The sequence below is a fragment of the Pseudarthrobacter sulfonivorans genome (assembly GCF_014712225.1).
Taxonomy (GTDB): Bacteria; Actinomycetota; Actinomycetes; order Actinomycetales; family Micrococcaceae; genus Arthrobacter; species Arthrobacter sulfonivorans.
Genome location: NZ_JACXBW010000015.1, coordinates 54,567 through 110,686 on the forward strand (window position 1 = coordinate 54,567; position 56,120 = coordinate 110,686).

Below are 56,120 nucleotides of genomic sequence, written 5' to 3' on the forward strand. Positions count from 1 at the left end.
CGCTCTGGGGGATGAGGTGGGCCAGGAGAACACCGTTGGCCTCACCCTCGGCCAACTCCTGGTGCCGGGCTCGGAGATCATGCTCGAAAAAATGGCCGCCGCAAACGGCTGCATCGCCTACCTCAGCTACAAGCGCAAGCCCCACGTGTATCAGCCGAAGCTCGTCGAAGAGGACGGCAAACTCATGCTCGAGGTCGAGGCCGCCAAAACTATAGCCGGCGACCCTCAACGCGAACGCTAGGTCCGCGGACCACGTTGGGCCCGCTGTGCGCTAGCCTTTCGCCGTCGCTTAGCGCGTAGGTCCCTTCCCAACACTCGCAAGCTCGCGATGCGCTCCTACGCGAAAGACTGCCACCCAGCTAGACGCTCTCTCACTTGATGCGGGTTTTTGGCCGACGCTTTATCACTCAATGTGAGTTTTCGGGCAACGCTCTATCACTTTGTTTAGGGAAGTGAGAGAGCGTTCCTCGTTTTAGTGCATTAAGTGAGAGAGCGTTGGGGGATGGGTTGACGCAAAAGGCCGGCTCCCGTTTCCCGGAGTCGGCCTTCGTGCATGTAAAGCTGGTGAGTTTTAGCGGGAGCGCTGGCGGAGGCGCTGCATGTCGAGAATCACAACGGCGCGGGCTTCGAGGCGGAGCCAGCCGCGCTGGACGAACTCCGCCAGGGCCTTGTTGACCGTCTCACGGGACGCGCCAACCAGTTGGGCCAGTTCCTCCTGAGTGAGTTCGTGGGCCACCAGGACGCCGTCGGTCGCCGGGCGGCCGAAGCGGTCCGCCAGGTCCAGGAGAGCCTTGGCCACGCGGCCCGGTACGTCGGAGAAGACCAGGTCAGACAGCGAGTCGTTGGTGCGGCGCAGGCGGCGGGCCAGAGCCTGCAGCAGCTGGGCTGAAACCTCCGGGCGGGTGCGCAGCAGGCCGTTGAGGCTCTCATTCTTCAGGCCGGCCAGTCGGGTCTCGGAAACTGCAGTGGCAGTGGCCGTGCGGGGGCTGGGGTCAAAGAGTGCCATTTCGCCGAACAGTTCGCCCGGGCCGAGGATGGCGAGCAGGGATTCGCGGCCGTCGGGGGACGTGCGGCCCAGCTTCACCTTGCCGGAGACGATGAAGTAGAGCTGGTCACCCTGATCGCCCTCGCGGAATACCGATGCACCGCGGGAAAGGTCAACCTCGGTCAGCTCATCGGTCAGCAGCCGGAACGCCTCGTCGTCAAGCGTTGCGAATAGTGGTGCTCGGCGCAGTACCTCGATGTCCATGAAATCTCCCAAATAAAAAAGTGTCGGCTGTGGCGCTTTTGCCATTGTTTCAGAATTTTCAAGGTTCTGTGACGTACTTGGCAGCGGAAACGCCGCTGGATGCGTTCCTGCAGGCCAGTGGATAGCTGCCCCAAGCGGTCCGGGGCAGCTATTACGCCGTGGAGCGGCGGGCTCCGTGAGCGTCAGGCACCCCACAGAAGAATGTCAGCGTACGCCACTAGAATTGGGTCTCAACCGTATTAAAGGAGCGTCAGTGTTTGGCTTGACCGTTCTCGACCTGGCGCTGATCCTGGCCCTGCTGTCTTACCTGATCTATGGCCTGCGCAACGGCTTCCTGGTCACCCTCGGCGGAATCGCGGGTTTCGCCGCCGGCGCCGTGGCCGCCTTTTTTGCCGTACCGCTCGTCAGCGAGTTTGTTGACGACTCCGGGTGGAGGCTTACGGCCATTGTGGCCGCCGCCGTCGTACTGATGGCCATGGGGCATGGTTTGGGGACCATGATCGGGCGGAAAATCCGCGGCGTAGTGCGGATCCAGCCCCTGCGTGCGGCGGACCGGTTGGTTGGCGGCGCCGTGAATGTGGTGGTGTCAGCGCTAGTGATGTCCATGCTGGCTTTCAGCGTCAGCTCCCTGGGCGTTCCCTTTGTTTCCCAGCAGCTGGCCGAGTCCAAGGTGATCCGCTACATCGACGGCCTGACGCCAGTCCCGGTGAAGGCCACCCTCGCTCAGTTGCGTTCAACGGTGATCGGCAACGGCATTCCCACGCTGATTGAGGGCCTTGGCCAGGGACCCCAAGTATCCGTGCCTAATGCCAGCACCAACACGCCGGCCCTGAACCGGGCGGCCGAGTCGGTCCTGAAAATCGCCGGAACGGCCTATCAATGCGGCCAGAACCAGACCGGCACCGGCTTCGTGGTGTCTCCGGGGCGGGTTGTGACCAACGCCCATGTGGTGGCGGGCGTGTCGCAGCCAGTGGTGGAGATCCCCAACGGTGGCGCTATGCCCGGGCGTGTGGTCTACTTCGACACCCGGCACGACCTCGCCGTGCTGGCTGTCGACGGCCTGCCTTCCGAACCGCTGGCCCTGACATCGGACCTTCCCGGCGGTAGCCAGGCTGCCTTCGCCGGCTACCCCCACGGCGGTCCGTTCAAATCCAACCCCGCCACTGTGCAGGACATCACCTCGGTCCTGGTGCCTGACATCTACGGCCAGAACCCGGCGCCCGAGGACATTTATCGGCTGGCCGGGGACGTCCAGCCCGGGAACTCCGGCGGACCGCTTCTGACGACGGACGGCCAAGTGGCCGGCGTCATCTTCGCCAAGGCAACCTCCGACGCCGAGATGGGTTTCGCGATCACCATGGATGACCTCTACCCGGTGGCATCGCAGGCTGCCGGCTTCAGCGCGCCCGTTTCTTCGGGGCAGTGCATCCAGAAGTAGCAGCGCGCTCTGTACTGGCGGAGGGCTGGGGTTAGAGGGCTTCGGCCAGGTAGTCGATGGCGAGCTTATAACCGAACACGCCGGCTCCCACGATCACCGCTGCGCATACCGGCGACAGGTAGGAGTGGTGCCGGAATTCCTCGCGCTGGTGCACGTTGGTGATGTGCACCTCGACGGCGGGCAGCTGTACCGCTGCCAGGGCATCGCGCAGGGCTACGGACGTGTGGGTAAAGGCGCCCGCGTTCAGGACGATGCCGACGGCGTTGGCGCGGGCCGCGTGGATGACGTCCAGCAGGACGCCCTCATGGTTGGACTGGACGCATTCGACGTCGAATCCATGGGCCTCAGCGGCCGTGGCAGCAAGCCGTTCGACGTCGGCGAGCGTGGAGGTGCCGTACTTTTCCGGTTCGCGGGTCCCCAGCAGGTTGAGGTTGGGGCCGTTGATCACCAGGATGGTGCCGCGCCGGCTGGCGTCGCGGCCGGTGGGAGAAACGGATTCGGAGGCGGGGGAAGCAGCATCAGTCATGGCTCCAATCTACCCGTGGGATTCTGCACAATCATTCGGACCGGCCGGGTCCGCGGGGCCGGATTTCCGGCGCCCGCGGACTGCGGAACGTGAATGATGGTGCAGAATCCCACGCCTGGCCGCTACAACGCTATGAACTCCAACACCAGCGCATGCTCCGGGTTGAGGAGGGGCATCGGCAGGCCCACCTCGGCGAGGAAACGCCCGTTGGCCCCGGCCCCGTCCGTCAGCCAGGCCGGGGGACGGACCTGTGTGAACGTGTGGGCGTAGTCCGCGTCGCCGGGCGCCGGGAAGATGGCTTCCACCCGGTAGTCACGGTCCGGTTCCAGCCCGGGGATGGTGATCCGGCCGGTCTTTTCGGCGAAGGAGGTGCCCGTGCTGACCAGGGCGAACAGCGCCGCCGTCGTGCCCGGCTGAACGGTGCCCGGCTGAACGGTGCCCGGCTGAACGGTGTTCGGTCCGGCCTGGGCGGCAACCGGAGCCACGACGCCGTGCAGCATCAGCGAACCGTCGGCGAGGTCGGCCCGGACCATGCGCCCGGAGTGGATCAGGCCGCGGTGCTCCTTGTAGAGCGCGATGAAACGCTTGAGCTCCTCCCGCTCGGTGCCCGCCACCTGCCGCACGTCCCACTCCATGCCGAAGTGCCCAAACAACGCCGTGATGGCGCGGAACGAGAGATCGTGCGTGCGGGCCGTGGTGTGGGAGGTGGAGGGCCCGATGTGCCCGCCCACCAGCTCCGGTGGAACCACCAGCCCGGTCCAGCGCTGGATGGTCTGCCGCTCCAGGGCGTCGTTGCAGTCCGAGGCCCAGATGCGGTCGGTGCGCTCCAGGATCCCCAGGTCAACGCGCGCACCGCCGGAGGAACAGCTTTCAATCTCGACGCCGGGATGCGCCTTCCTGAGCTCGTCGAACAGGCGGTAGGCGGCCAGTGTCTGTTCGTGGACCGAGGCGCGGCCGGCGTGGCCGTGTTCCACCTGGTCCCGGTTCTGGTCCCACTTGAGGTAGCGGATGTTGTTCTCGCGCAGCAGTGCGTCGATGCGGTCGAAGATGTACTGCCAGGCGTCGGGGTTGACGAGGTCGATGACGTGCTGGTTCCGCCACTCGAGCGGCAGCCGCCCGCCGTCCTTGTGGGACAGGACGGACGGGCCCACGATCCACTCCGGATGCGCGCGGGCAACGTCCGAATCCAGGTTGACCATTTCCGGTTCCACCCAGAGCCCGAACTCCATCCCGCGCGAAGTCACGGCCTCGATCAGCGGCGTGAGCCCGTCCGGCCAGAGCGATTCGTCCACGTACCAGTCGCCCAGGCCGGCGTGGTCGTCGCGGCGCCCGCGGAACCAGCCGTCGTCGAGCACAAAACGCTCGACGCCGAGTTCCGCAGCAGAGTCCGCAAGTTCAATCAGCGAGGTCAAATTGTGGTCGAAGTAAACCGCCTCCCAGGTGTTGAGGACCACCGGGCGGGGCTTGCCCGGGTGCCGGGAGACACCGGCGGCAGGCAGCACGTGGTGCGGGCGGGCCCGGAACCAGCTGTAGAACGCCTCGCTGATGCCGTCCAGGCCGCGCTCCGAGTAGGCCGCGAACAGGGCCGGCGTGGTGTAGCTGGCGCCGGGTGCGAGGAGGACTTCGGCCGGGCCGAGGAGTTCGGAGCCGCCGACCATGGTGCGGCCGTCGCCGATGCTGTCCGCGAACTGCTCGTGGTTGCCGCTCCAGGCCAGGTGGGTGGCCCACACTTTCCCGTGGCGGTTGCCAAAGCCCGCGGTGCCGGCGGCGAAGAGCAGCGACGAGTCGTGCCCGGTGCGGCCGTGGCGGCCGCTCCGCACCCAGGTGCCCTGCTGGATGGGGCGGCGCTGCGGGTGGCGTTCCCGGCACCAGCGCCCGGTCAGGTCCAAAAGTTCGACGGCGTCCGGGGCCACTGGGAGGACGGTCGCCAGTTCGTCGAGCTGGTAGGGGGTGGTGCCGTCGTTGGTGACGGTGTGCCGCAGCTCGAGCAGGCCGCCGTCGTGCAGTGTCAGGGCGGACGAAACGGTGATGCCGGCGTCGGAGTCTGACTGGACAATATGCGCGGAACTGCCGGCGGCGGACGTCCCTTCGGCGGTGGCGCTCACCGTGCGGAGGCGGACCGAGAAATCGAGGCCGGAGACGCCGTCGGCGATGCGGTGGCCGCGGAGCGCGGGACGGCCGCGCCAGCTGGAGGCGGCCTGCGGCAGGAGGCCGGCGGGCACAGGGGTATCGATGGCGGAATGGGGGATCGGGTCACCGAGGATGGCGAGGTCCGGCAGTGCGCTGCCCAGGTCCGCACCCCAGTGGATGACCTCGGCCTCCCCGCTGTCGAAGCTCATCACCAGGCTGGTGCCGGCGGCACGGAGGTGGAGGGGGTCCATAGAATGCTGTCCTTCTGCGTGGGGTTTGAATGGGAAGGCTGTGCGCCGCGGGACACGGGGCCCGCGGCGCACAGCCGGTAAAGCCGGGCCTACTTGAAGAGGGCGTTGACCTGTTCGTTGATCTGGGTCAGGGAGCTGGCCGGGGCCTTGCCCGAGACCACTGCGTCCATGGCGGGCTCCATGATGCCCTTGACCTTGGCCGTGTTATCCGTGATGGGGTACAGGAACGTGGTCTTGTTCTTGACGTGCTCCGTGAACGCGGTGACGTCCACACCCTTTGCCTTGAAGGCTTCCGCAGCCTTCTCGGAAGAGGCCTTCAGCGCGGGGAAGACAACGGCCTTCGAAGCAACCACGTCCTGGCAGTCAGCCGAGGCGAGGTACTCAACCCACTTGATCGAGGCGTCCTTCTTCTTGGTCCCGGCCCAGATTGAATCCGCCAGGCCGTTGAACATGGACGCACGCTTGCCTTCGGGTCCCACGGGAGTAGGTGCGATGCCCACCTCGAGGCCCTTGTAGCCCATGTACTGGCCGGTCATCCAGGAGCCGTGGGCGTTGATGGCGGACTTTCCTGCTGCGAACGTGTCGGCCATGCTCGCGCCGACCGTGGTTTCCAGCTTGGGCATGTAGCCCTTATCAGCCAGCCCCGCGAACCAGGCCATGCTGTTTTGGAACTTGGGATCGTCGTAGTTGTAGTGGGTGCCCCACGGGTTCTTGTCCGTGTGGGACCAGCCGGTGGTGTTGGTCAGGTAGCTCCATTCGGTCTGGCCGGATGAGTCGCCACCGCCGTTGAGGCCAAGGCCGTAGACGGCGACGTTGTTCTTGTCGAAGCCGGCTTCGTCCCCGCGCTTGCCGGCCTTGTCAACGGTCAGGTGGGCGATGACGTCCTCGTAGGTGCCGCCGTCCTCCGGGTTCCAGGTGAGGTTCTTCATCTGGTCCTCGGTGACGCCGGCGCTGGCGAGCATGCCCTTGTTGTAGAACAGGCCGATGGTGTCCCAGTCCTTCGGCAGGCCGTAGCGCTTGCCGTCCTGGCCAACCCAAAGGTCCGCGAGGCCCTCGTTGTACTTGGACACATCTACGTTGTCCTTCTTCACTGCATCGTCGAGGGCCAGCAGTTGCTTGTTCTCGGCGAGTTCGCCGTAACGTCCCAGGTGGTTGGTGAAGACGTCCGGCGCGGTGCCGCCCACAAAACCGTTGGTCAGGGTGCTCCAGTAGTCGTCCCAGCCGCGCTGGGTGATCTTGACGGAGATGTCCGGGTTGGCCTTCTGGAAGTCGGTGGCACACTGCTGGTATGCGGGAAGCTGGTTGGCGTCCCACAGCCAGTAGTTGATCTCGCCCTTGGCCGATTCAGCGGAGGAGCCTCCGCCGCCACAGGCGGACAGGGAGAGCGCGATGGCGGCGGCGACGGCGACGGCGCCGAGGGATTTCTTCATGGTTTCTGTTTCCGTTCGTGGGGGTGCAGGAGGGGGTAATGGTTGGGGGTGCTTATTTGATGCCGGAGAAGCCGATGGAATTGACGATCTTCTTGCCGAAGGCGGCGAAGAGGATGAGGACGGGAAGCGCCGAGATGAGGGTGGCGGCCATCAGGCCGGACCAGTCAGGGGATCCCTGCGGGGCCTGGGACTTGAAGACACCCAGGCCCACCTGCAGGACCCGAACGTCGTCCTGGGAACCCACCAGCAGCGGCCAGAAGTATTCGTTCCACTGGCCGATGAAGGTGAGCAGCGCCAGGGTGGCGATGGGGGCTGCGGCGTTGGGCAGCACAATCTGGAAGAAGATGCGCAGGTGCTTGGCGCCGTCGAGCATTGCCGCTTCTTCAACCTCGCGGGACATGTTCAGGAAGAACTGGCGGAGGAAGAAGATGGCGAACGGGGTCATAAAGACGTACGGGAGGACCATGCCGAGCATCGTGTTGAGCAGGTCCAGGTTCTTGATCAGCAGGAAGTTGGGCAGCGCCGTGAAGATCGGCGGGACCAGCATGGTGCCCAGGAACAGGCTGAAGACGGCGTTCCGGCCCTTCCAGCGCAGCCGGGCGAAGGCGTAGGCGGCCATCGCGCTGAAGAACACGGCGCCGGCGGTGGTGATGGAGGAGAAGATGACGGAGTTGCGCAGGTACAGCCAGAAGTCGATGGCTGCCCCGGAACCGCCTTCCGCCACGGCTTCCGCCGGGCTCTGCAGCCCGAACACCCGCATAAATGCGCCCCAGGTGAAGTCCGCCGGAAGCAGGCTTGCCGACTGGGCGGCCAGGGAGCTGTTGGTGGACAGTGCCGTGCGCAGTACCCACAGGAACGGAAGCACGGAGACGGCGATCGCCAGGACCAGGAGGGCCCAGGCGCCCGCGCGGCGGGCGTTGAACGGGCGACGGCGGCGGGCTGGGACCGGCGCTGCCGTGCGGCTGATGGTGGTGCTCATGCGGGACTCCTTAGTCCAGGTCCGACTCGTTGCCCTTGAGGAACTTCATCTGGATGAAGGCCACCAGGGCGAGGATGAGGAAGAGAATGACGGCGATGGCGGATCCGTAGCCGAAGTCCGACTCGGTGAAGGCACGCTGGTAGATGTAGTACTGGATGACCCGGGTGGCATTGACCGGTCCGCCCTGGGTGGTGACGGCCACCGTGTCGAAGACCTGGAAGGAACCGATCACGGTGACTACGAGGACCAGTACCAGGACCGGGCGCAGCAGCGGGACGGTGATCTTGCGGAAGGTCTGGAACGCTGAAGCGCCGTCCAGTTTGGCGACTTCATAGAGGTGGCCCGGAATCGCCTGGAGGCCGGCGAAGATGAGCAGCGCGGTGTAGCCCATGTGGCGCCAGGTGTTGATCACGGCCTGGGTGGGGATGGCCCACTCCTCGCTGCCGAAGAAGGCGACGCGGGGGAGGCCGGCCCATTCGATGAACTGGTTCACCACGCCGATCTGATAGTCGAGCATCCAGAACCAGAGCAGCGCCGCGATGACGTTGGACATCAGGTACGGCAGGAGCAGGGCGCCGCGGACCAGCGTGGACTTCGCCACCTGATGCATCAGGAGGGCCAGGCCCAGTGCCAGTGCCGTCTGGAGGACGATGTTGAGGAACACGTACTGGCCGGTGACGGCCAGGGAATTCCAGAACAGCGGATCCTTGGCGATGGCCGTGTAGTTGTCCATCCCCACCCATTCCGGGTCGCCGAGGATGCTGTACTCCGTGAAGCTCAGGTACACGCCACGGATGGTGGGAACCACGTAGAAGAAGATGAAGCCGATCATGGCCGGGGCGATGAAAAAGAGGGCGATCTTGAGGTCGCCCAGCCGACGGTAGCTGCCGCGGGGTGACGGCGCTCCGGTCTGCGGCCGGGCGGTTCGTGCGGGTTTGGCAAGGGTGGTCATCGTCGACCCTTTCCTGGACTGTGATGTGGATAACAACTGCCGAGAAATCTACACGAGTAGATTAGTGATGGCAAGTGTTCGTTTTTTGCCTAGATCTAAAGGGTTTTATCCAGCAATAAGTCTATTGACTCGAGTAGATTGTGGTGAAACACTGGGAATCCTGATGGACAGCGCTTGCCCGTGGCTCGTCCACGGCACCTAGGAAGGCAAACAATGACGTTTTCAATCGGCGTAGTAGGAGTTGGCCAGTTCGGCGGCCAGTTCGCGCACCTCTTCAACCTCCACCCCGGCGTCAGCGCCGTCCAGGTAGTGGATGAGTTTCCGGAACGGGCGGCGGAGGCCGTGGACCGCCACCACCTGGCGGGGTCGAAGGCAAGCTTCGAGGACCTCCTCGCCTCCGACGTCGACGCCGTCGCCATCTTCACCCAGCGCTGGACGCACGGTCCGCTGGTGGAGCAGGCGCTCCGCGCCGGCAAGCACGTCTACTCAGCCGTCCCCATGGCCATTTCCGAGAAGGAAATCGCCAGGATCATCGCCACGGTCCGCGAAACCGGCCTTGTCTACATGATGGGGGAGACCAGCTACTACAACCCGGCCACCGTCTATGCCCGCAAGCAGCACGCGGCCGGCAAGTTCGGGCGGATCTTCTACACGGAGGGCGACTACGTCCACGACATGGATCTGGGCTTCTACGACGCCTACCAGTACAGCGGCGGTGAGCGCTGGAAGGAAACCGCCAGTTACCCGCCGATGCTTTACCCCACGCACGCAGTCGGGGGAGTCCTCGGCGCCGTCCCTGCCCACGCCGTCAGTGTCAGCTGCGTCGGAGTCAAGGACGACCGCAACGACGGGGTCTTCGACAAGGCGGTCAGCATGTTCGGCAACGACTTCTCGAACGCCACGGCCCTTTTTGAACTCAACGACGGCGGCGTCATGCGAACCAATGAGATGCGCCGCGTAGGCTACCCCTCACATATCAGGGAGTCCCGGTTCCGGTTCTTCGGGACGGAAGCCAGCTTTGAGCAGCTCGCAAAAGTCTCGGTCTGGCAGGACAAGGAGAACGTCCACGACATTTCCGAGCAGCTGGAGTCACGGCCCAGCATGTCCCTGGATGACCCGTCACTGGCCAACGTTGCGCCGGAACTGAGGGACGCCTTCGTCTCCGGACTCTCGCCGGTCCATGAGGCTGACCGGCTTCCGGAGGAGTTCCGCGGCGCACCGAACGGCCACGAGGGCAGCCACCATTTCCTGGTGGACGACTTCGTGACAGCGGTCAACACCGGCACGCTCCCGCCGGTCAACGCCTGGATGGCCGCCCGTTTCACGCTGCCCGGTATCGTGGCGCACGAGTCCGCCCTCCGCGGCGGCGAGCGACTGCCCATCCGTGACTTCGGCGACGCCCCGGGGATCTGATAGCTAGCATGTACAGCATGACGACTCCCACAGTGCAGACACCCCGCGGCCCGGTGACGCGCAAGGACGTTGCCCGGTACGCGGGCGTCAGCACCGCCGTCGTCAGTTATGTGGTTAACGGCGGGCCCAAGAAAGTGGCCCCGGCCACGGAAGCGAAGGTCCAGGACGCAATCCGACGGCTGGGGTACCGTCCGAACGCTGCCGCGCGGGCCCTGAAACTGGGGTCGAGCGAAACCATTGGCCTGGTCATCCCGGACAACAGCAACCCCTTCTTCTCGCTGCTGGCCCACGCGGTCGAAGATGCTGCCGCCGAACTGGGGTACGCTCTGCTGCTGACCAACTCGGATGGAAACCTCGCCAAGGAACTCCGGCACGTCCGGAACCTTGCGGCACGCCAGGTGGACGGCGTCATACTTTCCAGTGTTTTGATGGAACCGGGCCTGACGGACCTCGAATCGGCGGAGATACCTGTTGTTCTCCTGAACCACAGCGGAGACGCGCCCGGATTCAACAGTGTGGGCGTGGACCTGGTCGCGGGCGCAAAATCGGCCGTTGAACACCTGATCGGCCACGGACACACCAGCATCGCCCTCGCCATGGGTACGAACACGGGCAACTATTATGACGGCCGTGAAGAGGGCTGGCTGCAGGCTCTGGCCGGGGCCGGCCTGCCGGAAGGCCCAATCGTCCGTACCGCCTTCACCCGGGAAGGCGGCTACGCCGCAGGGAATCGCCTGCTGGCCTCCGCGAGCCGCCCGACGGCCATTTTTGCTACCTCTGACCTGCAGGCTGTCGGAATCCTCCGTGCACTCCATGAAGCAGGGGTTTCCGTGCCCGGGGACATTGCGCTGGCCTCGTTCGACGGCTCAGCTGAAGCGGAGTACAGCTGGCCCCCTCTTACAACAGTTAAACAGCCGGCCAAGGCGATGGCGGAGGCCGCTGTCAGCGCCCTGATTGGAGCCCATCGCGGCCACGAATCGGAACACCTCATTTTTCCTGCCGAGTTACAGGTCCGCCAGTCCTGCGGCTGTCCGTGAGCCGTCCGTTGCGGTCCTAGCCCGCGATCCGGACCTTGCCGACGCGCTCGCCGAGGATCCGTTGGGCGTCCGCGCCCAGGCCTGCGTCGCTGATGACTTCGTCCGCGTCGTCCAGGGCCGCGATGGTGCTGATGCCTTGGAGCCCCCATTTGGTGTGGTCGGCCAAAACCACCACTTTCCGCGCCGCCGCCACAAACGCGCGGTCCGTCTCGGCTTCGAGGAGGTTGGGCGTGGTAAAGCCGGCGTCGGCGTCCATGCCGTGCACGCCGAGGAACAGCACGTCCAGATGCAGCTGCTTCAGCGCCCCCGTGGCAATGGGTCCCACCAAAGCGTCCGACGGCGTGCGTTCGCCGCCGATGAGGATCACCGTTGAGGCGTAGCGGGCCGGGCCGGGGGACGCGTGGTGGAAGAGGTCGGCGATGCGCACGGAGTTGGTGACCACGGTGATCCGCGGGCCCTTGACCAGTTCCTTGGCAAGAGCCCACGTGGTGGTACCCGCGCTGAAGCCCACTGCCATGCCTTCGTGCACCAGGCCGGCCGCCGCCAAGGCAATGGCTCGTTTCTCAGCCGTCAACTGTGTGGACTTGAGCTCGAAGCCGGGTTCGTGGGTGCTGACATCGCCGGGAAGCTTGGCGCCGCCGTGGATGCGCTCCAGCCGGCCGCCTTCCTCGAGCAACTCAATGTCCCGCCGCACGGTCATCAGCGAAACCCCCAACTGCTGAGCAAGGTCCGAAACCCGAACAACCCGCTCCCGCTGAACAGCATCCAAAATAGCCTGATGACGTGCGGCAGCGAGCATCGGGGCGGTTCCTTCAAATCAGGTGACGGGGCTGGGTCCAGTCTATGGCGCACCACGCTGACCCGTGGCAGTCATCCTCCGCGCGCCAGTCCCCACCTACCGCGACGGCGCCGCCCACCGTGGTGAGCAGCGCCGGCGACGAGGAGTGGGGGTTATGCGGAAGCGCGCGTCAGAGCGACGAAGGAGCATGAGCCCCACTCCTCGCGGCCGCCACCGAGCTACTTCCGCAGCGACGCCGCGATCTGCTGCATCACAGTGTTGTCGGCCAGGGTGGTGGCGTCCCCGACTTCGCGTCCTTCGGCGACGTCCTTGAGGAGGCGGCGCATGATCTTGCCGGAGCGGGTCTTGGGCAGTTCCGGGACCACGAGGATGGTTTTGGGTTTGGCGATGGGGCCGATTTCCTTGCCGACGTGGTTGCGGAGTTCCTGGACGATGGCGTCGCCGGAGTCCACGGCGTCCCCGCGCAGGATGACGAACGCGACGACGGACTGGCCGGTGGTCTCGTCCGCGGCGCCCACCACGGCGGCTTCGGCCACGGCGGGGTGGGACACCAGGGCGGATTCGATTTCCGTGGTGGAGAGCCGGTGCCCGGAGACGTTCATAACGTCATCCACGCGGCCCAGGAGCCAGATGTCGCCGTCTTCATCCTTCTTGGCGCCGTCGCCGGCGAAGTACATGCCTTCGAACCGTGACCAGTAGGTGTCCTTGAACCGTTCGGGGTCGCCCCAGATGCCGCGGAGCATCGCGGGCCAGGGTTCGCGGATGACCAGGAAACCGCCGTGGCCGTCGGGGACGGACTCGCCCATCTCATCCACGACGTCCACGGCGATGCCGGGCAGCGGGACCTGCGCGGAGCCGGGCTTGGTGGCGGTCACGCCGGGCAGCGGGGCGATCATCTGGGCGCCGGTTTCGGTCTGCCACCAGGTGTCGACGATGGGTGTTTTGTTGGCGCCGATGACGTCCCGGTACCACATCCAGGCCTCGGGGTTGATGGATTCGCCCACCGAGCCCAGGACGCGGAGGGAGGACAGGTCGTACTTGTCCGGGATGTCCCGGCCCCACTTCATGAACGTCCGGATCGCGGTGGGGGCGGTGTAGAGGATGGAGACCTTGTACTTTTCGATGATCTCCCACCAGCGGCCCTGGTGCGGGGAGTCCGGGGTGCCCTCGTACATGACCTGGGTGGCGCCGTTGATGAGCGGGGCATAGGCGACGTAGGAGTGGCCGGTGACCCAGCCGACGTCGGCGGTGCACCAGTACACGTCCGTTTCGGGGTGCAGGTCGAACACCGCCTTGTGGGTGTACGCGCCCTGGGTGAGGTAGCCGCCGGTGGTGTGCAGGATGCCCTTGGGCTTACCCGTGGTCCCGGAGGTGTAGAGGATGAACAGCGGGTGCTCGGAGTCATGCCCGACGGCGGTGTGCCGGTTGGAGGCGGCCCCGACGGTGTCCGCCCACCAGTGGTCGCGGCCTTCGTGCCAGTCCACGTCCTGGCCGTTGCGCTTGACCACCACCACGTTCTGGACGGTGTGCCCGTGGGCAGACAGGGCGTCGTCGACGGCGGTCTTCAAGGCGCTGGGCTTGCCGCGCCGGTAGGTGCCGTCGGCGGTGACCACGAGCTTGGCTTCGGCGTCCTCGACCCGGGACCGGAGCGCGTCGGCGGAGAACCCGCCGAACACCACCGAGTGCACCGCGCCGATGCGGGCGCAGGCCAGCAGCGTGATCACCGCTTCCGGGATCATGGGCAGGTAGACGGCCACGCGGTCGCCCTTTTCCACGCCGAGGGACTCGAACGCGTTGGCCGCCTTCTTCACCTCGTCGGTGAGCTGGGCGTAGGTGTATGTGCGGGTGTCGCCGGGTTCCCCCTCGAAGTAGATGGCCACCCGGTCCCCGAGACCGTTCTCCACATGCCGGTCCAGGGCGTTATAGGCCGCATTGACCTCACCGCCGACGAACCACTTCGCGAACGGCGGGTTGGACCAGTCAAGGGTTTCGGTGAAGTCCTTGCTCCAGGTGAGCAGCTCCCGGGCTTGCCGGGCCCAGAAAGCGGGACGGTCGGCGTCGGCCTCCGCATAATCGGCTGCGGTGACAACGGCGTCCGCAGCAAATTCGGGGCTCGGGGCAAAAGTGCGGTTCTCGTGCAGCAGGTTTTCAAAGGCATCGCCCTGCTGGTCGCCCTGCACGGAGGCGCCGGGGGCGGTGGCGGTGGCGCCGGGAGTGTCCTGGGACATGGTGAACCTCATCATTCATCGGTCTTTGCGCGGCATCCCGTCACCCCGCCCTGCTCGTCCGCTGTGCGCGGCGCGGGGCAGGGAGGATCACGGATGTTCCGCAAACAGCTGTTCCGGAAACAAGCCTAATGCTTGAGCCTTAACCTTGTGTGTCACCTGTCACACCGCAGCCCGCGAGCGGCATTTATTTAGCGGTGAATGGTTGCCGGGCCGCCCGCGGTGCGCTCCTGCCGCTGCCAATCAGCTAGTGATCAGCCATGCGGTTGACTAGGCTGAGATTGAATTGTGACTTTCTACGGAGCTGTCCGATCCGGTGCATTACTGCCCTGGACCGGCGGCTGCCGCCGTTCCGGACGGCACAGTTTTGGGACGGAACCGTCCCGTGCCGCCACGCTTAGGAGAACAGAATGAACCAGCAAATCGTCGGCCGGAACCCTGGCCGTGCCACGGAGGCAGGGCCTGAAACAACCGAAGGGGGTGGCACGGCACAGGACCCGCAGCGGCCGGCCGGCGCCAAGCCCGGCACCACCAACCAGGCCGTGCTGGGCCCGTTCACCATCCGGGACCTGACGGTTTTCGGCGCCACCCTGGTTCTCCTTGTCGCCTCGCTGCTCCCGATCTTTTTCGGCAGGTTCAACCTCTGGAACGCCGGCAGCCTGTTCTTCCTTGGCCTGGGCATTGTGCTCCCGCTGATCGTCACCGCCCTTTTTGCCGCCCGCCGGCTCGCCCCTGCAACGAAGGTCCGCATCGGGTCGCTGTCCGTTGACCAGTTCGCTTCCGTGGTGGCGTCCTTCGCCCTGGCGTTCTTCTTTGTTTCCGCCGCCGCTGCCTACGTCCCGAGCCTCCTGGTGGGCCTGGTGGGCTCCGTGATCCTCTTCGCGGCGACGGTGCTGAGCCGCTTCATTCCGTTCTTCTCCGGCGACTTCCTGGGACGCGACGAAACGACTGCCCACGTTGTGGCCCGCGAGTCGGCCGTCCCGCTGCCCAAGCCGCATACGCCCAAGGAACCCAGGCCTGCTGCCGGAGCTGACTCCGGATCCAAGCGGGGCTTCGGAATCCCGGCCGGGCTCTGGCCGGCCAACCGTTCCGCTTCGTCTGCGAATGCGGCTCCCGCACCGGAAACCGCGGCACCCGCTCCCGCCACCGGTGCTGCTGCCGGTACCGCAGCTCCGGCGGCCGCAGTGGTGTCCTCGGCCCCTGAGGCCAGGGAATGGACTGCAGCCGGTGACCCGACCCCGGCAACGCAAGCCGCCGACGTCGTTCCTTCAGTGCCGTCGGCACACGCCCGCACCGCGTCAGCCGCCGAGGAGACCACGGCGGGTGACATCCCGGCCGCGGCCGCCGCTCCGGCGGACCGCGCTGCAGCGTCCGCTTCCGCTCCGGCGCCCGCCCCGGAGGCAGTGCACGACGGCGGCGCTCAGGTGCCTGCCCCGGCCCGCCAGTCTGCCGCAGAGCCCGCCGCCACGGCAGTCCACCAGCAGGTGCGGAGCTCGGAGCCCATCGGCGCAACCGTCGACCCGGCCAGCCGGCCGGAAGAATCGGACGAGCCCGTGCACGAGGCCTTCTGGTTTGCCGTGGCGCAGCACCGGACCGCCGTCGACCCTCGGACCGGGGCGCCGGCATTCGTGATCGAACCGGGGGGCTGGGTGCTGGCACTCGAGGACCGCGGCCACGAATTCCTGGTCCAGCACACCGACGGACGGGTGGGCGTCCTGCACGACCTCAGCAACATCGAGCGCGGCTAGCCGGGCACGTGGCCACCTCCCGTACGCCCGGCGCCGCGCCCGGGGTTGCCGCACCCCGCCAGGCCAGCGCGGAGTCCTTGCTGGCGTTGAAGCGCCGGGCCCGGCGGATCAACAAGGCACTGGCGGAGAAATACCCCTACGCCCACGCCGAGCTCGATTTCCGGAACCCGTTCGAGCTGGTTGTGGCCACGGTCCTGTCCGCGCAGACCACGGATGTGCTGGTCAACCAGGTCACGAAAATCCTGTTTGCCCGGTACCCGGATGCCCGCGCCATGTCCGAGGCTGACCCCGCCGAGCTGGAAGCGATCCTGCAGCCCACCGGCTTTTTCCGCGCCAAAACGAAAAATGTTCTGGCACTGAGCAACCGCTTGGTGGACGAGTACAACGGCGAGGTGCCCGGCCGGCTGGAAGACCTGGTGACGCTTCCCGGCGTCGGACGGAAAACCGCGAATGTGGTGCTGGGCAACGCCTTCGGAGTCCCCGGCATCACCGTTGACACGCACTTCGGCCGGCTGGCTCGGCGATTCGGCTGGACCCAGTCCGAGGATCCGGTGCAGGTCGAGTTCGACGTTGCCGAGCTTTTCGAGCCGAGGGACTGGACCATGCTGTCGCACCGGGTGGTGTTCCACGGGCGCCGGGTGTGCCACTCCCGAAAGCCGGCCTGTGGCGCATGCCCGGTGGCCAACTGGTGCCCCAGCTATGGGCTCGGCGAGACCGATCCCCTCAAGGCAGCCAAGCTCCTCAAATACGAACTCGCCCCCGGAAGCGAAGCCCTCCTGGAACAGTTGCTGGCGGAAACCCATCGGGCCGCGGAAATCCGGATGGAATCACAAAGGCGGCTCCCATGAGCGCACGCCAGGACTTGATCGAGTTGGTGCAGAGATCGGACAGCGGCGACGTCACGGCGCCGAACACCGCGTGGGCTGCGCTGACCGTGGACGAAGCTGTTGCCCGCAAGGCAGCCGTCCTGATGCTCTTCGGCGTGCTGGACGATATTCCGGCCGCCTCCAGCAGACCCCTGGCGGCGGCCGACCTGGATGTGCTGCTGCTTGAACGCGCGCACACCCTGGGCTCGCACCCCGGCCAGGTCGCCTTCCCCGGCGGCGGCATCGACGACGGCGAAACCCCGGTGGCCGCGGCACTCAGGGAAGCGGAAGAGGAAACCGGGCTGGACTCCGCAGGAGTCGAGGTCCTCGGGAGCCTGCAGGAGCTGGGACTCGCCCGCAGCAACTTCCTGGTGACGCCCGTGCTCGGATGGTGGGCTTCGCCGTCGCCCGTGCATGTGGTGGACTACGGCGAATCCGCCCAGGTTTTCCGGGTGCCCGTCCGCGACCTTCTGGACCCGGTCAACCGGGTCACGGCAACAGTCAGCCGTGACGGCAGGACCTTCAGCAGCCCTGCCTTCACCGTCTGCGGCGTGCTGGTTTGGGGCTTCACCGGGATCATCCTCGATGGCCTCTTCGAGCAGCTGGGCTGGGCGGTTCCGTGGGACCGGAGCCGCCTGCACGAGGTGGCGTTCTAGCGCCGGCCTAGCCGGGCTGCGGTTTGTGGCGCAGATCCACAACAACGCCGGTTGCCGCGTTTTCACGCAAGGCCTTGATGCCGTCCTTCAACGCGTTCATGTGCTTGAAGTCGGGCGAAACAGCCACGATATTGCCGTTTTTGTCAGTGAGCCTGAACCGATAAGATTCGTCGCCTACTCGATGAATTTCAAACCTGCCGGGCATGATCCGGACCTCCCCTTTGGTATGCGCCATTGCATGAGTTTCCGCGCACTCGGTGCCCGGAACCCCCGACTGTAACGTGGCTCACGCGATCTGGCGAGCTACCGCCGGGTAGGTTACTTTGCGTTGTCGTAGGAGTCCACCACGGCCACGCTGACAGGGAATTCCACCGGGATGGGTCCGAACAGCAGTTCCTTTGCGGCAGCGGCTGCTTCCTCGATCGCGCGGATGCAGGCGGCAACGCCCGCCTCGGGGGCGTGGACCATCACCTCGTCGTGCAGGAAGAAGACGAGTTCCGCCTGGACCGAGCCGTCGGCACGCAAGGCCCGCAGCCGCCGTCGTAATTCCGCCAGCCAGCATGCTGCCCAGTCCGCGGCGGATCCCTGCACCACAAAGTTGCGCGTGAAGCGGCCGCGGGAACGGGCGATCGATTCCGCGCGGCGCTGCTCCTCCGCCGTGGCCGACTGCTGGCCCCGGAACCAGTGTTCCGACGGCGGCGGGCTGCTGCGGCCCAGCCGCGTGGTCACGGTGCCGCCGGCCTCGCCGTCGCGGGCCGCCTGCTCCACAAAACCGACGGCGTGCGGGTAGGTCCGTGCCAGCTGCGGCATCAGCCGTCCGGATTCTCCCGTCGTGGCGCCGTAGATGGCGCCCAGCAGGGCCACCTTCGCCTTGGCGCGGTCGCCCCCGAAGCCCTGGGCGGCGATGCCCGCGTACAGGTCTTTGTCGCGCGCAGCCCCGGCCATTTTGGCGTCCTGCGCGAGTGCCACCAGCACCCGGGGTTCCAGCTGGGAGGCGTCGGCGACGATGAGCTTGTGACCGGGATCGGCGTGGACGGCACCGCGGATCTGGCGCGGAATCTGCAGGGCGCCCCCGCCACGCGAAGCCCAGCGCCCTGACACCACGCCGCCCACCACGTATTCGGGCTGGAACCTGCCGTTGCCCACCCATGCGTCCAGCCATGCCCAGCCGTTGGCGGTGTGCAGGCGGGATAATTTCTTGTATGCGAGGAGGGGTTCGATGGCGGGATGGCTGGATTCCATCAGCTCCCATTGGCGGGTGCTTTTGACCTCGATGCCGTTGCGGTGCAGGGCGCGCATCAGTTCCTGCGGCGAATCCGGGTTCAGCGCGGGGGAGTTCAGGAGGGCCCGCAGCTCAGTGTTCAGGGCCTCAAGTTTCGCCGGCCGGTGGCCCGACGGCGGGCGAGGTCCCAGGTAGTCGGCCAGGATCTGCTCATGCAGGTCCTCGCGCCACGGAACACCCGCGTGCTGCATCTCCGCGGCGATCATGGCGCCGGCGGACTCGGCGGCCAGCAGCAACTGCAGCCGCTTCCCTTTGTTCTCCTCCGGGTTCGCGTCGGCCAGCGCCGCCTGCTGCGCGGCGTACTCCGCGCGCAGCTCCGCCAGGGTGTGGCGTGGGGCCCGATGCCGGACGTCCTCAAACAGTGCGCCCTGATCGGCCGGCGGGGGCGGCGGCTGGAGGCTGCGGGGCGGTTCCTGGGGATCGTCCAGCGGGGTCTTCACGGCTTGCTGCGCGTATTCGGTGTGGGCGGTGAACTGCGAATACGCCAGGATGGTGCCACAAAGACTGAGGTCGTAGCAGCGCTCCACTTCCACTCCGGCTGCCAGCAGCGCGGGATACCAGTCCTGGGTGCGGTGCCAGATCCAGCGGGGTGCCGCCTCCCGCGGCCGGGTTTCGAAGTGGCGTACGACGCCGGGCAGCTCGCTTGCGCTGATCAGCCGCGGTTCGGGGCGGTCCGGGTGCGGATCGCCCGTTTGGGTGACCTGCTGGAGGGCAGCGCCGTGGGAGTGGGCGGCGAGCAGCAGGTACATGGGTTCAATTCTGCCTTGTGGCGGGGGTGCTGGCGTACTGCACACGTTTGACGGACGGCCCTCGTCAACTTATGTTGACGATCAGTTGAGCGTCAACTAATGTTGACGCATGGAGGTGGATCGGATGAAAACGCTGGTGGCATCGATGGACGGGAAAGGCCCCGCTGAAGCGCTGTACGCAGTGGCTGAACTGCAGAAGGAAGTGGGGCGCACGGAAGCCTCCCTGGTCCGCAAGGCCCGGCAGGCTGGCCTGTCCTGGGAGGCGATTGCCCTGTGCCTTGGGGTCAGCAAACAGGCCGTCCACCGTAAATACGGTAAGCAGTAGCAGGTTTCAGCGGCCATCGGTCAGCGGTCAGCCTGGAAACACGTCAGCGGGCAATGGAGATCAGTGCGCTCTATGAGACCCTCGGAAGGCGCCTCGTCCGCGGCAGGCACACCACCCGCGCAGCCGCTCGCGGCCTCTAAGACTTGGTGCGGTTAGTTACCCTGTGGGTAGTTGTCCACATAGGGCGCGGTGCCACTGTTTCGCTGAGTTGCTGCGATGGAGAGTTGCTCCATGAGCAGGCACCAGTTATCGCCGTCCCCTTCCGATCAGCCCTCGTCCCACCTGTCCCGGGCCCGGCCGTCCCCTGCGCGAGGAGCCGGGTCCAACATGGCTGCCTCCGGTGCGCCGGGTTCAAGGCAGCCCGGGGAGGCGTGGCTGCCGGATTCTGCTGCGGCCGAGGTGCTGCTGGTGACGGGCTACGACTTTTTGCAGGGCGAGGTGGAACAGATTGTGGCTGCGGCCGGGGGCCAGTTGCGGGTGGTGGCCGACGTCGCGGATGCGGCCAGGTACTGGGATGCCGCGGCCGCTGTGCTGGTGGGAAGCGATGTCCGGGAGTTGCCGCCACGGCGCCGTGCACCCGCGGTGCTGGTGGGCCTGAATGGTGAGGGGGATAGTCTTTGGCATCTCGCCGCGGCACTCGGGGCAGAGCGGGTGGCCGTGCTTCCGGACGCCGCGGCATGGCTGGCCGAGTACTTGAGCAGGTCGCGCTCGCCGGAGGCCGGGGGTCTGGTCCTGGGGATCACCGGGGGCTGCGGCGGGGCCGGCGCCACCACCGCCGCGATTTGGATCGCCCAAGCTGCAGCCGGGCTGGGAGTCCGTGTATTGCTGGTTGACGGGGATCCCTGGGGCGGCGGTTTGGAACTGGCCCTGGCGGCCGAGGAGACGCCCGGGCTGCGCTGGCCTGACCTTGCCGGCGCGAGCGGCAGCATCGATCCGGAGCAGCTCGCTGATTCCCTGCCGATCGTCGGAGGGTTTTCTTTCCTGTCCTGGCCTGGCAGCCGGGATCGGACAGCGCCGGTGGACGCCACCACCGCCGGCGGGGTCCTGGATGCTGCCCGGCGAGGCTATGAACTGGTGGTGGTGGACATTGGCCGCGGTGCCGAGCCGGTGCAATTGTTCGCTTGGGACTGCGATCGGCTCCTCGTGGTGGTGCCGGCACAGCTGAAGGCCGCGGTGGCAACTGCCCGGCTGCTTCATGAGCTTCCGCCGGTTGAGGCGGCTCTGCTGGTGCGGGGCAAGGCCGGAGCGGCCCTGGACGGCGGCCTGATTGCCGACGCCGTGGGGCTGCCCGTCCAGGGCCGGGTTCCGGAGCTGCGCGGTGTCACCGCAGCCGGTGAGAACGGGCGGCTCCTTGACTTGGGCAAACGGCGCAGCGTCCGGCACTTCGCCGCGTCGGTGCTTGATTTGTTGGACGGCGAAATCCCTGTCGGAGATGTGCCGTGAGTGCGGGGCCGCGCGTCCGGTTGCAGCCTGCCCCGCCGCAGCCTGTTCCGCTCCAGCCTGTCCCGCCGCAGGCTGTCCCGCCGCAGCCGGGAAAGCTCGCCGCAACGCGTCGCCGCCAGGCGCGGGTGCTGGACCCGCGAGGCGTTGACTCGGCTCTGCTGGAAACGGTCCGCGAATCAGTCATGGCAGACTCCGGGCCCGTCACCGCCTCCCGCGTTGCTGCGGCAGTGCAGGCCACGGGGCGGCTGCTGGGGACTGCCGGCTCGCTTGCCGCCGTCGAACGGATCAGCGCGGAACTGAACGGTCTCGGACCCCTCCAGGAGCTGACCCGGGATGTCCAGGTCACTGATATTTTTGTGAACGCCCCGGACTCGGTCTGGATCGACCGGGGGAGGGGCATTGAACCCGCGGGGGTCTCGTTTGCCGGAGAGGCTCAGGTGAGGGCCCTTGCCTCCCGGCTCGTGGCGGCCGGCGGAAGGCGGCTGGACGATGGTTCTCCGTGTGTAGATGTCAGGCTCGACGGCGGCTACCGCGTCCATGCCATTCTGCCGCCGATTTCAACGGCGGGCACCCTGCTGAGCGTCAGGATCCGGCGCGAGCAGGTCTTCACCATGGACGAGCTCCGGTCCGGCGGGATGTTCGGCAGCGTGGTGCACGAGGTTTTGGAACGTATGGTCCAGCACCGGCTGAGCTTCCTCATCAGCGGATCCACGGGCTCGGGGAAGACCACACTGCTCTCCACCCTGCTGGGGCTGTGTTCACCGGCGGAGCGGCTGGTCCTGATAGAGGACGCCTCTGAACTGAACCCCGTCCATCCACACATTGTTTCGCTTGAGTCCCGGCACGGAAACCTGGAAGGCGGCGGCGAGGTGGATCTGGGCGAACTCGTCCGGCAAGCACTCCGGATGCGCCCGGACCGGCTGGTGGTGGGGGAATGCCGGGGTGCCGAGGTTCGGGAACTCCTGACGGCCATGAATACCGGCCACACCGGCGGAGGAGGGACCATCCACGCGAACGCTGCCACTGCCGTCCCCGCACGGTTGACCGCTCTCGGCGCCCTCGCAGGCCTGGGCCAGGACGCGGTCCGGCTGCAGGCGGCCAGTGCCCTCGACGTGGTGGTCCATGTGGAGCGGTCCCGCCAGGGGCGCCGGGTAGCCTGCGTGGGACTGGTGCAGGACGGCCCCGGCGGACTCGCCGTGGTGCCGGCGCTGGAGGACAGCGGCGGCCGAACCTCCGTCGGTCCCGCCTGGGAGTCGCTGAGTGAGCGGCTGGGGCTTTCTTCGGAACTCGGTGCTGCGGCGTGACGCTGTTTCTGGCTGGGGTCCTCATGCTGGCCGTCATCCTGCAGTTGAGACCACCGGGCGGCCCGGCGGGCCGCTTTCGTCGGGCCGCCGGACCGGCAGGGCAGGGCCGGGCCGCCATCGGCGGGGGTTCGCCGGGTGATGCCGGGGTGCGCCGTGCCGGGCCGCGATTCAGCCCCGACGCATGGCGCAAGGCACGTCGCGCTGGAAAAGGGCAGGGGCAACTTTCCCTGACGCTGGTGGTGCAGCAACTGGCCGCGTTGTTGAAGGGCGGGCGCACTCCGTCGCGGCTGTGGGACGAATTATGGCTGGTCCACCACGGCCGCCCGGAAGCAGGTCCACGTCGGCCCGAGGGCCTTGCCGGGCAGCCAAATCCAACGAAGATGTCAGGCACCGGACGGAATGGCCCGCGCCTTAGCGCAGGTTCCCTGACGATGCTGGGTGCCGTCAGGGCGGCTGCATTCCGGGGCCTGCCGGCGTCCGAAGCGATAAGGCGGGCCGCTCCGGCGGCGTTTCCGCGTGCTGTCGACAGGGAAGCGCGGATCTGGCTTGAGCTGGCCGCGTGCTTTGACATTGCAGAAGCCAGCGGCTGTCCGCTGGCTGACGTCCTGGCGCGGTTTGCGGCCCAACTGGAGGTAGAGGATGACGCCGACGCGGCCAGACAGACAGCACTGGCCGGGCCAAAGGCCACCGTGAGTCTCCTGACGTGGCTCCCGGTGATGGGGTTGGGCCTGGGAATGGCTCTGGGCGTGGATCCGCTGGCGATGCTGTTCGGGACGCCACTGGGAATGGCGGCGTTCGCGGCAGGAGTTGCCCTGACCATGGCGGGGAGAATCTGGTCCGCCCATCTCGTACACGCCGCCGCAGGAGCCGCGCCATGACGGCCCCAGTTGTGCCCGGAGCGGCACTGGCCATTGTCCTGATCTTCGTCTCCTATCTGGCCTTCTCGCAGCCACGCCGCGTACGGCTGCGGCTGCTGGGGTTGAGCAACCAGCCGGGCAACCAGCCGGGGCGCCCGGGCGCGGTCGACGCCCCAGTCCGGGGTAGCGGCGAGGACTCTGTTGACGGGCTGCGCGACACCGCCATGATGCTCGAGCTTGTGGCTGCGATGCTGGACGCCGGGTCAGGGATTGGCCGTTCCCTGGAACTTGTGGCGGCTTCCGCGTCCAAGGACTACTGCAAGGCGTTGCGCCCCGTGGTCGCAGCACTGGCCATCGGTGCCGACTGGGAGACGGCCTGGCGCAGTTCCGAAGTCCGGCTTCCCGAGATCCTGGAGCTGCGTGACGCCCTCGGGTTCGCGGCGCTGACCGGCGCTCCGTCGTCGGCCATTCTTTATGCCCAGGCCGCCCGGTTACGGCGGGAGAGGTTCCGCGCTGCCGAGAAGCGGGCTGCCTCCCTGGGCGTGAAGCTGGTCATTCCGCTGGGCCTCTGCTCGCTGCCAGCCTTCATCTGCCTGGGCGTGGTCCCGGTTCTCCTGGCACTGGTGCCCTCCGGATCCTGAGTTCCTGTCCTTTCCTCCACAGCCGTGGAAAAGGCCACCTTTTCCACTTGGGAAAGGTTCGCCCTTACCGCCCCGCCGGAGGCCCGGAAGAGTCGAAGCAGCCGGCAACTCGGCCGGAGCGCAGAAGGGAAACCATAACAATGACCATCACCCAATACAGCCTTTCATCCGCCCCAGAACCGGAGCTCAGCATGGAAGTTGCCGGTACCGCAGCATGGGACTCCGCAGCACCGGCAGATGCACGATGGGACGCGTGTACCTGCCAACGACAGGAGGCCCCGGAGCCCACCGGCAACGTTGTGCAGCTTTACCCCGTTGTTCGTGAGGCGAAGGAGCGCCGGCAATGGCTCAACGCTTCGGAGGCCGGAATGGCTACTGCCGAATACGCCATCGCCACCCTGGCCGCGGTGGGCTTCGCCGGGCTCCTCGTCTTCATTCTCCGCAGTGACGAAGTACGGGGATTCCTGCTGAACCTCATCCGCACGGCGCTGGCCTTGCCATGAGTGCGGCGCCGGCAGCGTTGCACCCGGACAGAAAGCAGCACCGCCGTGGGTCTGAGAACGCCCGCGGTGCCGTGACGGCTGAGTTCGCAGTGGCACTGCCGGCCGTCCTGCTGCTGCTCGCTCTGCTCCTGTCCGGGGCCGCTGCCGGCGTAACCCAGCTCAGGCTCGAGGAGGCAGCGCACGCCGGCGCCAGGGCACTGGCACGCGGCGAGGACCCGGCCGCTGTCGAGGTCGTCGTCAGGACGATGGCGGGAGCGTCGGCCGCGGCGTCCGTGACGGCCGACGGCGAGTGGCTGAGCGTCACCGTTACTGACAGGGTTGGCGGGCCCATGGGGGCCACGGTGCCGTGGACCCTGACCGCGCGGGCAACGGCACGCAGTGAATCGCCGGCAGCCTCGGGCACGGCCCTCCCTGGCCTGCCCTTCCACCAGGTGTGGCCGGCCCGTGCTTCGCTACACCAGGTGTGGCCGGCCCATGTTCGGCCAGCCTTGCTGCCCAACGTGGTGCCACCAGGACCGCTGGCAGCACTACAGGCAATCGCGTGAGGGGCGTCCGGATCCGGGACCACCCCGAGCGTGGATCGGGAACGGTCCTGGCGGCGGGGCTGGCTTTGGTGATCATCATGGCCATGACTTTGATGCTCCTCTTGGCGCAGTCAGCGGTGATGGCGAGCAGGGCAGCCGCAGCGGCGGACCTTGGTGCACTCGCCGGCGCGGACGCCCTGCGCGGCCTCACCTCGGGGGATCCCTGTGCCGTGGCCGCGGCGGTGGCTTCACGGCACGATGCCGTTCTCACGAGCTGCGCGGAAGGGGCAGGGCTGACAGTGGAGGTCCGGACCATGCTCAACGCACGGAGCATGCTGGGTGCCGCCAGCGGTCATGCGCGGGCCGGGCCGCCGCCCTGAGCCGCAGCCGGGTTGAGGTCGCGTTCCGGATGCGCTGATGGTTCCAGGTCCCGGGGAGGGGCTTCGCTCGCGTCCTTGAGGAGAACATCGATCAGTGTGATGGCCGCAGCCTTGTCCAGGGGATTGTTCTTGTTCCCGCATTTGGGGGACTGGACGCAGGACGGGCAGCCGGACTCACACTCGCAGGCCTTGATGGCGTCCCGCGTGGCGGAGAGCCAGACCTTCGCCTTGTCGAAACCGCGTTCGGCGAAGCCCGCTCCGCCGGGGTGCCCGTCGTACACAAAGATGGTGGGCACCCCGGTGTCGGCGTGGATGGCCGTGGACACGCCGCCGATGTCCCAGCGGTCACTGGAAGCGACCAAGGGCAGCAGTCCGATCGCCGCGTGCTCGGCGGCGTGCAGGGCTCCGGGAAACTGGGCCTCGATCAGCCCCGCACCGGTCAGCGAACGGTTCTCCACCACAAACCAGACGGCCTTGGTGAACAGGTCCCTGGCGCCCAGCTCCAGGGGTTCCTCACCCAGGATTTCGTTGGAGATCAAGGCTTTCCGCTGGAAGGAGACCACCTGGGTTGTTACCTTGACGTCGCCGAAGTGCACGGAAACATCACCCCACTGCGCGGTCCGCTGGGTTTCGAGGACTTCGATCTGGGTGACGTCCCGGGCGGTGGTGTAATAGTCGGGATTGGCGCGGCGGACCACTACGCAGTGGTCGTCCTCGTTCAGGTCCTCCACCACGTAGCTGTCGCCCTGATGCACGTAGACCGCCCCTGTGTGGGCCTGGTAGTGCGTCTGGGGCGAGTCCATGGTCCCCAGCAGGGAGCCCGTGTCCGCGTCCACGATGCTCACCGGTCCGCCGCCGTCGGCCCGAAGGTTCACCATGGCGGCAGCGCTCTGGGAGTGGGTCCAGAACCAGCCTGCAGGCCGGCGGCGCAGGTAGCCCTGGGCAACAAGCTGCCCCAGCAGTTTTTCGGACGTGCTGCCGAAGAGACCCAGTTCGGCCACGCCAAGCGGAAGCTCTGCGGCGGCGGCGCAAAGATGCGGCCCCAAAACATAAGGGTTGGAGGGATCAAACACAGTCGCTTCCACCGAGACGTCGAAAATCGCCTCGGGATGGTTCACCAGGTAGGTGTCCAGGGGGTCATCGCTGGCAACGAACGCAGCAATGGCATCCTGGCCCGCGCGGCCGGCCCGCCCGATCTGCTGGAACAGCGACGCCCGGGTTCCGGGCCACCCGGCCACCAGCACGGCGTCCAGCCCCGAAATGTCGATCCCCAGTTCCAAGGCGGAGGTGCTGGAGACGCCCAGGAGCTCACCGGAGCGGAGGGCTTTCTCCAAAGCGCGCCGTTCCTCCGGCAGGTAGCCGGAGCGGTAAGCGGCCACGCGTTGCGGGAGGCTTGGGTCCACCTCGTCCAGGAGCCGCTTGGTGATCGAAGAGATGGTCTCCGCGCCGCGCCGGGACTTGATGAAGGCGATGGTCCGGATCCTGGAGGAGACCAGGTTCGCCAGCAGGTCAGCGGTCTCGGCGACCGCCGTGCGGCGCTCTTTGGCCCCGTTTTCGCCCTTCAGCTCCGTCAGCGCGGGCTCCCAGAACGCCACCGTGGTGGAACCATGCGGGGAGCAGTCCTCGGCAACAGCCCGGACCGGCGCCCCGATCAGCCGCCCGAACGACACACCCGGCTCCGAGGCCGTGGCGGAAGCAGCGATGAACACCGGGCCGGGGTGGGAGGTGCCGGCACCGTAGTAGGCGCAGATGCGGCGCAGCCGGCGCATCAGGTTTGCCACGTGTGAACCGAACACGCCGCGGTAGCTGTGGGCCTCATCCACAATCACGTACCGCAGGCGGCGGAAGAAGCTGGCCCACCAGGCGTGATTTGGGAGGATTCCGAAGTGCAGCATGTCCGGATTCGCCAGGATGAAGTTGGCGTGGTCCCGGATCCAGCGGCGGGACGCGGGGTCGGTGTCGCCGTCGTACGTCTCGGCTCTCACGGTGGGCAGTTTCAAGGAACGGATGGCGGCGAGCTGGTCGGCGGCTAGCGCCTTCGTGGGGGAGAGGTAGAGCGTGACGGCGCCGTCGTCGTGGATTTTCCCGGGCTCGGACACCACCCGCAGCTCGGAGCGGTGAATCGCGTCCAGCGCCGGCAGCTGGTAGGCGAGGGATTTTCCGGAGGCAGTGCCGGTGGCAATCACCACGTGCTCACCGTTGTGGGCGAGGTCGGCGGCCTGGATCTGGTGCCGGTACGGCTCGTGGATGCCCAGGGAACCGTAGGCGGCCACCAGGTCGGGGTGGGCCCAATCCGGCCACGGCTCGTGGACGGCCTGGCGTGCGGGGATGGTGTGGACATGACGGAGCTGCTCCGGGTCCGGGCCGCGGCCCAGCAACGGGATCAGCGAGTCATGGGGGTTCACCCCAACATTCTTTCACCCGCGGAAAAATCAGCCTCCGGAGAGGTCGCCATCCTCGTCCGAGGTGGACAGCATCAGCACACGGCACACGGTGGACCAGCCCAGGTGCGAATACAGTTTCTGGCCATCCAGCGAAGCCAGCAGCAGGCCGTTTTCCACATCCGGCCCGATGGCCTGCGCGGCGAGGGCCTTCATGATGAAACTGCCCAGTCCGCGGCGCTGGAACGCGGGCTGGACCACAATCTTGTCGAACACCGCCGTCCCGTCCACCACAAATACCCTGCCGCTGGCCGCTACGTCATCACCGGAGCGGACAACGGCGTGGTGGATGCCGTCGAGTTCGGACATGACCAGGTTCAAATCGTCATCCGAGAGCCAGGGATCTTCGGTGTCCTGGGTTTCCATATCCACGATCATCATGGCCTGCGACGCGGAGGTGATGTTCAGCCCGTGTTTCTCGGCCAGCTGTGTATACCGGAGAACATCGTTGGTCAGTACGGTCAGAATCCGCGTCGGAGCTTCTGTGGTCTTGGCCACCAAAGCCGCGAACTCGTCGTCGGAGGGGTCGTGGGAGAAGTATTCCCATTCCCCGGTGGTGTCGGCCCGCAGTGCAGCGGGGAAGCGGCCTTCAGTTGATGTCTGGTACCCGCGGCAACCGGCCCAACCGGTTACCCAGACTTCAAGAAGGTTTGTGATGTCTTCAACCAAGGCGTCCGGACTCATGTGATGAGGGTATTCCAGCCCCGTCGCAAGTAACAGGGGTTCCGTACCCGGAAGTGACTTACTTATGCAATCGTGACCACTGTCGTGCGGCCGAATCCGCCCTGAACAGGAGAGACGCCGCCCTGGCAGCCCGGCGCTGCCAGGAGTAAGAGGCGGGCGGGCCCGTTGAGGCCAAAGCCAGTACCCTTAAATACGTGGCTTTGAACAGAATTGTGCTCTTTTACGGCTTTACCCCCATCGCTGATCCGGACGCGGTGCGGCTCTGGCAGCGTGCCCTGTGCGAGAAACTGGGGCTGACCGGCCGCATCCTGATCTCCAGGGACGGCATCAACGCCACGGTGGGCGGCGAGATCGGCGCGGTCAAGCAATACGTCAAGACCACGCGGGAATACAAGGGTTTCCACGGCATCGACGTGAAGTGGTCCGACGGCGGCGCGGAGGACTTCCCGCGGCTGAGCGTCAAAGTCAGGGACGAGATCGTCTCCTTCGGCGCTCCCGGCGAGCTCAAGGTCGATGCGAACGGCGTCGTGGGCGGCGGCACCCACCTCAAGCCCGAGGAACTGCATGAACTGGTGGACGCCAGCAAGCAGGCGGGGGAGGACGTGGTGTTCTTTGACGGGCGCAACGCCTTCGAAGCGCAGATCGGGAAGTTCAAGGACGCGATCGTCCCCGACGTAGCCACCACGCACGACTTCATCAAGGAACTCGATTCCGGCAAGTACGACGCCCTCAAGGACAAGCCCGTGGTCACGTATTGCACCGGCGGCATCCGCTGCGAGGTGCTTTCCAGCCTGATGGTGAACCGCGGCTTCAAGCAGGTCTACCAGCTCGACGGCGGCATTGTCCGCTACGGCGAAACGTTCAAGGACCAGGGCCTGTGGGAAGGTTCGCTTTACGTCTTCGACAAACGCATGCACCTGGAATTCAGCGAGGACGCGAAAACCATCGGCGAATGTGTCCGCTGCGCCGCGCCCACCAGCAAGTTCGAGAACTGCTCCAACCTCAGCTGCCGTACCCTCACGCTGTACTGCGCCGAGTGCGCTGCCAGCCCGGAGACGCTGCGCTGCCCGGAAGGCTGCGCTGCCTGAGCGCTGCCCCCCCGAGGGTCGTCCGCCGGATGGCGCACGGCAGGGCTCAGAGCAGGAGCAGCCGGTACGCGTAGTTGGCCTCCGACTTCGCTTCCACGCGGAAAGTCAGGGCCGTTTCCTTGGACAGACGGATCACGTTCTGCAGCCTTGGTCCGCAGCGCAGATCCACGTCCACCATGGTGACGCTGTCGCCGCTGACCTGGAAAGTGACGGGCTCCGGACCCCGGCATGCGAGCGCCAGGATGTACGTTCCCACCGGCAGGGCCGCCCTGATCTCGGTGCTGACCTCCCCCGCACGCAGGAGGCCGTAGGCCCGGTGTGCCACCTGCAGACCGTCGCCCAGCTGGGACTCCTGCAGCCAGGCTTCCATGTCCGCTTCGCCGACGGGATCCCGCTGCCAGGGATCGTAGGGCGTGGAAGACACCATGACAGGCGGGCCTCCGGAAGCACCTTCGCCCAGGGCAGGCCGCCAGCCGTCGTTGTAGCTGTATTCGCACCCCGCCAAGGCAGCTCCGGCCAGCAGGAAGGCCGCCGTTGAGAGTACGACGGCGGCCCTCGGCCTGGAGCGCAAGGAGACTTTCCGGGGATGGCCAGGACCCGGCAAGACAGCCGCTTGACGGCGCAGTGGCGCTCCCCTTATTGCCGGCATAGGCCGAGTCTAAGGCTGCCCGGACCGGCCGGACCGGGAAGAGGCTCCCCTACTTAACCTGGGACGGCCAAAGGCGGTGCCCGGTCTCCGGGATCAGCCGGCGGCCCCGGTTTCGCCGGGCGGCGGCGGCCCGGCGAACCGGACGGCGCCGCCCACCAAACCTACGTTTCCGAGGGGTTCAAGCCCGGCCGAAACCTGGCCGGGCGCAAGGTCAACCACGGCGTCGTACGGCGTGCCGCAGACAATCCGCTGCGAGAGGAGCAGCGCTCCGTGCTGGCGGACCGTCAGGATGGCACCGGGCCCGTCCGTGCAGGCGGCACGCAGAGCGTACGTGCCGGCGTCCGGCAACTGGCCCGAGGTGTTAATGCCCTGACCGCCCCGCATTCCGCCGGTAGCCCCGAGGGAAACGACGCCACCGGGGGGACCCATGAGGGACTCCACTTCCGCTATCAGTTCCGCCTGGCGGGCGGCTTCCTCCGCGCTGATGGTTCCGGCGGCGGAGTCGGGGGCAGGCCGCAGGGCAGGGGTGCTCCCACCAGGCTGCGGTCCTGCCTCCGCGTACTCACACCCGCCCAGCAACGCCGCTGCCAGTAACATTCCGCCAGCCACCGCAAGGCGTCTGGGGTCCACGGCTACTACCCGGCCTGCACGAGCTGGTAGGCGTAAAGCGTCGGTGCGTCCACGCTGGAGACGCTGAGGTCCAGTGTTCCGGCTTTAGCCAAGGTGATTTTCGTGGCTTCCCGGGTTCCGTAGCAGGCCGCGCCGAGGTCCACGAGCTCCTGGCCCGCGGACCGCACGGCGAGAAAGGCCTTGCCGCCGCCGTCGCAAACCAGGGTCAACGTGTAGGTGCCGGCGGGCAGGTTTTCCGTGTGGTCCACCGGGCGGGCATTGAGGATTCTGCCGGAGTCCTCAGCCACGATGCCACCGGTGGAAGGCAGCGCCGTCGCTTTCCATGCCGGCACATCGGCGTTCTCCACGGAGAGCTGCTGGGCGCAGCCGGAGATGCCCAGAACGACGGCGGCCGCGGCCACGGCGGTCAGGGCGCGCGGCATGGAGGTGGGAAAGAGAGCCATGCTTCAAACTTACCGGGACCCTTGGCGTTCTCATGCCGCGGTCCCTTGACCTTGACGTTACGTCAACATTTATTGTTGAAATATCAGCCGGTCACATCCCAGCCAGACCTACAACCACACTCCAGAAAGAACTTAGGCAGGAGGACAATGGATTGGCCCATCCAGGAGATCGCCCGAATCGCCGGCACCACCAGCAGGACGCTGCGGCACTACGACGACATTGGCCTGCTTAAGCCCAGCCGCACCGGCCACAACGGCTACCGCTACTACAACCAGGCGGCGTTGGTGCAACTCCAGCGCATCCTGCTCCTGCGCGGGCTCGGGCTGGGCCTGCCGGTCATCTCCCAGGTGCTCGACGACGAAACGGACGCCGTGAAGGCCCTCACGGGCCATCTCGGATGGCTCGAACAGGAACAGGACAGGCTGGCGCGGCAAATCGCATCAGTCACACAAACCATCAACACAGTTAAAGGAGGCGGCGAAATCATGGCGGAAGACATGTTCAACGGTTTCGACCACACGCAGTACAAGGACGAGGTGGAGGAACGCTGGGGCAAGGACGCCTATGCCAAGGGGGACTCGTGGTGGCGCGGTATGAGCGCCGATGAGAAGGCGGCTTGGAAGCAGCGCTCGCAGCAACTCGGTGAGGACTGGATCGCTGCCGCCACATCCGGCATCACTCCGGACAGTGCGGAAGCGCAGGCACTCGCGAAGCGTCACGTCGAATGGCTGACCGGCATCCCCGGCACGCCGGCGTCGGACGCCCATGGCGGCGAAGGAGATGGCGGCGCGGGCAGGGGTGACGTTAGGGGGTACGTCACCGGCCTCGGCGAGATGTACGTCGCGGATCCCAGGTTCGCCAAAAACTACGGCGGCAAGGACGGGGCCGGCTTCGTCCGGGATGCCCTGAAGATCTACGCCGAGAAGAACCTGTAGCCCGCCACACGGAGCGCAGCAAGCGCAGGACAGCCCGCCAATAGACTTGGGCGGTGACTGATTCCACCCTCTTCCTGGCCGGCAACACCCCCGACGCCCCGCGCAGCGACCTTCCAGAATTCCTGAGGGCGCTCGCCGCGGACATGCGGGCGGTGGACTACACGCTCGACGGCGTGGCCCGCCTGCTGGGCCAGTCAGCCTACAACGCGCTGAACCGGGACCAGATTATCCCTGCGCTGCTGGCCACCGAAAGTGCCGCCCAGGGTGCGCCTGCGACGGCGGCGCTTGCCGCCGTCGTGCGCCTCTGGCTCCTGGCGGAACCGCAGACGCGGGCAACGCTCGACGCCGCCCTGCCGGGGATCCGTGCGGACGGACTGGTGGAGCTGGGGCTGCTGGAGCCCGTGCCCGGCGCCGGGCCGTCAGGCGCCGACCTGTCCCGCACTGAACTGATGCAGGCCAAGGCGGACCTGCGGCCCTATGGCTGGGATGCCAACGACGATGGCAGCGGCGGCGCCGAGCTCTGGGTGGCCAGCGACCTCGCCGCCCACCAGCAGGCTGGAATGCTGCGGCATGACCATGTGCTGGGGATCGGACAGGCGTCCACCACATTGGTGCAGACCACCGTCCGGCGGCATGTGGCCAAGGCGCTGGACCTGGGGACGGGCTGCGGAATCCAGTCCTTCCACCTGCTGCACCACGCCGAGCATGTCACGGCCACGGACATCTCGGAGCGGGCGCTGGCCTTCGCCCGGTTCAACCTGCTCCTCAACGCGGCGGCGCTGCACCTGGATCCTGAGCGTCTTGAGGACCGGGTGAGCCTGCGGCGGGGCTCGCTGCTGGACCCCGTGGCCGGTGAGGAATTCGAACTGGTGGTGTCCAACCCGCCGTTTGTCATCACGCCGCGGACGTCCGGGGAAGAGGCATCCGGCCAGTTCACCTACCGCGACGGCGGCCTGCCCGGGGACGAAATCGTGTCATCGCTGGTCCGGGCACTGCCGTCCGTCCTTGCCCCGGCCGGAACAGCCCAGTTATTGGGCAACTGGGAGATCCCGGCGGGCGCGGCCTGGGCCGAACGGCCGCAAAGCTGGGCCAGTCCGGACGTGGACGCCTGGTTTATCCAGCGTGAACAGGTCAGCCCGGAGCAGTATGCCGAAACGTGGCTGCAGGACGCCTCTGAATCCCGCGACCGGCAGCACTACCGCGACGCCTACGCCGCCTACCTCGCGGACTTCGCCTCCCGGAACGTGGTGGGGATCGGCTTCGGGATGATCTGGCTTCGGCGGCCTGCCGCCGGACGCAACCTCGCCGGGTCCGCCGCCCCCGGACCCGACACGGCAGGATCCGACACGGCAGGATCCGACGCCGCACGCATCAGCCGGTTCGAGGAAATCACGTACCCCATCGAACAGCCAGTGGGTCCCCACCTGGGTGCCGCCGTCGAGCGTGCGGACTGGCTCGCCTCGAACAATCTGGTGGAGGCGCACCTGCTCGTAGCGGACGACGTCACCGAGGAACGCCACCAGCGCCCCGGCGCAGAGCACCCGGGTGTGATCCTGCTCCGGCAGGGTGCCGGGCTGCGGCGGACCAACCTGCTCAGCACCGAGTTGGCCGGCTTCGTTTCCGCGTGCGACGGCGACCTCTCCGTTGGGCAGATCATCGGCGCCCTGGCGGCGCTGCTGGGCGGGAGCCTGGCCGGGGAAGACGGGTTCGACGACGACGCATTCCGCGCCGGGCTCCTCACCGAAGTGGGGAATCTGGTCCGCGATGGTTTCCTGCTTCCGGCCCGCTGACGCGGCACCCGGGAGGCCGTGGAGGAGGGGAAATCAGTGCCCCGAAACCGCACTGCACACCTGGGCGTTTTCCACATAAATGCGCATCCTCGGCCAAAATATGGTGAACTAGGCGAATATGGGCTCATCTGCCCGAGCAACCTTTTTCTGTAGGAGCACCGTGCCAAGCAAGGCCAAAACCGGTAAAAAACTTGTGATCGTGGAGTCCCCGGCCAAGAGTAAGACCATCGCCAAATACCTCGGCGAGGGCTTCATCGTGGAGGCCTCCATCGGGCACATCCGGGACCTGCCGCAGCCGTCCGAGCTCCCCGCGGAACTGAAGAAAACGTCCGTGGGCAAGTTCGCCGTCGACATCGAAAACGACTTTAAGCCCTATTACGTGGTCTCCGCGGACAAGCGGAAAAAGGTCACCGAACTGAAGGCTGCGCTCAAGGATGCAGACGCCCTCTATCTCGCAACCGATGGGGACCGCGAGGGCGAGGCCATCGCGTGGCACCTGCTGGAAGTGCTCAAGCCCAAGGTCCCGGTATACCGGATGACGTTCGGCGAAATCACCAAGGAAGCCATCCACCGCGCCATGGACAACCTGCGCGATGTTGATACGGCTCTGGTCGACGCGCAGGAAACCCGCCGGGTCCTGGACCGCCTCTACGGCTACGAGATTTCCCCGGTGCTTTGGCGCAAGGTGGCCCGGGGCCTGTCCGCCGGCCGTGTGCAGTCAGTGGTCACCCGGATGGTGGTGGACCGCGAACGCGAACGCATGGCCTTCAAAGCCGCTTCCTACTGGGACCTGACGGGCCAGTTCGGCGCGGGCTCCGCCTCCTTCAAAGCGAAACTGGCCGCCGTTGACGGTGCCAAGGTGGCCAGCGGCCGCGACTTCAACGACGCCGGCGAGCTCACCGCCCGCAATTCCGTTCACCTGAACGAGGAACTGGCCACGTCCCTGGCTGCCGGCCTCCAGGATGCGGACTTCCGCGTCCGGTCAGTGGACACCAAACCGTACACCCGCCGTCCCGCGGCGCCGTTCACCACCTCCACGCTGCAGCAGGAGGCCGGCCGCAAGCTGCGTTTCTCCTCCAAGAGCACCATGCAGATCGCCCAGCGCCTGTATGAAAACGGCTACATCACCTATATGCGTACCGACTCCTCGGCCCTGAGTGACGAAGCCGTCACGGCCGCCCGCCGCCAGGCCTCCGAGCTCTACGGCCCGGAGTACATCCCCGCCTCACCGCGCGTCTACTCCAACAAAGCCGCCAACGCGCAGGAAGCCCACGAGGCCGTCCGCCCCGCCGGCGACTCGTTCCGCACCCCGGCCCAGGTGGCCAAACTGCTTTCCGGTGACGAGTTCCGCCTGTACGAGCTGATCTGGAAGCGTACCGTCGCATCCCAGATGGGCGACGCCAAGGGCTCCACGGCCACCATCCGCCTCGGCGCGGTTGCTGCAGACGGCCGGGATGCTGAATTCTCCGCCTCCGGCACCGTCATCACTTTCCCCGGCTTCCTGGCCGCCTACGAGGAAGGCAAGGACGAGAGCCGCGGCGACGACGACTCCGACGAGGCCCGCAGGCTGCCGAACGTGGCCAAGGACGACGCCCTCACGGCGTCGGACGTTGTGGCTGTGGGCCACGAGACATCACCCCCGCCGCGCTTCACCGAAGCGTCGCTGACCGCCGAGTTGGAAAAGAAGGGCATCGGCCGCCCGTCGACCTATGCCTCCACCATCTCCACCATCCAGGACCGCGGCTACGTCCGGAAGCAGGGCTCCGCGCTGGTGCCGAGCTGGATCGCGTTCTCGGTGATCCGCCTGCTCGAGCAGCACTTCACGGATTACGTGGACTACGAGTTCACCGCTGACATGGAAGGCGACCTGGACAAGATCGCCAACGGCCAGGCCGTGGGGTCCGCGTGGCTGCGCCATTTCTACTTCGGCGAGGAGTCCGACCCCGGCCTGCTCAGCATCGTGAACAATCTGGGCGAGATCGATGCCCGGGAAATCAACTCCATTCCCATCACGGATGAGATCACGCTGCGGGTGGGCAAGTTCGGCCCCTACCTGGAAAGCTCAGTTGCCACGGTTGATCCGAAAACCGGCGAAATCGTTGAGAACTCGCGCGCCAACGTGCCTGAGGAACTGGCTCCGGACGAGCTCACCGCTGCCAAGGCCATCGAACTGATGGAAACGGCTGCCCCGGAAGAACGCGTCCTGGGTGCGGATCCGCACACCGGCCACACCGTGGTTGCGAAGAACGGCCGCTACGGCGCCTACGTCACCGAAGTCATCCCGGAGATGACCGAGGAACAGATCGCCAACCAGCCTGTTGAGTACTACAAGAACGGCAAGCCCAAGCCGCCGAAGAAGCCCGTCAAGGCCAAGCCTCGCACCGGGTCGCTGTTCGCATCGATGACCGTTGATTCCGTCACCCTGGACGAGGCGCTCCAGCTGATGAGCCTGCCCCGCGCACTCGGGGAGGACGCCGAAGGCAACCTCATCACGGTGCAGAACGGCCGCTTTGGCCCGTACCTGAAGAAGGGCACCGACTCGCGCTCGATCGGCACGGAAGAGGAAATCTTCACCATCACGCTGGAGCAGGCCTTGGAGATCTACTCCCAGCCGAAGCAGCGCGGCGCCCGTGCCGCGGTGCCGCCGCTGGCCGAGTTCGGTCCGGACCCAGTCTCGGAGAAGAACATCGTGGTGAAGGAAGGCCGCTTCGGCCCGTACATCACCGACGGCATCACCAACATCACCGTGCCGCGTGCCACCTCGCTGGAGGAACTGACCCGCGAACAGGCAATCGAGCTCCTGGCCGAGAAGCGGGCCAAGGGCCCGGTCAAGCGCACCACAACGGCCCGCAAGGCCCCAGCAAAAAAGAAGGCCCCGGCCAAAAAGTAACTCCGGACAGGGATGGCAGAAATCCTCGGCGTGCTCGCTCGTTCCTCGCTTAGACGCACGCTGCCGGATTCCTCCCATCCCTGTCTGTGTGTCATCCTCGGAATTGCGGTGCCGGGCTCAACGTGGTCGAGTAGATACATGACTGAACAGCCCGGCACAGCCGACCCCACGCCGCTGAACGACCTCGAAGAGAAGCTCGCCCTGGGCGGACAGCCTGAGGGCAGCCCGGTGGACGTCATCCTGTCGTTCCTCAACAGCGAGGTCTACGTCATCAGCACTGACGGCATCGAAGGCGAGGATTCCCAGGTGGAGCCGCTGGTCCTGGCCAATGCTGACGGCGACCCGGTCCTGGCGGTGTTCTCCCACCCCAGCCGGGTGGACCAGCAATACCTGGAGGCGGCCCCCAACGTCCTGGGGACGCAGGGCGCAGCCATCATCGCCAACATCGGCGAGGAACTGGGCATGGTGATCAACCCCGGAGCCGCCTACGGCTTCGAGATCAACCCGGAGGGCGTCGCCAACATCAAGCGCGATTTCAAGCGCGCCGACGAGCTTCCCGACGGCTCACCCGAAAACCCGTCCGCCAACTGACATTTTGGACCGGTTGTGAGTGAAGGCCCGGCCGGGGGAATAATGGCAGGATGCGGCTAGGCGTCCTCGATATCGGGTCCAACACTGTCCATCTTCTCCTGGTGGATGCTCACCCTGGCGCGCGCCCGGTACCCTTCGCCTCCCACAAGCGGCCGCTGTCCCTGGTGCAGTACTTGGACGGTGACGGCAACATCACCGATGCCGGGCAGCACGAGCTGACTGAGTTCGTCCTCGAAGCCTGGGAGTTTGCCGCCCGGCACAAGGCCGATGACCTGCTGGCCTTTTGTACATCGGCCATCCGTGAAGCCACCAACGGCGCAGCGGTACTGGCGCGGGTCAAACACGAAACCACGGTGACACTGCAGGAACTGACGGGGAGCGAAGAAGCGTCCATGACCTTCTTTGCCGTGCGCCGCTGGTACGGCTGGGGAGCCGGACCGGTCCTGAACCTGGACATCGGGGGCGGCTCCTTCGAAATGGCGTTCGGCCAGGATGAGCTGCCTGAAGTTGCCACCTCCGTCCCCCTCGGAGCGAGCCGCCTTACCCGGGACTGGCTGGCTGAGGATCCGCCGTCGGCCAAAAGCGTCAAGGAGCTCCGACGTTACATCAGGAGTACGCTCGCCCCGGCGGTGAGCAGGTTCGAGGGTCTGGGCCGGGCCAACCTGGTGGCGGGGACCTCCAAGACTTTCCGTTCGCTTGCGCGGATAGCCGGGGCGGCCCCGAGCGCCGCCGGCCCCTACGTGAAGCGGGAGCTCAACGGGACGGATCTGGGGGTCTGGGCCCAGCGCATTTCCGCCATGAAGGTCGAGGACAGGCTCTTCCTGCCCGGGGTGTCAGATGCCCGCGCCCATCAATTGCTCGCCGGGGCACTCGTGGCTGAGGCGGCGCTGGAGATGTTCAAGTTCAAGAAAATGAGGATCTGCCCCTGGGCACTGCGCGAGGGACTCATCCTGCGGCGCCTGGACCAGCTGGTGTTTGCGGGCCCGCTGGATCCGGCACCACACGTGCGTGTGCCCGTCCCTGCGGAGCTGCGGGCGGCTCCTGCGCCCGAGGCCGCGCTCCCCAGCGCCGGCTGACCCGCTAAGGCAGCGCCCTTACTGAGGGGGTCCCACGCGTTAACGCGAAAGCGCCGGGGTCCGCAGCAGGAAAATGGGGGAAACCTGCTGCAGACCACCGACGCCTCGGGCAAGCATCCCCATGCTTGCCGCATCACTCGCACCCTCAATGAGGTAATAACTACGATAGGGCGGCAACTTGTGAGCAAGCTGCAGCCAACATGGGAATCCGCTGGGAGTCGAAATAGGCGAGTTCCCACCGGGGCCGATTAGTTCATTTCTGCACCCGTCCGGCCGAACTGCAATGATGGGTCCATGAGCAACCGAATCGCCTTCCTGGGCTGTGGATCCATGAACGAAGCCATCCTTGCCGGCCTCCTTGAGGCCGGCACCGACCCCGCCGACGTCGTGGCCACTGTCAGGCGAACAGAACGCGCTGCGGAACTGGCCGAACGCCACCACGGCATTACGGCCATCGCCGGTGACGAGGAGCCGGACAACAACAAGCAGGCAGCCAAGGGATCCGGCGTCGTGATTCTTGGCGTAAAGCCTGTCGGCATCGCGGACCTGGCGCGTGAAATCAGTGGCTCACTGTCGCCGAAGACCATCGTTGTCAGTGTGGCCGCCGCCGTGTCGCTGGCGCAGCTTGAAGCGGCGCTGCCGGCCGGCCAGCCGGTGATCCGGACGATGCCGAACACACCCGCCAAGCTGGGACGCGGTGTCGTCTCGGTATCGCCGGGGACCCACTGCTCGCCCGAGCAGCTGCAGCAGGCGAAGGACATCTTCAAGGCCGCCGGCACCGTGGTGGAGGTGCCCGAGGAGCAGGTGGACGCTGTGTCGGCCATCAGCGGCTCGGGCCCGGCTTACGCGTTCTACCTCGCCGAGGCCATGGCGGCCGCCGGCGTCGAGCTGGGCCTGGACCATGATCTGGCGCTCCTCCTGGCCAGGGAGACCGTGGCGGGGGCGGGCTTTATGCTTGCCGAGCCGGGCGCGGACCCGTCAGCGCTCCGCATCAGCGTAAGCAGCCCGAACGGCACCACCGAACGCGCCATCGCAACATTCGAGGAACGGGGCCTGCCGGCCATCATCGCTGCCGGCGCCCGTGCCGCAGCCGACCGTGCCGCGGAGATCTCCCGGCAGCTCGGCTAATCCCCACCCGCTCCCTAACCTCGCAAGTCCCCACCGGCTCCCGGCCTTCGCAAGCTCAGTCCGGGGCCCTCGCCGGGTGTGGGCCAACCCGTAGTTAGTTAGTTAGTTAGTTAGGGCCGGGCGGCGAACCGTTCCAGCAGGTCCACGTGCCCGGAGACAATCAGCATGTCGCGGGCTGACACTTTGGTTTCGGGGCGGGCGTAGGTGAAGTCCTCGCCGGGGGACTTCACACCCACGATCGTCACCCCGTACTTGGACCGCACCTGGGACTCATCGAGGGTGAAGCCCACCGTTTCGCGGGGCGGGTACATTTTCACAATCGCGAAGTCGTCGTCGAACTCGATGAAGTCCAGCATGCGGCCGGAGACCAGGTGTGCGGCCCGGACACCGGCGTCGGCCTCGGGGTAGATCACGTGGTTGGCGCCGATGCGGGTGAGGATCTTGCCGTGTGAGGGGGTGATGGCCTTGACCCAGAGGTGCTCGATGCCGAGGTCCACGAGATTGACGGTGATCAGCACCGAGGACTCTATGGACGTTCCCACGCCCACCACCGCCGAGCTGAACTCCTGCGCGCCGAGCTGGCGCAGCGCTTCGATGTTCGTTGCGTCCGCTTCCACCACATGGGTCAGGAGCGGCGCCCACTTCTGCACCAGCGTCCGGTCGCGTTCTATCGCCAGGACTTCCCGGCCCTGTTTCACGAGTTGCTCGGCCGTGGACGAGCCGAAGCGGCCCAAGCCGATCACCAGCACCGGCGCGTTGTGGGCGGGGCGGTTGGGGACGCCTGAGGAATTAGCCAATGATGGGCCTCTCTTCCGGGTAGTGGTAAAGCTGGCTGCGCTGGCGCAGGGCCAGCCCGGCCGCAAGGGTAACAGTGCCAACACGGCCCGCGAACATCAGAGCGGTCAGAACGTAGACGCCCGCCGGCGGCAGCTCGGCACTGAGGTTGGTGCTCAGTCCCACGGTGGCAAAGGCTGAGATGGTTTCAAACAGCACACGGTCCAGGGAGGCGCCGCTGATATGCAGAAGCAGGAACGCGGAAACCGAGACCAGGGTGGCCCCGGCCACGATGACGGAGATGGCCACCCGCATGGCGCCCTGCGGGATGGTGCGGCCGTACACCTTGACGTCGGCGTCGCCGCGGGCCTCGGCAACGATGGCCAGGAACATCACCGCGATGGTGGTCACCTTGATGCCGCCCGCCGTGGAGGCTGAGCCGCCGCCGGCGAACATGAGGGCATCCGTGAGCAGCATGGTGGTGGATTCCATGTGGTTTTGTTCCACCAGGTTGAAGCCCCCGGACCTGGTCATGACGGAGGCGAACAGTGAGTGCGTGATCTTGTCGCCCAGGTCCATGGGCCCGATGGTCCGCACGTTGTCCCATTCCATCAGGCCCCACAGCACGGTTCCGGCGGCCAGCAGGATGAAGGACACCTGGATGGTCAGCTTGGTGTGCAGGTTCCACTTCTTCCAGTTGAGCCCGTTCTGCTGCAGCACCATCACTACGGGGAAGCCCAGGCTGCCGAGGAAGACGCCCAGCATCAGCGGGATCAGGATCCACAGGTCGGTCTCGTACGGGACGATGCCGTCCGAATGGGGAGTGAAACCGGCGTTGTTGAAGGACGAAATCGAGTAGAAGACCCCGTGCCATACCGACTGCCAGAAAGGCTCGCCAAGGATCATAAAACGCGGGATCAGTGCCAGCGCCAGCGTCCCCTCAATCACCACCGAGGTGGCGATGACGATCCGCAGGAGTGTACCCACCTCGCCAAGGCGCCCTGCGTTGTTCATGGCTTCCTGGGCGATCAGTTTGCCGCGAACGCCGAGTTTCTTGCTCACCATCAGCGCCAGCAGCGAAGCGAGCGTCAAAGTTCCCAAGCCGCCCACGAAGATGCCCACCAGGATGACCAGTTGCCCAAAGAAGGACCAGTGCACCGCCGTCGAAACGACTGTCAGTCCAGTGACGCACACGGCCGAAACCGCGGTAAACAGCGCCTCGTGGATTGGCGTGGCCGTCCCGGACGCGGACGAGACAGGCAGCGAGAGGAGGAAGGTAAACACCAGGCAGACCACGGCGAACGCGCTCAGCGCCAGCCGGGCCGGCGACGTATTGGCGATGTCGTCAATAAAGTCGCGCACGCGGGTGAAAATCCAGAGGCCTTCGCGCTCCGGGTCGGCTGGGTGCCAGCTGGCCGGGTTCCGGGGCCTCGACTGGCGATCCGTCATGGGTGGCTTTTCCTTGGTAGAAACTGTTTCCTTCAGTAGTAAACCACTAATGACTCCGTAATGGCCGGGCCGGAGCGGTGGCGACCTCCGGTAGCCTGTGATTGATGACATATCTGCCCGGTCTCAGCCAGCCCGCGCCGCCAACGATGGTGGTGTGGAGTTCCGCCATGACCGCTTACAACTTTGGTCCCGGCCACCCCATGGCTCCGGAGCGGATGGATCTGACGGCCCGCCTCGCCGGAAGCCTCGGCCTGCTGGACCTGGCACACGTTTCGGTCGCCGCTCCGGAGGTGGCCACGGACGCCGAACTGGAGACCGTGCACTCGCCCGAGTTCGTGGCGGCCGTCCGCCGGGTCAGCGAGGATCCGGCGACGCCCAATGAGGCCCGCGGCCTGGGAACCGAGGATGACCCGGCCTTCGCCGGCATGCACGAGGCCGCCGCCAGGATCGCGGGCGGCTCGCTGCTCGCAGCCAACGCCATCTTGGACGGCTCAGCGCTCCACGCCGTGAATTTCGGTGGCGGCATGCACCACGCGGCCCGCGAACGGGCCAGCGGCTTCTGCATCTACAACGATTCTGCAGTTGCCATCCAGAGGCTGCTCGATGGCGGCATCGGCCGCGTGGCGTATATCGACGTCGACGCTCACCACGGTGACGGGACGGAGAGTATCTTCTGGGATGATCCCCGTGTCCTCACCATCTCGCTGCACGAAAGCGGACTCACGCTTTTTCCCGGGACAGGCTTTGCGAATGAGACCGGCGGCCCGCAGGCGGAGGGCAGTGCCGTCAACGTTGCCTTGCCGGCCGGGACGGGGGACGCAGGCTGGCTGCGTGCCTTCCATGCCGTGGTGCCGCAGCTCATGGGTGCGTTCCAGCCCCAAGTCATCGTCAGTCAGCACGGCTGCGATTCGCACCGCCACGACCCGTTGGCCCACCTGAACATCAGCGTGGACGGCCAGCGCGAGGCGGCCACCGCCGTCGGGAACCTGGCCGCCCGGCACTGCGGGGGACGGTGGATCGCCACGGGCGGTGGCGGGTACAGCGTCACCGACGTTGTGCCGCGCTCCTGGAGCCACCTCATCGCCATCGCCGCCGGGCGTCCTGTCCCGCTGCGCACCGAGGTGCCCAATGACTGGCGCTCCTACGTGCTCGCGAAATTCGGGCGGGATGCGCCTGAGCTGATGGGCGATGATGTTGAACTCTGGTGGCGGTCCTGGGAAGTGGGGTTCGACCCCAACGACGCCGTGGACCGGACCGTGATGGCCACCCGCAAAGCTGCGTTCCCGTTCCACGGCCTGGACCCCTGGTTCGACTAGGACCGCGTCCTACGGTGCGCTCCGGCCGGCGCGGGCCCGGCCGGCACCCCGGCCGTCACTCTCACTCCGGCCGGCCAACGACCACCTGTGCAGGGCTGTGGATAATGTATCCGTTGAGCCAGGAGAACAGTGCCCGGACCTTTTGCTGGAATCCCGACAGCAGGGCGAGGTGCACCAGTAGCCAGGACAAGAAGGCCAGTGACCCCTGCAGTTGGATGCGCTGACGGCCGATCTCGGCCACCGCCGCGCCCCGGCCGATCATCGCCATGTAGCCCTTGTCGACGTATTTGAAGGGCTGGCGCGTACCGCCGGTGAGGTCGGCATGGATGTTTCGGGCCGCCCATTTCCCTGCCTGCTGCGCGACTGAACCCAGCTGCGGCAGTTTCGCGCCCGTGGAATCGGTGATGTTGGCCGCGTCACCCAGGACATACACGCCCTCGGCATCCTGGGCTGTCAGGTCAGGTTGGACATCGATCCGCCCGCCCCGGCCCTGCGCGAGTCCGGAGGCGGTAATGATGTCCCCTGCTTTCAGGCCTCCGGCCCACACCACCACCCGGCCTGGGATGGTGGTTCCGTCCACCAGCGTCACCCCGTCTTCGCTGACCTGGGCGACCCCCACGCCCAAGTGGAGTTGGACGCCGATCTTTGTCAGGCGTTGCCTCGTGTAGTTTTGGGACTTTTCCGAAAAGGCGTTCAGCACTGTCGGGAGCATATCCACCAGATGGACACGGCATCGGGCGGCGAGTTCCGGGGAAAAATACTTGGGCACCACGAACTTGACGTTTTCCGCCATGGCGCCCGCCGTCTCCACGCCCGTCGGGCCACCGCCGACCACCACCACGTCGACGGAACCCGTGGCTTCCCGGTCGGTCTGATCCAGCAGGCTGGTCAACCGGGCGCCCAGCCGGGTCGCGTCGACAACCGAGTACAAGGGGAACGCATGTTCCTCTGCTCCGGGCGTGTTGAAATAGTTCGGCGTGGCACCCACAGCGATTACCAGCACCTGCGCCCGGAACGTGTCGCCGTCTGCAGTGGTGACCGTGCGGTTGGCTGCATCGACCGAGGCCACGTGCGCGGTGAGCACCCTCACCTGCCTGATCCGGCGGAAGACGGACCTCAACGGGCGGGCAATGGCCGAGACCCCGATCTGTGAGGTCGCCACTTGGTACAGGAGCGGTTGGAACTGGTGATAGTTGTTGGAATCGATCAGCAGTACACGGACGCCTTTGCGGCCCAGTTCCCTGGCGGCCGTCAGGCCCGCGAACCCGGCACCGACCACCACGACCTGATATGTATCCTCCATCCGTGCAACCTACTCCTCCTTGGGTCGGTGCGACAGTGCCCCGGACGAAATAGTGGATGCCTTGCGGCGTATATGTCGCTAGGGTGGGATGCATGGTGACAGACGACGTATTTGCCGTCATTGCGGAAGCAACCCGACGCGACATTTTGGTATCCCTGCGCGCAGGGGACAAGGCGGTGGGGGAGCTCGTCGAGGAGCTGTCCGCCAGCCAGCCCACCATCTCCAAGCACCTGAAGGTCCTCCGCGAGGCGCAGCTGGTCAGCATGCGCGCCCAGGGGCAGAAGCGCTACTACGCACTCAATCCCAAGCCGCTGGAGGGCGTCATCAGCTGGCTGGAAACGTTCGACGTCGGCCGGGCAGCCGCCGTCGCAAAGTCACCTGAGGCTCCCTCAGGGAAGTCCGGCAGCAGCGAGGGTGCCGCTGGAATCCACGTTCCCGATGACGCAGATGTGGCCGCCGTACTGGCACGGCCGGACGCTGAGCTGAGCCCCGCCGTCGTCATCCCCGGCGGCACCGCAGCCCCGCTCAGCGACGACACCGTACCGCAGCAGATCGGCCGGACTGTTGGCCGCGCCGCGACGAAGGCCGCGGACCTGCTGGCGAACCTCCCGAACCTCCCCAAGTTCGGCCGCAAGAAGTAGCCCAACTAGGTAGCAGCACATGTCGTTATGAGCGCTCATAACGACATGTGCTGCTACCTGGTTGGGTGGGAGCTACTTGTTGAGCAGGCGGACGTGGTCCGGGGTCAGTTCGGAGATCTTGCTGACGCCGAGCAGGGCCATGGTGCGGGCCATATCCTTTTCGAGGATCTGGATGGTCCGGTCCACTCCGGCACGGCCGCCGGCCATCAGGCCGTAAAGGTACGCGCGGCCGATCAGGGTGAAGTCGGCGCCCAGGGCAAGTGCGGCAACGATGTCCGCGCCACTCATGATTCCCGTGTCCAGGATGATGGCAGCGTCTGAGTTGTCCGCCTTCAGCGCCGCGGAAACCTCCGGCAGCAGGTGGAACGGGATGGGCGCGCGGTCCAGTTGGCGGCCGCCGTGGTTGGACAGCACAATGCCGTCGGCGCCGTGGTCCACCACCTTGCGGGCGTCCTCAACAGTCTGGATGCCCTTGACCACGAGCTTGCCCTTCCAGGTGTCACGCAGCCAGTCCAGGTCCTCGAAGGTGAGGGTCGGGTCGAACATGGAGTTGATCAGGTCGGCCACGGTTCCGGTGTAGCGCGAAAGCGAGGCAAAGGTCAGCGGCTCGTGCGTGAGGAAGTTGAACCACCAGGCAGGACGGTACGAGGCGTCCAGGACGGTCTTAACGGTCAGCGCCGGCGGGATGGTCATGCCGTTGCGGACATCCCGGAGGCGGGCGCCCGCGACGGCGGTGTCCACGGTGACCATCAGGGTGTCATTGCCGGCCTTGGCGGCACGCTCAATGAGCTCCAGCGAACGCTCGCGGTCAGTCCACAGGTAAAGCTGGAACCAGTTGCGGCCGTTCGGGGCGGCCGCGGCCACGTCCTCGATGGAAGCCGTCCCCATGGTGGAGAGGGTGTACGGGATGCCGGCGGCTTCGGCAGCCTGCGAGCCGGCGTATTCACCCTCGGACTGCATCATCCGCGTGAAGCCTGTGGGGGCGATGCCCACGGGCAGCCGGGAGGGCTTGCCCAGGATCTCGGTGGTCAGATCGATCTTGGACACGTTGCGCAGGATGCCGGGCCGGAACTCGATATCCAGGAAGGCTTCACGGGCGCGGCGGAGGGTGATTTCTTCCTCGGCGGCGCCATCGGTGTAGTCGAAGGGGGCCCGCGGCGTGCGCCGCTTGGCCATGTCGCGCAGTTCCCAGATGGTGCTGGCCCGCTGAAGCTTGGCGGCGCGGCTGAACTCCGGCTTCTTGAACTGCATCAGCGGGGCGAGATCCGAATACTTGGGCACGCGGCGCTTCAGTGCCGCAGGCACCACCGACCTCAGGGCCGCCGACGGCGCGGGGCGGGGAGTTGCCTCGGTGGCGGGGATATCTGTGGCATCCGGAGCCGGGGTGGTCTCGGGATTGTTGGGCTGAATGGTGTGGGTCATGGCTTCCTCCGTCGATGGGCCGGTCGCGCCGGACACAGGTCACGCTGTGGTCTAACCACACTGTAGGCCATGTGGTCCAACCACATCAACTACTATGGCGATATGCGCACGCACCAACTTGTCCTGACGTGGATCGAAAAGCAGCTCTCCGACGGTGAGCTGACGGTCGGCGGCCGCCTGCCGGCCGAGCGCACGCTGGCCGAGCAGCTTGGCGTCTCGCGGACATCGGTGCGGGAGGCCATCCGGATTTTGGAGGCCCTGGGCGTGGTCCGGGCCGGCGTTGGGTCCGGGCCGGAGGCCGGCACCGTGGTGATTTCGGATCCGACGGCGGCGCTCGGCTCGGCGCTGCGGCTCCACGTCGCGACGCAGCACCTGCCCATCGCGGACATTGTGGAGACGCGCGTCCTGTTGGAGTCCTGGGCAGCTGCCCGCGCCAGGGCTGACGCGCCCGAGCTGGAACGTGCGGCCGCGCTCCTGGACGAGATGGACGCCGTCGGGCGCGGAAGTGCGGAGGCGGACCACTTCCTTGCCCTGGACGTCCGCTTCCACCTGTCCCTTGCCGACGCCGCCGGAAACGCCGTGGTCAGCGCCATGATGGGCTCCCTCCGCGAATCCATCCAAGGCTACGCCGGCAAACTCACGGCCAACCTCCCGGACTGGGACACCACGGCAACACGCCTGCAGGCCGAGCACCGCGACATCCTGGCCGCGATCAGAAACGACGACGGCGGGCACGCGGCCAAGCTTGTCGCTGCCCATATCGAGGGCTACTACCGGGAGGCCGGGGTCAGGCACACCGCGAAGGCCTGACCCCGGCGTCGAGATTGCAGTTCGCGGCGGTGTTCGCGAGAAACACTGCCGCCAAGTGTCATCTCGAGGGGGCGGGGACGGGGATGGGGGCGGGGTTCGAGGGGGCGGGGTTCGAGGGGACGGGGTTCGAGGGGACGGGGTTCGCGGGAGCCGGTCCACTGCTGGCCCGGATTTCGAGGCGCGGCTGGTACCGGCTGCCGGGAGCTTCGTGGTCTTCGTGGCGGATCAGGGCCCGCAGCTGCTGCCAGGCCTTCGCACCGAGTTCGGCGATGGGAACCGCTGCGGTGGTCAGGGTGGGCGTGGTGTAGCGGGCGAAGGGGATATCGTCGAAGCCGGTGACGGAAATGTCGCCCGGCACGTCGACGCCGCGCTCGTGCAGTCCGCTCATCAGACCCATGGCCACGAGGTCATTGAACGCCAGGATGCCGGTAGCGCCGCTGGCCAGGACCGCGTCCACGGCCTCATGCCCGGTGTCAAAGTCTGAGCCGCCGTCGAGCATGGTGACCTCCACCTGCGGGTGGCCGGCCTTGAACGCTGCCAGCCCTTCAAGCCGGAGGCCGTTGGAGGCGCTGCCTGCCGGGCCGGCAAGGAACGCCAGCCGGGTGTGGCCGAGCTCCGCAAGGTGCTCGGCGAGGGCCTCGACCCCCTGCCCGTAGTCCACCACCAGGCTGGGAATGTCAGCGGCCGTCGTGGTGCGGTTGATCAGGACCAGCGGGTGGAGCGAGGGCGCTATCTCCTCAAGCTCGGCGTCGCTCATGCGCGGCGCGCACAGCACCAGGCCGTCGCAGCGCCGGCGGGCCTCGCCGGCCAGGATGGCCTCTTCGCTGGATACTTCGAAGGAGTCGGCAATCAGGACCCGGTAGCCGTCCTGCGCCGCGGCCCGGCTCAGGCCGCGCAGGATTGCCTGGAACGTGGGGTTGGCCAGATCCGGCACCACAATGCCGATGGTGTCCGTCTTTCCGAGGGCGAGGCTGCGTCCCACCGGGTTGGGCTGGTATTTCAGCTCGACGGCGGCGGCCCGAACGCGGGCGGCGATGTCCGGATCCACCGTGTAATTGCCGTTCATCACGCGCGAGACCGTGGCGTGCGAAACTCCGGCCTTGACGGCAACATCCGCAATGCCGATCCTGCCCGTTGCCGATCTCCTGACCATGGCCTGCCTTTCCTAAGTTTCAGTGCCGTGAGCTACCGTGCCGGTGTCCTCGTCGGGAGCCCCTGCCGTGAGACAGCATATATCGCTCTCAGAAACCGATTTCCACTCATGCGCGGGGGCTGCACTGACTTTCGTGACGTCCCCACCCCGATGGACTCAAAGAAAACGCTTTCTCTTAGAAAGAATAAGGGTTGACGGCGGGATGCGTCTATTGATAGAAAGTCTGTAGCGAACTGAGAAAACGCTTTCTCACTCCGGACTCCAGCCGTTGACGAACGGCAATCCACCAAGCCCCCACGAACGGCCACTGCACGGCCGGCATCGAGCTTTCGAAAGGGACCTTCCATGGTCAACACAGCCGAATCGAGCACCGCTACCGCAGCCTCCAGTTCCGGTCCGCTGACCGGCAACGCAGCCGAAAGCAAAGCCCGCATCGCCCTCATCGGCACCGGCGGGCGTTCCGAAATGTATATCCGGGCTATCTGCGGGAAGCACGCGGACGCCGCTGAACTCGTGGCCTTTTCGGACGTCAATCCCGGCCGGGTGGAGTACTACCAGAAGCTCATCCAGGAACTTGGGGCGCCGGGTCCCGTCGCCTCCTTCGATCCTGCGGACCTCACCGCGTTCATCCAGGCGAACAGCATCGACCGCGTTGTGGTGACCACGCCGGACTACACCCACGCCGACTACATCGTGGAGGCACTCAACGCGGGTGCCGACGTCGTGGTCGAGAAACCGCTCACCATCGACGCCGAAGGCTGCCGCCGCATCACCAAAGCTGTGGCCGACACCGGCCGCAACGTGGTGGTCACCTTCAACTACCGCTACTCGCCGCGCAACAGCGCCCTCAAGGAGATCATTCAGAGCGGCATCATCGGCAAGGTGACCTCCATCGACTTCAGCTGGGTCCTGGACACGGTCCACGGCGCCGACTACTTCCGCCGCTGGCACCGCGACAAGAAGAACTCCGGCGGCCTGCTGATCCACAAGGCATCGCACCACTTCGATCTGGTCAACTGGTGGATTGACGATGTTCCTGAACGCGTCTTCGCCTCGGGCGGGCTGAAGTTTTACGGCGACAAAAACGCCGCCGAGCGCGGCCTGGGTCCGCGTCCGGAGCGTGGAACGCCCGACGCCGGAAGCCCGGGTGCCCGGGACAGTTCAGCCGGGAAGGACCCCTTCGCGCTGGACCTCCGCGACGATGAGCGGCTCAAGGCCCTTTTCCTCGACAACGAGCACTACGACGGCTACCGGCGCGACCAGGACGTCTTCACCGGCGGCATCACCATCGAGGACAACCTGGCACTCGTGGTGGAGTACCAAGGCGGTCCGCGGCTGAGCTACTCCCTGAACGCCCACAGCCCGTGGGAAGGCTACCGGGTTGCGGTCAACGGCACCGAGGGCCGGGCCGAACTGGACGTGGTGGAACGCTCCGCCGTGGTCAGCAGCACCGACAAGAAGACCGTGGTGGACCCGAGCGCCACGCCCGTCGAGGAGGATGACGCCGTCCGCCGCAACGGCGAACGGCTGGTGGTCCAGCGCCACTGGGAAGCTGCCTTCGAGGTGCCCATCGTGAACGGTGAAGGCGGGCACGGCGGCGGCGACGAACTGCTCCTCTCCGACCTCTTCAACGGTCCCGGCGAGGACCCGCTGGGCCGCCCGTCCGGCTACCTCGACGGACTCCGGTCCGTGTCCGTGGGCATTGCCGGCAACCGCTCGCTCGAATCTTCCCTCCCGGTCCGCATCGAGGACCTGGACCTCGGCGCCGACCTCCGCCGGGCCTAGAGCGCCCAAAAAGCTTCGTGCCCCAAAAACCTGAAGGAAAATCAGCATGAGCAAAATATTCGTCACCGGCGGCTCCGGCCGCCTCGGCCGCAGCGTTGTGGCCGGCCTCGCGGAAGCGGGCCACGAAGTCATCTCGGTGGACCGCGATGCCATACCGGCGGACCAGCTGCCGGCCGGCGCCGTGCAGGAAACCGGGGACCTGCTGGCACCGGGTGAGGCGCTGCGCCTCCTCCGGAAAACCACGCCCGACGCCGTCATCCACCTTGCCGCGATCGCCGTACCGTTCAGCGCACCCGAAGATTTCATCTTCGCCACCAACACGCGCCTCGCCTACGCGGTGATCAGCGCGGCCACGGAACTCGGGATCGGCAAGATTGTCACGGCCAGCAGCCCCACGGTCCTGGGCTACGGCTCACCGGCCGGCTGGCTGCCGGGCAGTTTCCCGCTGGATGAACGCACCACGCCCAAGCCGTGGAACGCCTACGCGCTGTCCAAGCTCATCGCGGAGCAGACCGTGCAGATGTTCGCCGCGGCGCAGGGGACGAAGATCCGGTACGCCGCCTTCCGGCCCTGCTACGTCATCTCGCCTGAGGAATGGGACGGCGCCCCCACGCAGCAGGGCCACACACTCGCCGAACGCCTGGCCGACCCCGCTTTGTCCGCACCGGCGCTGTTCAATTACGTGGATGCGCGCGATGTTGCCGATTTCCTGAACGTGCTCCTGCAGAAAATGGACTCGATCCCCAACGGTGAAACCTTCTTCGTCGGGGCGGCGGATGCGCTGGCCACGGCGCCCTTGGCCGAACTGATGCCAAGCTTCCTGCCCGGAAGCGAAACCCTGGCCGCCGGACTGACCGGCACCAGCCCTGCTTTCTCCATCACCAAGGCCCGCGAGCTGCTGGGCTGGGCGCCCAAACGCAGCTGGCGGACCGAGCTCAAGACAGACACCAACCTCAACGACGAGACGTCCGCCACGCTGGTCACAGCGGGAGCCGGATCCAAGGAGACACCATGAAATTCGACGGCGTTCTGTTCTTCCCTGTCACACCGTTTACGCCGGAAGGCACTGTTGATGTGGCGCTCCTCAAGGAGCACATCAGCTCGCGGCTGCCGTTCGGACCCGGCGGTGTGTTTCCCGCCTGCGGCACCGGTGAGTTCCACGCCCTCAGCATTGACGAGGTGCGCACGGTGGTGAGCGCCGCCGTCGAGGTTGTGGCTGGTGCGGTGCCGGTAGTCGCAGGAGCCGGCGGGCCGCTGGGCCACGCGCTGGCTGCCGCCCGGGTGGCCGAGGAGTCCGGTGCCGATGCCCTCCTGGTGCTGCCGCCGTACCTGGTCACGGGGCCAACCGACGGGTTGGTTGCCTACGTTGAGGCGGTGGCGGATGCCAGCAGTCTCCCGGTGATCGTGTACCACCGGGGCAACGCCAAGTTCACCGCTGCCGCCATGGCCCGGCTCGCCGAAAACCCCAAGGTGGTGGGCTTCAAGGACGGACTGGGCGATGTTGGCCTGGCCCAGGAGATCGTGTCTGCCGTCCGGGCTACGGGCCGCGAGGATTTCGCCTTCTTCAACGGACTGCTGACCGCGGAATTGACCCAAGGCGCCTACCGCGGGCTGGGCATCCCGCTGTACTCGTCGGCCGCGTTCGCCATGGCCCCGGAGATCGCCAAGGCGTACTACGACGCCTACATGGCCGGTGACGAGGACCGCCGCAACGCCCTACTGGAAGGTTTCTATGCTCCGCTCGTTCGGCTGCGTGACCAGACGCCGGGCTTCGGCGTCTCCCTGGTCAAGGCCGGACTGCGGCTCAGCGGACTTCCTGTTGGCCCGGTCCGTCCACCCCTGACGGACCCCACCGAAGACCAGCTGGTCCAGCTGAAGTCCATCCTGGCCAGGGGCTACGAGCTGGCCGGCCGCTGATGAGTACGCCCGTCGCCGTCGCTGTCGCCGAGGCCGTCCGGAGTGCCCCGCTGATCACAGGCCTCTCCACCCGGCTGCTGACCGTCCCGCTGCGGCGCAGTTGGGGAGTGGAGGCACCGGAAAACCATGTCATTGTCACGGAGATCCAAACAGACGACGGCGGCGCGGGGCACGGTTTTTCCTGGACGCCCACCATTGGCCCCCAGGCCGTCAAAGCGCTCCTCGACTATGACATCGCACCTTTCATCACGGGGCTGCCCGCCAACCCTGAGGTGGTGTGGGACGTGTTGTGGAAGCGCCTGCACGAGGCCGGCGGCGGGGGACTGACCACCATCGCGATGGCCGGCGTCGACCTTGCCCTCTGGGATCTCCAGGCTTGCCGGTCCGAAACGTCAGTGACGGGCCTCCTGGGCCAGCGGCAGGAGTCCGCCGAGGTGTACGGGTCCGGCGTGAACCTGCATTACACCCTTGAGGAACTGGTCGCCCAGACCGAACGCTGGGTTGCTGCGGGTCACCGGGCCGTCAAGATCAAAGTGGGCAAGCCCGACATCCGCGAAGACGCGGAGCGCGTGGCAGCTGTCCGGTCAGCGCTGGGCCAGGACCGGAAGCTCATGATCGACGCCAACCAGCGCTGGGACCTGCCAACCACATTCAAGGCCCTGGACGTGCTGGCGGAGTACGGGCTGGAATGGCTGGAGGAGCCCATCCGCGCGGACGACCTCTGGGCGTACCGCAGGCTGCGGAAGCATTCACCCGTGCCCATCGCCCTCGGCGAAAACCTGCACACCATCTACCGCTTCCGCGACTTCATCGACGCCGAAGCCGTGGACATCATCCAGCCCAACATCATCCGGGTCGGCGGCATTACCCCGTTCCGAAGGATCGTGGAGCTGGCCCGGACCAACAGCATCCGGGTCATGCCGCATCTGCTGCCGGAGCTTTCCGGGCAGCTGGCGCTCACCCTGGCCGAGCCCACCCTGGTGGAGGACGTGGAGGATGCCTCCTTCGAGCAGCTGGGCATCCTTGCCGGGCCGTCGCCGGTCCGTTTCAGAGACAGCAGGCTGACCCTCGCGGACCAGCCCGGACTGGGCTTCCGGTTCAAGGATCGCCCGCAGCCCTGACAAACGCTCTCTCACTTAATGACGCTTTACGCCGAACCTTCTCTCACTTAATGACGCCTTACGCCGAACGCTCTGGCAGTGCTGTCGCTTCAACGAAAACGCTCCCTCAGTCTGAACTGGGGGAGCGTTTTCGCGTTCGGGCCTGGTGAAAGCCGCCACTTGTTCGGGCGTGGAGGTAACGAGAGAGCGTTCGCCGGAAACCTGCAGGGAGTGAGAGAGCGTTGGGGGAAAGGCGACGCTAAGTGAGAGAGGATCGCCGGAAAATCCACATTTAGTGAGAGAGGGTGGGCTCAGAGTTGCAGGATCACCGGCCGGGGGAGGCCGTTCACGGCGGAGACGGGCCAGCGCTCGTCCACGGTCAGGGCTTTCACGCCCGACTCGGTGAGCTGCACTGTGTCCTCAATCTTTACCCCGGGGCCCGACGGGTTCCACGTGAACGGCTGGTTCAGCACCACGGTGTCCGTGGTGGTTGAGGTGACGCGGGGATCCCGGCCCGCATAGCCGGCCGGCCCGCCCTGGTGGTGCTGCTCCCACTGCTCCGCGCCGAAACCGTGGCGGACGTACGCTGCCTTGATCTCGCCAAAAATGTGGTCCAGCCGGGCGCCCGGGACCGTCGCATCGAAGATGTCCGCCTCAACGGCAGCGATCCGGGCCTCCGCGTCGCGCTCCCCGGGGGTCCCGCCGTCGAACCTTACCCAGCGGGTGATGTTGGCAACCAGGCCGTCCCGGCGCGCGCACACCACCGCCATGGCGCGGCGCCCCAGCGGCGCGTGTGTGGCCAGCGGGTGGCGGAAGTCGCTGCGTGAGCTGCCATTGCACAGGAGCACCAAAGGCTCTGCGCCGGCGGCCACCAGGCGGGCCGCCAGGGCGGACACGAGCTCGAATTCAGTGGTGTGCGGCCGCGCGGTGGACAGGACGTCGGTCATGACGACCGCCAGTTCGGCGCTGAGGCGCGCGTAGCGGGCGGACTCGCCCGGCAGCAGCTGCTGGCGGGCGGCCCTCAGTTCGGCAGCCACTGCGGCCTCGGCCAGCGGGCCTCCCGAACCGGCACCCGAGGAACGCCCGACGGCGGCAGCGGCCTGGTGCAGGTTCCCGTGCCAGGGCACGGTGTGGAGTGAGACTCCCGCGGGCAGCTCCTCTGCGCTGATGCGGCCGGCCTCGTTGTTGAATGTCACCAAGTGGTCGCCCTCCCGGTCCACCAGCAGCGCGGCAATGGGGTCGCCGGCCAGGCTGATGTGCACCCGGCTGCCGTCGAGGTACCAGGTCAGCGCCGTGTGCGTGGTCAAGAGCAACGAGTCCTGGCCCTTGGTGTCAAGGATGTCCAGGACCTTGCGCCGTTTGATGGCCCGGTCCGCGGCGGAGGCGGGCGCGGTGCGGCGCGTGGTGTCTGCCGGGTCCGCGACTGCGCTCAGCTGCGAGGACGGTGTGGTGGCTACGGTAGTTGTCTGGCTCATGAGCTGGTCCCCAATGGTCTGGTCAAAGCGTTGTTATCAAGGTCTGGATGTCTTCGGTACTCAAAAATCCGTCGGCGATATACACCGTGACGCTGCGCCGCACCGGTTTGCCAGGTTCCGCAATGACCGGTGCATCCCACGCCAGCGACTGGCCGACACCGGGGTAGCCGTCCACCCGGACAAACCACGGGTCCGTGGAACCTGCCGCCGCGACGAACACCAGCGTGGCGGCGCTTTCACCGGTGCTGAACTTGCCGGACCACGCGAGCCACGGCGTCACTTTCCCGTGCACGGCCGACTCGCCTCGGAGAGTCTCCCCGGTGTCGCCGGATGCCCAGACAGAGGCTTCCGAGCAGGCCGGCAGGCGCCAGAAGAAGCCGCCATAGCCACCGCCAGCCCGGCCGTTGGAACCCGGGCTGCCCAGGGTGACCGGCTGGTTTCCGGCGGGTGAGAGCGCAAAATCCAGCGTGAGGCGCCAGGCGGAGGGGCCTGCCGCAGCCCACGTCCAGGTGCGCTGTTCGGTCAGGACGGGAGCGCCGTCGGGCCTGTTCCACGAGAGGGTCTCGGTCAGGAGACCCTCTCGCTCGGTGCGTGGCCCCGTGCGGACGATGGTGCCGTGGTCGGGCCGCCAGACGTATTCGCCCGCTGCCCGTGTGTACGTGCGGCCGCCCCAAAAGTTGACGCCGTCCACATCCTGCAGGGCCACTCCCACACCCAGGTGCCAGACGTGATCCAAGGGTTGGTGGTCCGTGACGACCGTCCCCGCGAGCGTCCGGACCGGGTGGAGGTAGGGACGGGGCGAGGACGCGGCGCGGATGCGGCTGCCGTCCTGGTATTCGGCCACGGTCCGGCCGTCGACGGCGAACGTCCCGGCCGGAGGCAGGCTCGATGCCCAGGGGGCGCCCAGTTCGGCAAAGGTGGC

Annotated in this window: 51 protein-coding genes (2 of these 51 cut by a window edge); 29 read left to right on the plus strand and 22 right to left on the minus strand. The window is 66.7% G+C overall.

What is annotated here, in order from left to right:
• Positions 1–241, plus strand: the 3' end of a protein-coding gene (locus tag IAQ70_RS17645) for an NUDIX hydrolase (RefSeq protein WP_190990636.1). The gene continues 671 nt to the left of window position 1, outside the view; 241 of the gene's 912 nt are visible here — the last part of the coding sequence; its start codon lies off the left edge, out of view; it ends in the stop codon at positions 239–241.
• A 330-nt stretch (positions 242–571) separates the two neighbouring features.
• Here the strand turns inward: IAQ70_RS17645 and IAQ70_RS17650 are convergent, their stop codons facing one another.
• On the minus strand, positions 572–1,249 hold the full coding sequence (locus IAQ70_RS17650) for a Crp/Fnr family transcriptional regulator (RefSeq protein WP_123254700.1): 678 nt from the start codon (positions 1,247–1,249) through the stop codon (positions 572–574).
• A gap of 253 nt (positions 1,250–1,502) precedes the next feature.
• Here IAQ70_RS17650 and IAQ70_RS17655 point away from each other — a divergent pair, with 253 nt between their 5' ends.
• On the plus strand, positions 1,503–2,687 hold the full coding sequence (locus IAQ70_RS17655) for a MarP family serine protease (protein ID WP_190990638.1): 1,185 nt from the start codon (positions 1,503–1,505) through the stop codon (positions 2,685–2,687).
• Positions 2,688–2,718: 31 nt separating this feature from the next.
• Here the strand turns inward: IAQ70_RS17655 and aroQ are convergent, their stop codons facing one another.
• The 5 genes from aroQ to IAQ70_RS17680 form a co-directional block, all read right to left on the minus strand.
• Positions 2,719–3,213, minus strand: a complete 495-nt coding sequence (gene aroQ / locus IAQ70_RS17660) for a type II 3-dehydroquinate dehydratase (protein WP_190990639.1) — start codon at positions 3,211–3,213, stop codon at positions 2,719–2,721.
• 122 nt (positions 3,214–3,335) lie between these two features.
• On the minus strand, positions 3,336–5,594 hold the full coding sequence (locus tag IAQ70_RS17665) for an alpha-galactosidase (protein ID WP_190990641.1): 2,259 nt from the start codon (positions 5,592–5,594) through the stop codon (positions 3,336–3,338).
• An 89-nt stretch (positions 5,595–5,683) separates the two neighbouring features.
• Positions 5,684–7,024: an ABC transporter substrate-binding protein gene (locus IAQ70_RS17670; protein WP_190990643.1), complete on the minus strand. Its 1,341-nt coding sequence runs from the start codon at positions 7,022–7,024 to the stop codon at positions 5,684–5,686.
• Between the two features lie 52 nt (positions 7,025–7,076).
• A complete protein-coding gene (locus IAQ70_RS17675; protein ID WP_190990645.1) occupies positions 7,077–8,003 on the minus strand; it encodes a carbohydrate ABC transporter permease in 927 nt (308 codons plus the stop codon).
• Positions 8,004–8,013: 10 nt separating this feature from the next.
• Positions 8,014–8,955: a carbohydrate ABC transporter permease gene (locus IAQ70_RS17680; RefSeq protein ID WP_190990647.1), complete on the minus strand. Its 942-nt coding sequence runs from the start codon at positions 8,953–8,955 to the stop codon at positions 8,014–8,016.
• A gap of 213 nt (positions 8,956–9,168) precedes the next feature.
• Here IAQ70_RS17680 and IAQ70_RS17685 point away from each other — a divergent pair, with 213 nt between their 5' ends.
• Positions 9,169–10,368 (plus strand): Gfo/Idh/MocA family protein, encoded by a 1,200-nt coding sequence (locus IAQ70_RS17685; RefSeq protein WP_190990649.1) that lies wholly within the window; start codon positions 9,169–9,171, stop codon positions 10,366–10,368.
• Between the two features lie 17 nt (positions 10,369–10,385).
• The gene (locus IAQ70_RS17690) at positions 10,386–11,405 is read left to right on the plus strand and encodes a LacI family DNA-binding transcriptional regulator (RefSeq protein ID WP_190990651.1); all 1,020 of its coding nucleotides are present in this window, start codon (positions 10,386–10,388) and stop codon (positions 11,403–11,405) included.
• A 16-nt stretch (positions 11,406–11,421) separates the two neighbouring features.
• Here IAQ70_RS17690 and IAQ70_RS17695 read toward each other — a convergent pair whose 3' ends face one another.
• Complete coding sequence (locus tag IAQ70_RS17695; RefSeq protein ID WP_190990653.1) at positions 11,422–12,204, minus strand: DeoR/GlpR family DNA-binding transcription regulator; 783 nt, start codon at positions 12,202–12,204, stop codon at positions 11,422–11,424.
• 218 nt (positions 12,205–12,422) lie between these two features.
• Entirely contained in the window at positions 12,423–14,432 is a 2,010-nt protein-coding gene (acs, locus tag IAQ70_RS17700) for an acetate--CoA ligase (RefSeq protein WP_190990736.1), read from the minus strand.
• A gap of 407 nt (positions 14,433–14,839) precedes the next feature.
• Here acs and IAQ70_RS17705 point away from each other — a divergent pair, with 407 nt between their 5' ends.
• Genes IAQ70_RS17705 through IAQ70_RS17715 form a run of 3 tightly spaced genes read left to right on the plus strand, consistent with a single transcriptional unit; the run spans position 14,840 to position 17,699 of the window.
• Complete coding sequence (locus tag IAQ70_RS17705; protein WP_190990655.1) at positions 14,840–16,177, plus strand: hypothetical protein; 1,338 nt, start codon at positions 14,840–14,842, stop codon at positions 16,175–16,177.
• An 8-nt stretch (positions 16,178–16,185) separates the two neighbouring features.
• Positions 16,186–17,025, plus strand: coding sequence for an endonuclease III (gene nth / locus IAQ70_RS17710; protein WP_407682601.1), 840 nt, complete (start codon positions 16,186–16,188; stop codon positions 17,023–17,025).
• A complete protein-coding gene (locus tag IAQ70_RS17715) occupies positions 17,022–17,699 on the plus strand; it encodes an NUDIX hydrolase (RefSeq protein ID WP_190990657.1) in 678 nt (225 codons plus the stop codon). Before nth ends, IAQ70_RS17715 begins: the two co-directional genes overlap by 4 nt.
• 7 nt (positions 17,700–17,706) lie before the next feature.
• Here the strand turns inward: IAQ70_RS17715 and IAQ70_RS17720 are convergent, their stop codons facing one another.
• Positions 17,707–17,904, minus strand: coding sequence for a YegP family protein (locus tag IAQ70_RS17720; protein ID WP_190990659.1), 198 nt, complete (start codon positions 17,902–17,904; stop codon positions 17,707–17,709).
• Positions 17,905–18,017: 113 nt separating this feature from the next.
• Complete coding sequence (locus tag IAQ70_RS17725) at positions 18,018–19,730, minus strand: bifunctional 3'-5' exonuclease/DNA polymerase (RefSeq protein WP_190990661.1); 1,713 nt, start codon at positions 19,728–19,730, stop codon at positions 18,018–18,020.
• Between the two features lie 109 nt (positions 19,731–19,839).
• On the opposite strand from IAQ70_RS17725, the gene IAQ70_RS17730 reads away from it, so the two are divergent.
• The 8 genes from IAQ70_RS17730 (at position 19,840) to IAQ70_RS17765 (ending at position 25,707) form a co-directional block, all read left to right on the plus strand.
• Entirely contained in the window at positions 19,840–20,055 is a 216-nt protein-coding gene (locus IAQ70_RS17730; RefSeq protein ID WP_190990663.1) for an AsnC family protein, read from the plus strand.
• Between the two features lie 327 nt (positions 20,056–20,382).
• The gene (gene ssd, locus IAQ70_RS17735; protein ID WP_190990665.1) at positions 20,383–21,498 is read left to right on the plus strand and encodes a septum site-determining protein Ssd; all 1,116 of its coding nucleotides are present in this window, start codon (positions 20,383–20,385) and stop codon (positions 21,496–21,498) included.
• A 125-nt stretch (positions 21,499–21,623) separates the two neighbouring features.
• Positions 21,624–22,802: a TadA family conjugal transfer-associated ATPase gene (locus IAQ70_RS17740; RefSeq protein WP_317983703.1), complete on the plus strand. Its 1,179-nt coding sequence runs from the start codon at positions 21,624–21,626 to the stop codon at positions 22,800–22,802.
• Complete coding sequence (locus IAQ70_RS17745) at positions 22,799–23,680, plus strand: type II secretion system F family protein (protein ID WP_190990667.1); 882 nt, start codon at positions 22,799–22,801, stop codon at positions 23,678–23,680. Before IAQ70_RS17740 ends, IAQ70_RS17745 begins: the two co-directional genes overlap by 4 nt.
• Positions 23,677–24,300: a type II secretion system F family protein gene (locus IAQ70_RS17750; RefSeq protein ID WP_190990669.1), complete on the plus strand. Its 624-nt coding sequence runs from the start codon at positions 23,677–23,679 to the stop codon at positions 24,298–24,300. Before IAQ70_RS17745 ends, IAQ70_RS17750 begins: the two co-directional genes overlap by 4 nt.
• Positions 24,301–24,440: 140 nt before the next feature.
• The gene (locus tag IAQ70_RS22835; protein ID WP_223860279.1) at positions 24,441–24,803 is read left to right on the plus strand and encodes a DUF4244 domain-containing protein; all 363 of its coding nucleotides are present in this window, start codon (positions 24,441–24,443) and stop codon (positions 24,801–24,803) included.
• Positions 24,804–24,874: 71 nt separating this feature from the next.
• On the plus strand, positions 24,875–25,348 hold the full coding sequence (locus tag IAQ70_RS17760) for a TadE family type IV pilus minor pilin (protein ID WP_317983700.1): 474 nt from the start codon (positions 24,875–24,877) through the stop codon (positions 25,346–25,348).
• Positions 25,345–25,707, plus strand: a complete 363-nt coding sequence (locus IAQ70_RS17765; RefSeq protein ID WP_190990673.1) for an Rv3654c family TadE-like protein — start codon at positions 25,345–25,347, stop codon at positions 25,705–25,707. The genes IAQ70_RS17760 and IAQ70_RS17765 overlap by 4 nt, the downstream gene beginning before the upstream one ends.
• Here the strand turns inward: IAQ70_RS17765 and IAQ70_RS17770 are convergent.
• Both IAQ70_RS17770 and IAQ70_RS17775 read right to left on the minus strand, forming a co-directional pair.
• Positions 25,680–28,112, minus strand: a complete 2,433-nt coding sequence (locus IAQ70_RS17770) for a DEAD/DEAH box helicase (RefSeq protein WP_317983701.1) — start codon at positions 28,110–28,112, stop codon at positions 25,680–25,682. The two genes, IAQ70_RS17765 and IAQ70_RS17770, sit on opposite strands and share 28 nt — an antisense overlap.
• Before the next feature lie 27 nt (positions 28,113–28,139).
• A complete protein-coding gene (locus IAQ70_RS17775; RefSeq protein WP_190990675.1) occupies positions 28,140–28,832 on the minus strand; it encodes a GNAT family N-acetyltransferase in 693 nt (230 codons plus the stop codon).
• Positions 28,833–29,026: 194 nt separating this feature from the next.
• Here IAQ70_RS17775 and trhO point away from each other — a divergent pair, with 194 nt between their 5' ends.
• Complete coding sequence (gene trhO, locus IAQ70_RS17780; protein WP_190990677.1) at positions 29,027–29,920, plus strand: oxygen-dependent tRNA uridine(34) hydroxylase TrhO; 894 nt, start codon at positions 29,027–29,029, stop codon at positions 29,918–29,920.
• A 46-nt stretch (positions 29,921–29,966) separates the two neighbouring features.
• On the opposite strand, the gene IAQ70_RS17785 is transcribed toward trhO, so the two are convergent.
• From IAQ70_RS17785 to IAQ70_RS17795, 3 genes are all read right to left on the minus strand, one after another.
• On the minus strand, positions 29,967–30,491 hold the full coding sequence (locus tag IAQ70_RS17785; RefSeq protein ID WP_190990679.1) for a hypothetical protein: 525 nt from the start codon (positions 30,489–30,491) through the stop codon (positions 29,967–29,969).
• A gap of 171 nt (positions 30,492–30,662) precedes the next feature.
• On the minus strand, positions 30,663–31,166 hold the full coding sequence (locus tag IAQ70_RS17790) for a hypothetical protein (RefSeq protein WP_190990681.1): 504 nt from the start codon (positions 31,164–31,166) through the stop codon (positions 30,663–30,665).
• 38 nt (positions 31,167–31,204) lie between these two features.
• A complete protein-coding gene (locus IAQ70_RS17795) occupies positions 31,205–31,642 on the minus strand; it encodes a hypothetical protein (protein ID WP_190990683.1) in 438 nt (145 codons plus the stop codon).
• Between the two features lie 147 nt (positions 31,643–31,789).
• Between IAQ70_RS17795 and IAQ70_RS17800 the strand changes: the two genes are divergently transcribed.
• The 6 genes from IAQ70_RS17800 (at position 31,790) to proC (ending at position 40,053) form a co-directional block, all read left to right on the plus strand.
• A complete protein-coding gene (locus tag IAQ70_RS17800; protein ID WP_190990685.1) occupies positions 31,790–32,578 on the plus strand; it encodes a MerR family transcriptional regulator in 789 nt (262 codons plus the stop codon).
• Between the two features lie 53 nt (positions 32,579–32,631).
• Entirely contained in the window at positions 32,632–34,368 is a 1,737-nt protein-coding gene (locus IAQ70_RS17805) for a DUF7059 domain-containing protein (protein ID WP_190990687.1), read from the plus strand.
• A 160-nt stretch (positions 34,369–34,528) separates the two neighbouring features.
• Positions 34,529–37,258, plus strand: coding sequence for a type I DNA topoisomerase (gene topA, locus IAQ70_RS17810; protein ID WP_190990688.1), 2,730 nt, complete (start codon positions 34,529–34,531; stop codon positions 37,256–37,258).
• Positions 37,259–37,396: 138 nt separating this feature from the next.
• Positions 37,397–37,849 (plus strand): SseB family protein, encoded by a 453-nt coding sequence (locus IAQ70_RS17815; protein WP_190990690.1) that lies wholly within the window; start codon positions 37,397–37,399, stop codon positions 37,847–37,849.
• Between the two features lie 50 nt (positions 37,850–37,899).
• Positions 37,900–38,925 (plus strand): Ppx/GppA phosphatase family protein, encoded by a 1,026-nt coding sequence (locus IAQ70_RS17820; protein ID WP_190990691.1) that lies wholly within the window; start codon positions 37,900–37,902, stop codon positions 38,923–38,925.
• 294 nt (positions 38,926–39,219) lie between these two features.
• Positions 39,220–40,053 (plus strand): pyrroline-5-carboxylate reductase, encoded by an 834-nt coding sequence (gene proC / locus IAQ70_RS17825; protein WP_190990692.1) that lies wholly within the window; start codon positions 39,220–39,222, stop codon positions 40,051–40,053.
• Between the two features lie 110 nt (positions 40,054–40,163).
• On the opposite strand, the gene IAQ70_RS17830 is transcribed toward proC, so the two are convergent.
• On the minus strand, positions 40,164–40,802 hold the full coding sequence (locus tag IAQ70_RS17830; protein ID WP_190990742.1) for a potassium channel family protein: 639 nt from the start codon (positions 40,800–40,802) through the stop codon (positions 40,164–40,166).
• A gap of 40 nt (positions 40,803–40,842) precedes the next feature.
• A complete protein-coding gene (locus IAQ70_RS17835; protein ID WP_190990693.1) occupies positions 40,843–42,276 on the minus strand; it encodes a TrkH family potassium uptake protein in 1,434 nt (477 codons plus the stop codon).
• A 104-nt stretch (positions 42,277–42,380) separates the two neighbouring features.
• On the opposite strand from IAQ70_RS17835, the gene IAQ70_RS17840 reads away from it, so the two are divergent.
• Complete coding sequence (locus IAQ70_RS17840) at positions 42,381–43,592, plus strand: acetoin utilization protein AcuC (protein WP_190990694.1); 1,212 nt, start codon at positions 42,381–42,383, stop codon at positions 43,590–43,592.
• 61 nt (positions 43,593–43,653) lie between these two features.
• Here IAQ70_RS17840 and IAQ70_RS17845 read toward each other — a convergent pair whose 3' ends face one another.
• Positions 43,654–44,895 carry an NAD(P)/FAD-dependent oxidoreductase gene (locus tag IAQ70_RS17845; RefSeq protein WP_190990695.1) on the minus strand — a complete coding sequence of 414 codons (1,242 nt, stop codon included), beginning with the start codon at positions 44,893–44,895 and terminating at the stop codon, positions 43,654–43,656.
• Positions 44,896–44,987: 92 nt separating this feature from the next.
• Here IAQ70_RS17845 and IAQ70_RS17850 point away from each other — a divergent pair, with 92 nt between their 5' ends.
• Positions 44,988–45,536 (plus strand): ArsR/SmtB family transcription factor, encoded by a 549-nt coding sequence (locus tag IAQ70_RS17850; RefSeq protein ID WP_190990696.1) that lies wholly within the window; start codon positions 44,988–44,990, stop codon positions 45,534–45,536.
• A 72-nt stretch (positions 45,537–45,608) separates the two neighbouring features.
• Here IAQ70_RS17850 and IAQ70_RS17855 read toward each other — a convergent pair whose 3' ends face one another.
• Complete coding sequence (locus tag IAQ70_RS17855; protein ID WP_317983702.1) at positions 45,609–46,958, minus strand: alpha-hydroxy acid oxidase; 1,350 nt, start codon at positions 46,956–46,958, stop codon at positions 45,609–45,611.
• Positions 46,959–47,060: 102 nt separating this feature from the next.
• Here IAQ70_RS17855 and IAQ70_RS17860 point away from each other — a divergent pair, with 102 nt between their 5' ends.
• On the plus strand, positions 47,061–47,768 hold the full coding sequence (locus IAQ70_RS17860) for a FadR/GntR family transcriptional regulator (RefSeq protein WP_190990697.1): 708 nt from the start codon (positions 47,061–47,063) through the stop codon (positions 47,766–47,768).
• A 58-nt stretch (positions 47,769–47,826) separates the two neighbouring features.
• On the opposite strand, the gene IAQ70_RS17865 is transcribed toward IAQ70_RS17860, so the two are convergent.
• A complete protein-coding gene (locus IAQ70_RS17865; RefSeq protein WP_190990699.1) occupies positions 47,827–48,921 on the minus strand; it encodes a LacI family DNA-binding transcriptional regulator in 1,095 nt (364 codons plus the stop codon).
• Positions 48,922–49,266: 345 nt separating this feature from the next.
• On the opposite strand from IAQ70_RS17865, the gene IAQ70_RS17870 reads away from it, so the two are divergent.
• The 4 genes from IAQ70_RS17870 to IAQ70_RS17885 are packed head-to-tail and all read left to right on the plus strand — an operon-like array spanning position 49,267 to position 53,744.
• A complete protein-coding gene (locus IAQ70_RS17870; protein ID WP_190990701.1) occupies positions 49,267–50,706 on the plus strand; it encodes a Gfo/Idh/MocA family protein in 1,440 nt (479 codons plus the stop codon).
• A 46-nt stretch (positions 50,707–50,752) separates the two neighbouring features.
• On the plus strand, positions 50,753–51,721 hold the full coding sequence (locus IAQ70_RS17875; RefSeq protein ID WP_190990703.1) for an NAD-dependent epimerase/dehydratase family protein: 969 nt from the start codon (positions 50,753–50,755) through the stop codon (positions 51,719–51,721).
• Entirely contained in the window at positions 51,718–52,623 is a 906-nt protein-coding gene (locus IAQ70_RS17880; protein ID WP_190990705.1) for a 5-dehydro-4-deoxyglucarate dehydratase, read from the plus strand. Before IAQ70_RS17875 ends, IAQ70_RS17880 begins: the two co-directional genes overlap by 4 nt.
• Complete coding sequence (locus IAQ70_RS17885; protein WP_190990707.1) at positions 52,623–53,744, plus strand: mandelate racemase/muconate lactonizing enzyme family protein; 1,122 nt, start codon at positions 52,623–52,625, stop codon at positions 53,742–53,744. The genes IAQ70_RS17880 and IAQ70_RS17885 overlap by 1 nt, the downstream gene beginning before the upstream one ends.
• Positions 53,745–54,034: 290 nt before the next feature.
• Here IAQ70_RS17885 and IAQ70_RS17890 read toward each other — a convergent pair whose 3' ends face one another.
• Both IAQ70_RS17890 and IAQ70_RS17895 read right to left on the minus strand, forming a co-directional pair.
• Positions 54,035–55,198 carry a M24 family metallopeptidase gene (locus tag IAQ70_RS17890; protein WP_190990709.1) on the minus strand — a complete coding sequence of 388 codons (1,164 nt, stop codon included), beginning with the start codon at positions 55,196–55,198 and terminating at the stop codon, positions 54,035–54,037.
• Between the two features lie 22 nt (positions 55,199–55,220).
• On the minus strand, positions 55,221–56,120 hold the 3' portion of the coding sequence (locus IAQ70_RS17895; protein WP_190990711.1) for a DUF6807 family protein. It continues 1,149 nt past the right edge of the window; 900 of the gene's 2,049 nt are visible here — the last part of the coding sequence; its start codon lies off the right edge, out of view; its stop codon occupies positions 55,221–55,223.

What these genes read in the sequence shown, in the direction of transcription:
- IAQ70_RS17680 (WP_190990647.1), bottom strand. Translation starts at nt 8,955, where the DNA reads ATGACCACCCTTGCCAAACCCGCACGAACCGCCCGGCCGCAGACCGGA.
- IAQ70_RS17695 (WP_190990653.1), bottom strand. Translation starts at nt 12,204, where the DNA reads ATGCTCGCTGCCGCACGTCATCAGGCTATTTTGGATGCTGTTCAGCGG.
- IAQ70_RS17725 (WP_190990661.1), bottom strand. Translation starts at nt 19,730, where the DNA reads ATGTACCTGCTGCTCGCCGCCCACTCCCACGGCGCTGCCCTCCAGCAG.
- IAQ70_RS17685 (WP_190990649.1), top strand. Translation starts at nt 9,169, where the DNA reads ATGACGTTTTCAATCGGCGTAGTAGGAGTTGGCCAGTTCGGCGGCCAG.
- IAQ70_RS17875 (WP_190990703.1), top strand. Translation starts at nt 50,753, where the DNA reads ATGAGCAAAATATTCGTCACCGGCGGCTCCGGCCGCCTCGGCCGCAGC.
- IAQ70_RS17795 (WP_190990683.1), bottom strand. Translation starts at nt 31,642, where the DNA reads ATGGCTCTCTTTCCCACCTCCATGCCGCGCGCCCTGACCGCCGTGGCC.
- IAQ70_RS17885 (WP_190990707.1), top strand. Translation starts at nt 52,623, where the DNA reads ATGAGTACGCCCGTCGCCGTCGCTGTCGCCGAGGCCGTCCGGAGTGCC.
- IAQ70_RS17865 (WP_190990699.1), bottom strand. Translation starts at nt 48,921, where the DNA reads ATGGTCAGGAGATCGGCAACGGGCAGGATCGGCATTGCGGATGTTGCC.
- IAQ70_RS17840 (WP_190990694.1), top strand. Translation starts at nt 42,381, where the DNA reads ATGACATATCTGCCCGGTCTCAGCCAGCCCGCGCCGCCAACGATGGTG.
- IAQ70_RS17815 (WP_190990690.1), top strand. Translation starts at nt 37,397, where the DNA reads ATGACTGAACAGCCCGGCACAGCCGACCCCACGCCGCTGAACGACCTC.
- IAQ70_RS17820 (WP_190990691.1), top strand. Translation starts at nt 37,900, where the DNA reads ATGCGGCTAGGCGTCCTCGATATCGGGTCCAACACTGTCCATCTTCTC.
- IAQ70_RS17870 (WP_190990701.1), top strand. Translation starts at nt 49,267, where the DNA reads ATGGTCAACACAGCCGAATCGAGCACCGCTACCGCAGCCTCCAGTTCC.
- IAQ70_RS17860 (WP_190990697.1), top strand. Translation starts at nt 47,061, where the DNA reads ATGCGCACGCACCAACTTGTCCTGACGTGGATCGAAAAGCAGCTCTCC.
- IAQ70_RS17880 (WP_190990705.1), top strand. Translation starts at nt 51,718, where the DNA reads ATGAAATTCGACGGCGTTCTGTTCTTCCCTGTCACACCGTTTACGCCG.
- IAQ70_RS17670 (WP_190990643.1), bottom strand. Translation starts at nt 7,024, where the DNA reads ATGAAGAAATCCCTCGGCGCCGTCGCCGTCGCCGCCGCCATCGCGCTC.
- proC (WP_190990692.1), top strand. Translation starts at nt 39,220, where the DNA reads ATGAGCAACCGAATCGCCTTCCTGGGCTGTGGATCCATGAACGAAGCC.
- IAQ70_RS17775 (WP_190990675.1), bottom strand. Translation starts at nt 28,832, where the DNA reads ATGAGTCCGGACGCCTTGGTTGAAGACATCACAAACCTTCTTGAAGTC.
- IAQ70_RS17855 (WP_317983702.1), bottom strand. Translation starts at nt 46,958, where the DNA reads ATGACCCACACCATTCAGCCCAACAATCCCGAGACCACCCCGGCTCCG.
- IAQ70_RS17835 (WP_190990693.1), bottom strand. Translation starts at nt 42,276, where the DNA reads ATGACGGATCGCCAGTCGAGGCCCCGGAACCCGGCCAGCTGGCACCCA.
- IAQ70_RS17705 (WP_190990655.1), top strand. Translation starts at nt 14,840, where the DNA reads ATGAACCAGCAAATCGTCGGCCGGAACCCTGGCCGTGCCACGGAGGCA.
- IAQ70_RS17720 (WP_190990659.1), bottom strand. Translation starts at nt 17,904, where the DNA reads ATGCCCGGCAGGTTTGAAATTCATCGAGTAGGCGACGAATCTTATCGG.
- ssd (WP_190990665.1), top strand. Translation starts at nt 20,383, where the DNA reads ATGGCTGCCTCCGGTGCGCCGGGTTCAAGGCAGCCCGGGGAGGCGTGG.
- IAQ70_RS17665 (WP_190990641.1), bottom strand. Translation starts at nt 5,594, where the DNA reads ATGGACCCCCTCCACCTCCGTGCCGCCGGCACCAGCCTGGTGATGAGC.
- IAQ70_RS22835 (WP_223860279.1), top strand. Translation starts at nt 24,441, where the DNA reads ATGACCATCACCCAATACAGCCTTTCATCCGCCCCAGAACCGGAGCTC.
- IAQ70_RS17845 (WP_190990695.1), bottom strand. Translation starts at nt 44,895, where the DNA reads ATGGAGGATACATATCAGGTCGTGGTGGTCGGTGCCGGGTTCGCGGGC.
- IAQ70_RS17750 (WP_190990669.1), top strand. Translation starts at nt 23,677, where the DNA reads ATGACGGCCCCAGTTGTGCCCGGAGCGGCACTGGCCATTGTCCTGATC.
- IAQ70_RS17790 (WP_190990681.1), bottom strand. Translation starts at nt 31,166, where the DNA reads ATGTTACTGGCAGCGGCGTTGCTGGGCGGGTGTGAGTACGCGGAGGCA.
- IAQ70_RS17690 (WP_190990651.1), top strand. Translation starts at nt 10,386, where the DNA reads ATGACGACTCCCACAGTGCAGACACCCCGCGGCCCGGTGACGCGCAAG.
- acs (WP_190990736.1), bottom strand. Translation starts at nt 14,432, where the DNA reads ATGTCCCAGGACACTCCCGGCGCCACCGCCACCGCCCCCGGCGCCTCC.
- IAQ70_RS17850 (WP_190990696.1), top strand. Translation starts at nt 44,988, where the DNA reads ATGGTGACAGACGACGTATTTGCCGTCATTGCGGAAGCAACCCGACGC.
- IAQ70_RS17730 (WP_190990663.1), top strand. Translation starts at nt 19,840, where the DNA reads ATGGAGGTGGATCGGATGAAAACGCTGGTGGCATCGATGGACGGGAAA.
- IAQ70_RS17675 (WP_190990645.1), bottom strand. Translation starts at nt 8,003, where the DNA reads ATGAGCACCACCATCAGCCGCACGGCAGCGCCGGTCCCAGCCCGCCGC.
- IAQ70_RS17800 (WP_190990685.1), top strand. Translation starts at nt 31,790, where the DNA reads ATGGATTGGCCCATCCAGGAGATCGCCCGAATCGCCGGCACCACCAGC.
- IAQ70_RS17650 (WP_123254700.1), bottom strand. Translation starts at nt 1,249, where the DNA reads ATGGACATCGAGGTACTGCGCCGAGCACCACTATTCGCAACGCTTGAC.
- IAQ70_RS17715 (WP_190990657.1), top strand. Translation starts at nt 17,022, where the DNA reads ATGAGCGCACGCCAGGACTTGATCGAGTTGGTGCAGAGATCGGACAGC.
- IAQ70_RS17890 (WP_190990709.1), bottom strand. Translation starts at nt 55,198, where the DNA reads ATGAGCCAGACAACTACCGTAGCCACCACACCGTCCTCGCAGCTGAGC.
- aroQ (WP_190990639.1), bottom strand. Translation starts at nt 3,213, where the DNA reads ATGACTGATGCTGCTTCCCCCGCCTCCGAATCCGTTTCTCCCACCGGC.